The sequence below is a fragment of the Alteromonas sp. 1_MG-2023 genome, assembly GCF_030547075.1.
In the GTDB taxonomy this organism is placed as follows: domain Bacteria; phylum Pseudomonadota; class Gammaproteobacteria; order Enterobacterales; family Alteromonadaceae; genus Alteromonas.
This window is the reverse complement of record NZ_JAUOQH010000011.1, coordinates 115344-168526: the sequence shown is the minus strand read 5'-3', so window position 1 is coordinate 168526 and position 53183 is coordinate 115344. Positions and strand designations below refer to the sequence as shown.

At 44.2% G+C, this 53183-nt stretch carries 53 protein-coding genes (1 of these 53 only partly in view); 26 read left to right on the top strand and 27 right to left on the bottom strand.

Annotation, left to right across the window (positions count from 1 at the left end; all coding sequences use genetic code 11):
• Positions 1-714 (top strand): EF-Tu/IF-2/RF-3 family GTPase (locus Q4561_RS13250; RefSeq protein ID WP_303461084.1); only part of this gene is annotated, 714 nt, incomplete at its 5' end.
• 175 nt (positions 715-889) lie between these two features.
• Here the strand turns inward: Q4561_RS13250 and Q4561_RS13245 are convergent.
• Both Q4561_RS13245 and Q4561_RS13240 read right to left on the bottom strand, forming a co-directional pair.
• Positions 890-1195, bottom strand: a complete 306-nt coding sequence (locus Q4561_RS13245) for a hypothetical protein (RefSeq protein ID WP_303461082.1) — start codon at positions 1193-1195, stop codon at positions 890-892.
• Positions 1196-1205: 10 nt separating this feature from the next.
• Positions 1206-1331 carry a hypothetical protein gene (locus Q4561_RS13240; protein ID WP_303461080.1) on the bottom strand — a complete coding sequence of 42 codons (126 nt, stop codon included), beginning with the start codon at positions 1329-1331 and terminating at the stop codon, positions 1206-1208.
• 172 nt (positions 1332-1503) lie between these two features.
• On the opposite strand from Q4561_RS13240, the gene Q4561_RS13235 reads away from it, so the two are divergent.
• From Q4561_RS13235 to Q4561_RS13210, 6 genes are all read left to right on the top strand, one after another.
• Positions 1504-2103 carry a PepSY-associated TM helix domain-containing protein gene (locus tag Q4561_RS13235; RefSeq protein WP_303461078.1) on the top strand — a complete coding sequence of 200 codons (600 nt, stop codon included), beginning with the start codon at positions 1504-1506 and terminating at the stop codon, positions 2101-2103.
• A gap of 36 nt (positions 2104-2139) precedes the next feature.
• On the top strand, positions 2140-2670 hold the full coding sequence (locus tag Q4561_RS13230; RefSeq protein ID WP_303461077.1) for a DUF2271 domain-containing protein: 531 nt from the start codon (positions 2140-2142) through the stop codon (positions 2668-2670).
• Between the two features lie 19 nt (positions 2671-2689).
• The gene (locus Q4561_RS13225; protein WP_303461075.1) at positions 2690-3523 is read left to right on the top strand and encodes a DUF4198 domain-containing protein; all 834 of its coding nucleotides are present in this window, start codon (positions 2690-2692) and stop codon (positions 3521-3523) included.
• A gap of 39 nt (positions 3524-3562) precedes the next feature.
• Positions 3563-5116 (top strand): NADPH cytochrome P450 oxidoreductase family protein, encoded by a 1554-nt coding sequence (locus Q4561_RS13220; protein ID WP_303461073.1) that lies wholly within the window; start codon positions 3563-3565, stop codon positions 5114-5116.
• A gap of 370 nt (positions 5117-5486) precedes the next feature.
• A complete protein-coding gene (locus Q4561_RS13215) occupies positions 5487-6611 on the top strand; it encodes a hydroxymethylglutaryl-CoA reductase (RefSeq protein ID WP_303461087.1) in 1125 nt (374 codons plus the stop codon).
• Positions 6612-6854: 243 nt separating this feature from the next.
• Positions 6855-7946 carry an alpha/beta hydrolase gene (locus tag Q4561_RS13210; protein WP_303461072.1) on the top strand — a complete coding sequence of 364 codons (1092 nt, stop codon included), beginning with the start codon at positions 6855-6857 and terminating at the stop codon, positions 7944-7946.
• Positions 7947-7995: 49 nt separating this feature from the next.
• Here Q4561_RS13210 and Q4561_RS13205 read toward each other — a convergent pair whose 3' ends face one another.
• Positions 7996-9573 carry a sodium/solute symporter gene (locus Q4561_RS13205; protein WP_303461071.1) on the bottom strand — a complete coding sequence of 526 codons (1578 nt, stop codon included), beginning with the start codon at positions 9571-9573 and terminating at the stop codon, positions 7996-7998.
• Positions 9574-9841: 268 nt separating this feature from the next.
• On the bottom strand, positions 9842-10360 hold the full coding sequence (locus Q4561_RS13200; protein WP_303461070.1) for a hypothetical protein: 519 nt from the start codon (positions 10358-10360) through the stop codon (positions 9842-9844).
• Between the two features lie 338 nt (positions 10361-10698).
• Between Q4561_RS13200 and Q4561_RS13195 the strand changes: the two genes are divergently transcribed.
• The 3 genes from Q4561_RS13195 (at position 10699) to Q4561_RS13185 (ending at position 15290) form a co-directional block, all read left to right on the top strand.
• Complete coding sequence (locus tag Q4561_RS13195; RefSeq protein ID WP_303461069.1) at positions 10699-12384, top strand: carbon starvation protein A; 1686 nt, start codon at positions 10699-10701, stop codon at positions 12382-12384.
• Between the two features lie 286 nt (positions 12385-12670).
• The gene (locus tag Q4561_RS13190; protein WP_303461068.1) at positions 12671-13918 is read left to right on the top strand and encodes an SO_0444 family Cu/Zn efflux transporter; all 1248 of its coding nucleotides are present in this window, start codon (positions 12671-12673) and stop codon (positions 13916-13918) included.
• Positions 13919-14198: 280 nt separating this feature from the next.
• The gene (locus Q4561_RS13185; RefSeq protein WP_303461067.1) at positions 14199-15290 is read left to right on the top strand and encodes a CNNM domain-containing protein; all 1092 of its coding nucleotides are present in this window, start codon (positions 14199-14201) and stop codon (positions 15288-15290) included.
• A gap of 32 nt (positions 15291-15322) precedes the next feature.
• Here Q4561_RS13185 and Q4561_RS13180 read toward each other — a convergent pair whose 3' ends face one another.
• From Q4561_RS13180 to pdsR, 4 genes are all read right to left on the bottom strand, one after another.
• Positions 15323-16552, bottom strand: a complete 1230-nt coding sequence (locus tag Q4561_RS13180) for a hypothetical protein (RefSeq protein WP_303461066.1) — start codon at positions 16550-16552, stop codon at positions 15323-15325.
• Positions 16552-17259: a methylamine utilization protein gene (locus tag Q4561_RS13175; protein ID WP_303461064.1), complete on the bottom strand. Its 708-nt coding sequence runs from the start codon at positions 17257-17259 to the stop codon at positions 16552-16554. Before Q4561_RS13175 ends, Q4561_RS13180 begins: the two co-directional genes overlap by 1 nt.
• Positions 17260-17614: 355 nt before the next feature.
• Positions 17615-19876 (bottom strand): proteobacterial dedicated sortase system histidine kinase, encoded by a 2262-nt coding sequence (gene pdsS / locus Q4561_RS13170; protein WP_303461062.1) that lies wholly within the window; start codon positions 19874-19876, stop codon positions 17615-17617.
• 12 nt (positions 19877-19888) lie between these two features.
• Positions 19889-20578: a proteobacterial dedicated sortase system response regulator gene (gene pdsR, locus Q4561_RS13165; RefSeq protein WP_303461060.1), complete on the bottom strand. Its 690-nt coding sequence runs from the start codon at positions 20576-20578 to the stop codon at positions 19889-19891.
• Positions 20579-21355: 777 nt separating this feature from the next.
• Here pdsR and Q4561_RS13160 point away from each other — a divergent pair.
• Genes Q4561_RS13160 through Q4561_RS13150 form a run of 3 tightly spaced genes read left to right on the top strand, consistent with a single transcriptional unit; the run spans position 21356 to position 23771 of the window.
• Positions 21356-22276, top strand: a complete 921-nt coding sequence (locus tag Q4561_RS13160) for an ABC transporter ATP-binding protein (protein ID WP_303461058.1) — start codon at positions 21356-21358, stop codon at positions 22274-22276.
• A 2-nt stretch (positions 22277-22278) separates the two neighbouring features.
• Positions 22279-23091, top strand: coding sequence for an ABC transporter permease (locus tag Q4561_RS13155; protein WP_303461056.1), 813 nt, complete (start codon positions 22279-22281; stop codon positions 23089-23091).
• Entirely contained in the window at positions 23091-23771 is a 681-nt protein-coding gene (locus Q4561_RS13150) for a tRNA (guanosine(46)-N(7))-methyltransferase TrmB (RefSeq protein ID WP_303461054.1), read from the top strand. The genes Q4561_RS13155 and Q4561_RS13150 overlap by 1 nt, the downstream gene beginning before the upstream one ends.
• 76 nt (positions 23772-23847) lie before the next feature.
• On the opposite strand, the gene Q4561_RS13145 is transcribed toward Q4561_RS13150, so the two are convergent.
• Positions 23848-24567, bottom strand: a complete 720-nt coding sequence (locus tag Q4561_RS13145) for an EAL domain-containing protein (protein ID WP_303461052.1) — start codon at positions 24565-24567, stop codon at positions 23848-23850.
• Positions 24568-24842: 275 nt separating this feature from the next.
• Between Q4561_RS13145 and panP the strand changes: the two genes are divergently transcribed.
• Positions 24843-26471, top strand: a complete 1629-nt coding sequence (gene panP, locus Q4561_RS13140) for a pyridoxal-dependent aspartate 1-decarboxylase PanP (RefSeq protein ID WP_303461050.1) — start codon at positions 24843-24845, stop codon at positions 26469-26471.
• Between the two features lie 120 nt (positions 26472-26591).
• On the opposite strand, the gene panC is transcribed toward panP, so the two are convergent.
• The 7 genes from panC to sfsA all read right to left on the bottom strand — a co-directional run bounded on the left by panC (position 26592) and on the right by sfsA (position 32668).
• Positions 26592-27440, bottom strand: coding sequence for a pantoate--beta-alanine ligase (gene panC / locus Q4561_RS13135; protein WP_303461048.1), 849 nt, complete (start codon positions 27438-27440; stop codon positions 26592-26594).
• Between the two features lie 12 nt (positions 27441-27452).
• Complete coding sequence (panB, locus tag Q4561_RS13130) at positions 27453-28247, bottom strand: 3-methyl-2-oxobutanoate hydroxymethyltransferase (RefSeq protein ID WP_303461047.1); 795 nt, start codon at positions 28245-28247, stop codon at positions 27453-27455.
• A 50-nt stretch (positions 28248-28297) separates the two neighbouring features.
• Positions 28298-28795, bottom strand: coding sequence for a 2-amino-4-hydroxy-6-hydroxymethyldihydropteridine diphosphokinase (gene folK, locus Q4561_RS13125; protein ID WP_303461045.1), 498 nt, complete (start codon positions 28793-28795; stop codon positions 28298-28300).
• Positions 28788-30104 carry a polynucleotide adenylyltransferase PcnB gene (gene pcnB, locus Q4561_RS13120; RefSeq protein ID WP_303461043.1) on the bottom strand — a complete coding sequence of 439 codons (1317 nt, stop codon included), beginning with the start codon at positions 30102-30104 and terminating at the stop codon, positions 28788-28790. Before pcnB ends, folK begins: the two co-directional genes overlap by 8 nt.
• A gap of 98 nt (positions 30105-30202) precedes the next feature.
• On the bottom strand, positions 30203-31231 hold the full coding sequence (gluQRS, locus tag Q4561_RS13115; RefSeq protein WP_303461041.1) for a tRNA glutamyl-Q(34) synthetase GluQRS: 1029 nt from the start codon (positions 31229-31231) through the stop codon (positions 30203-30205).
• A gap of 68 nt (positions 31232-31299) precedes the next feature.
• Positions 31300-31749 (bottom strand): RNA polymerase-binding protein DksA, encoded by a 450-nt coding sequence (dksA, locus tag Q4561_RS13110; protein WP_013786299.1) that lies wholly within the window; start codon positions 31747-31749, stop codon positions 31300-31302.
• 217 nt (positions 31750-31966) lie between these two features.
• Positions 31967-32668 carry a DNA/RNA nuclease SfsA gene (sfsA, locus tag Q4561_RS13105; protein WP_303461039.1) on the bottom strand — a complete coding sequence of 234 codons (702 nt, stop codon included), beginning with the start codon at positions 32666-32668 and terminating at the stop codon, positions 31967-31969.
• Between the two features lie 104 nt (positions 32669-32772).
• Between sfsA and pepB the strand changes: the two genes are divergently transcribed.
• Complete coding sequence (gene pepB, locus Q4561_RS13100) at positions 32773-34074, top strand: aminopeptidase PepB (RefSeq protein WP_303461037.1); 1302 nt, start codon at positions 32773-32775, stop codon at positions 34072-34074.
• Between the two features lie 120 nt (positions 34075-34194).
• On the opposite strand, the gene Q4561_RS13095 is transcribed toward pepB, so the two are convergent.
• Positions 34195-34377, bottom strand: a complete 183-nt coding sequence (locus tag Q4561_RS13095; RefSeq protein WP_303461036.1) for a helix-turn-helix domain-containing protein — start codon at positions 34375-34377, stop codon at positions 34195-34197.
• Between the two features lie 378 nt (positions 34378-34755).
• On the opposite strand from Q4561_RS13095, the gene Q4561_RS13090 reads away from it, so the two are divergent.
• Entirely contained in the window at positions 34756-35358 is a 603-nt protein-coding gene (locus Q4561_RS13090) for a YhgN family NAAT transporter (protein ID WP_303461034.1), read from the top strand.
• Positions 35358-35939: a YjaG family protein gene (locus Q4561_RS13085; RefSeq protein ID WP_303461033.1), complete on the top strand. Its 582-nt coding sequence runs from the start codon at positions 35358-35360 to the stop codon at positions 35937-35939. The genes Q4561_RS13090 and Q4561_RS13085 overlap by 1 nt, the downstream gene beginning before the upstream one ends.
• 49 nt (positions 35940-35988) lie before the next feature.
• On the opposite strand, the gene rsmD is transcribed toward Q4561_RS13085, so the two are convergent.
• Positions 35989-36705: a 16S rRNA (guanine(966)-N(2))-methyltransferase RsmD gene (rsmD, locus tag Q4561_RS13080; protein WP_303461031.1), complete on the bottom strand. Its 717-nt coding sequence runs from the start codon at positions 36703-36705 to the stop codon at positions 35989-35991.
• 66 nt (positions 36706-36771) lie between these two features.
• Here rsmD and ftsY point away from each other — a divergent pair, with 66 nt between their 5' ends.
• Genes ftsY through ftsX form a run of 3 tightly spaced genes read left to right on the top strand, consistent with a single transcriptional unit; the run spans position 36772 to position 39909 of the window.
• A complete protein-coding gene (gene ftsY / locus Q4561_RS13075; RefSeq protein WP_303461030.1) occupies positions 36772-38196 on the top strand; it encodes a signal recognition particle-docking protein FtsY in 1425 nt (474 codons plus the stop codon).
• Positions 38197-38242: 46 nt separating this feature from the next.
• A complete protein-coding gene (gene ftsE / locus Q4561_RS13070) occupies positions 38243-38932 on the top strand; it encodes a cell division ATP-binding protein FtsE (protein WP_013786290.1) in 690 nt (229 codons plus the stop codon).
• The gene (gene ftsX / locus Q4561_RS13065; protein ID WP_303461029.1) at positions 38929-39909 is read left to right on the top strand and encodes a permease-like cell division protein FtsX; all 981 of its coding nucleotides are present in this window, start codon (positions 38929-38931) and stop codon (positions 39907-39909) included. The genes ftsE and ftsX overlap by 4 nt, the downstream gene beginning before the upstream one ends.
• Positions 39910-39928: 19 nt before the next feature.
• Here ftsX and Q4561_RS13060 read toward each other — a convergent pair whose 3' ends face one another.
• Both Q4561_RS13060 and Q4561_RS13055 read right to left on the bottom strand, forming a co-directional pair.
• The gene (locus Q4561_RS13060) at positions 39929-41170 is read right to left on the bottom strand and encodes an EAL and HDOD domain-containing protein (protein WP_303461027.1); all 1242 of its coding nucleotides are present in this window, start codon (positions 41168-41170) and stop codon (positions 39929-39931) included.
• Between the two features lie 129 nt (positions 41171-41299).
• A complete protein-coding gene (locus Q4561_RS13055; RefSeq protein WP_303461026.1) occupies positions 41300-42529 on the bottom strand; it encodes an EAL and HDOD domain-containing protein in 1230 nt (409 codons plus the stop codon).
• Positions 42530-43190: 661 nt separating this feature from the next.
• On the opposite strand from Q4561_RS13055, the gene rpoH reads away from it, so the two are divergent.
• Positions 43191-44045, top strand: a complete 855-nt coding sequence (rpoH, locus tag Q4561_RS13050; protein ID WP_303461025.1) for an RNA polymerase sigma factor RpoH — start codon at positions 43191-43193, stop codon at positions 44043-44045.
• Between the two features lie 241 nt (positions 44046-44286).
• On the opposite strand, the gene Q4561_RS13045 is transcribed toward rpoH, so the two are convergent.
• The 3 genes from Q4561_RS13045 to pip form a co-directional block, all read right to left on the bottom strand.
• Positions 44287-45201 carry a bifunctional GNAT family N-acetyltransferase/hotdog fold thioesterase gene (locus tag Q4561_RS13045; RefSeq protein WP_303461024.1) on the bottom strand — a complete coding sequence of 305 codons (915 nt, stop codon included), beginning with the start codon at positions 45199-45201 and terminating at the stop codon, positions 44287-44289.
• An 83-nt stretch (positions 45202-45284) separates the two neighbouring features.
• On the bottom strand, positions 45285-45722 hold the full coding sequence (dtd, locus tag Q4561_RS13040) for a D-aminoacyl-tRNA deacylase (protein ID WP_303461023.1): 438 nt from the start codon (positions 45720-45722) through the stop codon (positions 45285-45287).
• A complete protein-coding gene (pip, locus tag Q4561_RS13035; RefSeq protein WP_303461021.1) occupies positions 45722-46696 on the bottom strand; it encodes a prolyl aminopeptidase in 975 nt (324 codons plus the stop codon). Before pip ends, dtd begins: the two co-directional genes overlap by 1 nt.
• 98 nt (positions 46697-46794) lie before the next feature.
• Between pip and Q4561_RS13030 the strand changes: the two genes are divergently transcribed.
• Positions 46795-47037: a hypothetical protein gene (locus Q4561_RS13030; protein ID WP_013786282.1), complete on the top strand. Its 243-nt coding sequence runs from the start codon at positions 46795-46797 to the stop codon at positions 47035-47037.
• Positions 47034-47672, top strand: a complete 639-nt coding sequence (locus Q4561_RS13025; RefSeq protein ID WP_303461019.1) for a DUF2959 domain-containing protein — start codon at positions 47034-47036, stop codon at positions 47670-47672. Before Q4561_RS13030 ends, Q4561_RS13025 begins: the two co-directional genes overlap by 4 nt.
• 203 nt (positions 47673-47875) lie before the next feature.
• Here the strand turns inward: Q4561_RS13025 and Q4561_RS13020 are convergent, their stop codons facing one another.
• Both Q4561_RS13020 and metF read right to left on the bottom strand, forming a co-directional pair.
• Entirely contained in the window at positions 47876-48760 is an 885-nt protein-coding gene (locus Q4561_RS13020) for a virulence factor BrkB family protein (protein WP_303461017.1), read from the bottom strand.
• Between the two features lie 179 nt (positions 48761-48939).
• Positions 48940-49824: a methylenetetrahydrofolate reductase gene (gene metF / locus Q4561_RS13015; RefSeq protein ID WP_303461015.1), complete on the bottom strand. Its 885-nt coding sequence runs from the start codon at positions 49822-49824 to the stop codon at positions 48940-48942.
• 151 nt (positions 49825-49975) lie between these two features.
• Here metF and metJ point away from each other — a divergent pair, with 151 nt between their 5' ends.
• Positions 49976-50302 (top strand): met regulon transcriptional regulator MetJ, encoded by a 327-nt coding sequence (gene metJ, locus Q4561_RS13010; RefSeq protein ID WP_303461014.1) that lies wholly within the window; start codon positions 49976-49978, stop codon positions 50300-50302.
• 79 nt (positions 50303-50381) lie between these two features.
• Here metJ and Q4561_RS13005 read toward each other — a convergent pair whose 3' ends face one another.
• Positions 50382-51623: a malic enzyme-like NAD(P)-binding protein gene (locus Q4561_RS13005; RefSeq protein ID WP_303461012.1), complete on the bottom strand. Its 1242-nt coding sequence runs from the start codon at positions 51621-51623 to the stop codon at positions 50382-50384.
• A 371-nt stretch (positions 51624-51994) separates the two neighbouring features.
• Here Q4561_RS13005 and Q4561_RS13000 point away from each other — a divergent pair, with 371 nt between their 5' ends.
• Positions 51995-52309: a hypothetical protein gene (locus Q4561_RS13000; RefSeq protein ID WP_303461010.1), complete on the top strand. Its 315-nt coding sequence runs from the start codon at positions 51995-51997 to the stop codon at positions 52307-52309.
• A gap of 161 nt (positions 52310-52470) precedes the next feature.
• On the opposite strand, the gene rpmE is transcribed toward Q4561_RS13000, so the two are convergent.
• Positions 52471-52683, bottom strand: a complete 213-nt coding sequence (rpmE, locus tag Q4561_RS12995) for a 50S ribosomal protein L31 (RefSeq protein WP_013786275.1) — start codon at positions 52681-52683, stop codon at positions 52471-52473.
• 311 nt (positions 52684-52994) lie between these two features.
• Between rpmE and priA the strand changes: the two genes are divergently transcribed.
• A protein-coding gene (gene priA / locus Q4561_RS12990; protein ID WP_303461008.1) for a primosomal protein N' crosses the window boundary here: on the top strand, positions 52995-53183 show its beginning. Its footprint extends 2016 nt past the window's final position; the window shows 189 of its 2205 coding nt (coding positions 1-189); its start codon is at positions 52995-52997; its stop codon lies off the right edge, out of view.

Below are 53183 nucleotides of genomic sequence, written 5' to 3'. Positions count from 1 at the left end.
CTTCTTAGCGAATATGAATTCCCAGGCGATGACCTTCCAGTTATCCAAGGTTCTGCACTTAAAGCCCTTGAAGGCGACGCAGAATGGGAAAAGAAAATCATCGAACTTGGTGAAGCTCTTGATTCATACATCCCAGAGCCAGAGCGTGCTATCGATAAGCCGTTCATTCTTCCAATCGAAGACGTATTCTCAATCTCAGGCCGTGGTACAGTTGTAACTGGTCGTGTAGAGCAAGGTATTGTTAAAGTTGGTGAAGAAGTAGAAATCGTTGGTATCAAAGATACAACTAAGACGACTTGTACTGGTGTTGAAATGTTCCGTAAACTTCTTGACGAAGGTCGCGCTGGTGAGAACGTTGGTGTTCTTCTACGTGGTACTAAGCGTGAAGACGTTGAACGTGGTCAAGTACTAGCTAAGCCTGGTTCAATCAACCCACACACTAAATTCGAAGCTGAAGTATACGTACTAAGCAAAGATGAAGGTGGCCGTCATACTCCATTCTTCAAAGGCTATCGTCCACAGTTCTACTTCCGTACAACTGACGTAACTGGTGCTGTAGAGCTTCCAGAAGGCGTAGAGATGGTAATGCCTGGTGACAACCTTAAGTTCGTAGTAGAACTTATTGCACCAATCGCGATGGACGAAGGTTTACGCTTCGCTATCCGTGAAGGTGGCCGTACCGTAGGTGCTGGTGTTGTAGCTAAGATTCTTTAATCTAAGCAAACCAAAGCATTAAAGAAAGGCGCTCATTAGAGCGCCTTTTTTGTGTCTTGCGTTTATGTTTTGAGAGGAAGTCGCCCCCATCAAAAACCCGGCGTAAACCCATCCATGGGGCCTCTGCCACAGCATCCATGCTGTGGAAGGTTTTTGATGGGGGCGACTTCCTCTCTTATAAACGCTGACGTGTACCATGAAGTAGTGCAGCGTAAGTCCATCCATGGAGCCTCCGCAGCAGCATCCATGCTGCTGAGGGTTTCACACGGGCTTCCACTACCGCCTCTGTCACCAAACCAGACTGTTTATTGGTAGAGTAGAAGGAACCGCGTAAACCCATCCATGGGCCTTCGCTGTAGCATCCATGCTGTAAGGAGTTTCCGAGGCGCACAAAGCCCTTCATTCCAAAGCGTAACATCGTACGCAGCCACCAAGGTAAGAGGGAGTTGCACCCATCAGAAACGCGGCTTGATTCATTCATGGGGCCTTCGCTACAGCATCCATGCTGCTGAGAGTTTCACAAGGGCTTCTACTACCGTCTCTGTCACCAAACTAGGCTGTTTATCGGTAGAGTAGAAGGAACAAGGTAGACCCATCTCTAGTGTGAAGCTACACATGAATCCTTCGCCATAGCATCTATACTATGATGCGCTTCTTTTGTGAATATAAGGGTTTAGCACCAATAAATTTGAGAATAAATCTCATTTGCATTGAGTCGCTGTGTAAAATCTGTATTATCTATCACCTCGAACAAAGAAATAGCCATGAATAAGGAATAGCAAAACATCTATGCGCTTCTCATTAGGCAGTATTAGGCAATGGCATTGGATAAGTGGGGCGTGGTGTCTTGTTGGCATATTACTGTTTTCCTTAACGGGTATAACACTTAACCACGCTGCAGATATTCCTGCCAATAAGAAGGTAACTGAAATAGATGCTACGTTGCCTGCGTTTGTAATAGATGACTTCCTGGCTTTGCCTGAGGGTGATGCTGTTATTCCAGATGTATTAGTGGATTTCGTATCTGATAAATATGATGTTGCTATCCCGGCTTCAGTGGTGGGGGAATGGGACGGTATTGAATTTTATGCCGCGTGGCCTGGACCGGGTACTGATAGTTGGGTCGCTGTAGACAGCGAACTTGAAATGGTTACCTATGAAAGCGTGGATAGAGGATGGATTTCGTATTTCAACGATCTCCACAAAGGTAGAAATACCGGAGCAGTGTGGCCTTGGTTTATAGATGTTTTTGCTGTTGCCTGCATTATTTTTAGTGTCACAGGTTTGCAGTTACTTATGCGTCATGCACCAAGTAGAGCATCAACCTGGCCTGTAACTGTTCTGGGCGTATTAATCCCATTTGTCATTTTGCTGTTATTTGTGCATTAGCGGTTTGGGGACGTGAACTTGAAAAGGAGTGAAACAATGAAAGTGCGAAATAGTCTTGCGATAGCGTCTGGTGCGCTAGGGCTAATGTTAGCCTCATCAGTCTCTGCGGCTGCGCAGTCAGTAACGCTTGATATAGCCTTACCTCAGCTAGATGTGGCTGAGTATCACAAACCGTATGTGGCTGTGTGGATAGAAAACAGCAAGCGTAAATCGACTCAGGTCGCGGTGTGGTATGACGTTGATATGCGTGAACACGAAGGTAAAGAATGGCTTAAAGATCTTAGGCAGTGGTGGCGTCGTGGTGGTAGAAGTTTAGATTTACCTTACGACGGTTTAACCAGCGCAACAAAAGGTCCTGGTGAGCACCTCATCGATACTCAAATTAATAGTGCCATAGCGAAGTTAAGTGATGGCGATTATACCCTTCGCGTAGAAGCGTCTCGTGAAGTAGGGGGCAGAGAAGTGTTATCAATTCCATTTAGTCTCCCTTTAGCAGCAGAATCACTTCCAGTTACTTTGGAAGGTAAATCAGAAATTGGGCGCGTTTCATTGCGTCTGGAAGACTAATAAACTCTCAGAGGACATTATGAAAAAATTATCGGTTACTACATCAATCGTTGCAATCGCGGCAACTTTAGCCGTTTCGTTTTCTGCCAGCGCTCACCGCGCATGGTTACTGCCAAGTTCGACAGTGCTATCAGGTGAGGATTCTTACGTAACGTTTGACGCAGCTGTCTCAAACACTATCTTTCACCCAGACCATGTAGCAATGGGTACTAACGATCTTGTTGTGACTTCACCTAGCGGTAAAACGATTGAGACTGAAAATAGTACTCGCGGGAAGTACCGCACTACTTTCGATGTGAAACTGGAAGAGGAAGGAACTTTCAAGATCACGTCTTTCAGTTCTGGTATACGCGCTTTTTGGAAAGATGAAGAGGGTAACCGTAAAATGTGGCCTGGCCGCGGTAAGTCTTATGTAGCAGAAGAGTTTGCTACAGCGGTACCGAAAGAGGCAACTGATTTACGTGTTACTCAAGGTTCACGTCGCGTTGAAACCTTTGTAACCCTAGGTGAGCCTTCAGAAAAGGTATTTGCACCAACGAACGAAGGCTTAGAGCTTATTCCGGTTACTCATCCGAATGATTTGTTCGCTACTGAAGCGGCTACTTTTACTTTGCTAATTGACGGTGAGCCGGCAGTGGGTGCAGAGGTTGAAGTTGTTCGTGGTGGTATGCGTTATAGAAACGACCAAGAGACGATTTCGGTAACCTCTAATGACGAAGGTCAGATCGAAGTTACTTGGCCACAAGCGGGCATGTATTTTGTCGAAATTAGCTATAAAGATGATAAAGCTGAAAAGCCTGCAACGGAAAGAACCGGAAGTTACTCAGGTACCTTCGAAGTGCTACCGCTATAAGCTCAAGTTAAGCATTTACTGAGATACGTTTAAAGTACCATGACTGAAACTCACCGTTTACTCATTGCGCTATCTAGCATCACGCTTTATGTGTTGTGGGTAGCGGTGATTTTTTATAGGAATAAAAAAAAGCGTTCCGCCTCAGATTCCCTTACATCCGCAAATAGCACCCATACTAAAAACCAAACTTTGATTGTTTATGCTAGCCAAACCGGCACAGCCGAAAAGATTGCGCGGGCTAAAGCGGCAGCATTAGCTAAAAGTGAAGCCATCACCTTGGTTTCCATGGCTTCTCTAAATCTTGCAATGCTCGGCAATGTATCAAAGGCGCTCTTTGTCGTTAGCACTTATGGCGAGGGTGAGCCGCCAGATGCAGGCACTCGCTTCTATCACGCTTTACAGCGAGCAAAAAAGAGTGGTGCCACGCCTTTATCAAACTTGTCATTTGAAGTTATTGGTTTGGGAAGTCGGGAATACAAACAATTTTGCCGTTTTGCTGTCTCTCTCTATGAGAACGTAAGCTTACTTGGCGGTACGCCGTTAGCATCACTTACCACATTAGACAGTGGAAAAGGTGAACATTTAGTACATCTTGATTCACTAGCGAATGATTCAACTGAACAAATTCAACCTTGGGTATTAGAACACCGCAAACAGCTCAATCAAGATGATACCCGTGGCTTGTATGCTATCACTTTGAAGCAGCCGCCATTAGTCCGTGAGACTGGCACAGTACCAATAACTTGGGAAGCGGGAGATATCATTGATATTTACCCTGACTTAGCGCATGGGAAGCTTTCTTCGAAAGAGCTCTCTAGCGAGCCCTCTAAAGAACTAGTTGGGCGCTCCTATACCATAGCGTCAGCACCCCAAGAAGGTGATTTAAAATTGGTAGTGAGAGAGATACGAAAAGCGAAAGGAGAGCTTGGCTATGGCTCGGGATTTTTAACGCACAAGCTACTTCAGAAACAAGCTGTCTATGCACAAATACGCAAAAATTCTAATGCGGTCATTACCGATACCCAATGTCCCTTAGTGCTTATAGCAGCGGGAAGCGGGATCGCCGGCGTTAGGGCTCAACTTGCTAAACGAGCCATGCTAAAAGAAAGTGGACCAGTATGGCTATTTTATGGTGAACGAGACCCAGAACTCGATAACGTATTAAGTAAGGCGCTATCACCCTTTCATAATGCGCCGTGCATCCATAAAATCTCTACCATTTTTTCGAAGTCTTCTTTAGATTCTGCTACTGCGTCTAGAAAATATGTTCAGCATTTAATAGTAGAACAGGCCGAGGCGTTAAAAGCGTTCCTAGGTTCTAGTTCTGGTAAAGCCCCTAAGTCCGGTAAAGCCTCTAACTCTGGTAAAGCCCCTAAGTCCGGTAAAGCCTCTAACTCTGGTAAAGCCCCTAACTCCAGTAAAAGCATTAGCAGCGATGCTAGTCCATACACTGGCCGTGATGGGCAAATTTATGTATGCGGTAATTTTGATGGAATGGGTAAAGGCGTCGATGCTGCCCTACGAGATGTGCTGGGTGAAGAGCAGTACGCCACGCTTATCGAAAAACGTCGGTACCATAGAGATCTCTATTAAACGCTGAATGCTATTTACACCTTTTACTCTTCACCGCTATTTATACGACTGCCTATTCATAAGTGCCCTCAACTAAAGTGACCTATTAACAACACTCATATCAAACCCCGTGCCTATGTGTTACAGACTATGGTTAAAAACTTGCACTAAGAGCTAATGCCACAAACTATTGCGATTAACTATGACTAGTAATACATAGGGTTGATTTGTGTGGGAGCATTAGGCATAACATAATAAGTTAACATTAATTTAACAAGTAAGTGTTATGGCTAAGATCCCACGCGGCAGCTCCAATAACAAAAACTTAAGAGACAGCTCCTCTAACGGCAAAAGTCCAAGAGATAGCTCTCCCAACGACTACAGCGCAGAAATGGCGGAAACTCGGCGTCAATTTGTGAAGGACAAAACTGGCGCTAAAATGAGTCATGTAGGTACGTTTTCAATTGAGCCCGATACCTTGCCAGGTAACATTGAACACTTCACCGGTGTTGCCCAAGTGCCTATCGGGTTGGCTGGGCCGCTTGTTATAGACGGTGTAGCCGCACAAGGCGAATTCTATGTCCCTATGGCAACGACGGAAGGTACATTAGTTGCCAGCTACAACCGCGGCATGCGCTTAACCGCAGAGTCGGGTGGGGTTAAAACTACGGTTATTGATGATGCCATGCAGCGGGCCCCGGTATTTGTGTTTGAAGATGCTCGCGCGGCACTGGCATTCGGAAAATGGGTCACTGACAATTTTGAATTAATTAAAGCCAAAGCAGAAGAAACGACTTCGGTAGGCAAGCTGCGTGATATCGAGCAGTATGCCGTATCTAAAATGCGTTGGTTGCGCTTTAACTTTACCTGCGGCGATGCGGCAGGGCAGAACATGGTTAGCAAGGCCACCCGACATGCTTGCCAATGGATGCAGTCGCAGCACATAGCTGGGCTTGAACACTTTGCCCTATCGGGTAATCTAGATACCGACAAAAAACACTCGTTTGTGAATTCGCTACATACCCGAGGTAAGCGGGTGGTGGCCGAAGCTACTATTCCTGCAGATTTATTGAAGTCCTTAATGCATTGCTCGCCGGAAGCATTATTCAAGCAACGCCAACTGTCTAACATGGGGGCTTTTGTTGCAGGTAGTGTGAGCAATGGAGCCCACTTTGCGAATGGTATAACCGCGTTGTTTATTGCTTGCGGTCAAGATGTTGCGAATGTAGCCGAATCATCAGCAGGGTATACCTACAGCGAAATCACCCCAAATGGCGATTACTATTTCTCTATTACTATCCCTTCACTTGTAGTGGCGTCGTATGGCGGTGGTACTGGGTTGGCTACTCAGCGAGAATGCCTAGAAACGCTAGGGTGCTATGGCAAAGGTTGCGTGAATAAGTTGGCCGAAATTATTGCCGCAACCGTGTTGTGCGGCGAGCTATCTTTAGGCGCGGCAGTGGTGGCCGATGAATGGGTTTCGAGTCATGATCAGTTTGGTCGTAATCGCCCCTAATCGTTTTTTAATACCGTGCTAGTCATTAGAGCTAGCCATCAGTGTTGTAAGCAGCAATTTTTCAGTAGCGTTGAGAGAAGTGTGCTTTTCAGCGAGGCTGGGATCAAAGCTCTGATATGAAAAAGAGGTAAGCCATACGATAGTTACTATTGAAAAATAAAAGGATACGGGAGAGTCTATGTAGCAGATGGATCTCCATTTTCTCTTCTTTTCTATTTTTGGTTTCTATTTTCGGTGGTAACGATGACATGTTCGCCTTCTTCGCCCAAACTTTCGAGGCCCAAGCTTTCTAAGCCTGATGCTTTCGAGCGCGACCATACTCCACCCGACATTTCTGATGTTCCACATCGGGAAGTTCCAGCCAAAGCGTTAGCGCTACCAAGCACTGTAAGCGATGAACTTAAAAGTGCTATCTCTCGATACCCCATACCGTCAGTTGATGAAGTCATTAACAATACGCCTCAATCTGTAGAGCAGTGGCGTGAAATGATTCAAATAAGAAACGGAGCACAGAAAAAGAAAATCAAACAAATGCGCAAGCAGTTTGATGTTGATGTGTCTTTGGAAAAAATTAATGGCGTAACGGTCAGGCGACTTACGCCTAATACAATTGCACCTGAATTTAAAAACAAGGTGTTTATTGATGTACACGGAGGCGGTTACGTGTTTTTTGCTGGGCTTCCCAGCATAGAAGAAAGCTTATTAATCGCCCATAGAGTTGGTATTACGGTGATTAGTATCGATTATAGAATGCCACCGCATGCTCCGTTTCCAGCAGCCCTTAATGATGTGGTGTCGGTGTATAGCAGCTTGGCTGCAGAACATGGCGCACACAACCTTTTTATAGGTGGTACATCAGCAGGAGCAGGCTTAGTGCTTTCTGCCGTGCAAACACTTATTAAAACACAACAACCGCTGCCGTTGGCGGTGTACGCGGGCACCCCTTGGGCTGATTTGACGAAAACCGGCGATACCCTTTTTACCAATGAAAGTATTGATCGTATATTGGTGACATACGAAGGCTTTTTAGCCGCTTCTGCCAGCTTGTATGCAGGCCAAGAATGCTTAACCCACCCGTCTATCTCCCCTCTTAATGGTAACTTTGCTGGTTTCCCGCCTACGTTTTTACTATCAGGCACGCGTGATATGTTTCTAAGTGATACGGTGCGAGTGAATCGTAAGTTACGTGATGCACAGGTACGAACACAACTAGAGGTTTTCGAAGGGTTATCCCATGCCGATTATGTTGTTGCTTATGACACCCCAGAGTCTCATTCTGTATATCAAGAGCTAAAGCAGTTTTTGTTTAGCATGTGTACTATAAGGTGCGACTAACCGTCGATAATGACGGTTAATACTTTATAAGCCCGAACATAGCTGCTTATTAAATAAGCAGCATAGGTAAGGCGTTACAAATACCTATAAGCACAAGGCACCATGCAATTAGCGCCGTCATATTCGTCTTGGTGAGTACATTATGGCCAGTGTGAATAAAGGGCTGTTTAACCTTTTGTTGATTCAGACCTGGGCTTAACCAATACACCCCAAGGGAAACACCTAGCGCGGTTAAAAAGCCACTCACGTTCCACCAAAACCAAAATACATCCGGCTGGGCTAGCCATAGATATATATTGACCAATACACCAGTAATGAGCCCAGTATTAACCTGCTTTGCCGAAAGGTGTTTTGTGCACACCCCTAAGAAAAATGTAGCCAAAATAGGTCCGAAACAAACCGACCCTATCTTATTTATAGCTTCAATAATGGTGGGTGCAATATCGTCTACTACAAATGACAAACCCAATGTAAGCAATCCCCAAAACATGCCAGTGTATTTAGCAACTTGAAGAGTACTTTCTGGCGAAAGGTTTTTACCCGCTACGCGGCAGTAATCTTCAACTGATACCGCGGCAAGGCTGTTCACAGCAGAACTTAGAGACGACATGGCTGCGGCTAAAATAGCCACCAACAACAGGCCTAAAATACCGTTTGGTAGGTAGTTAACTATGAATATTGGCATTAGCCAATCGGGTTGGTCTGCAGGAATTTGTGCAAGAAATTCTGGAGTTGTCAGCGCTAACGTTCCAATGATCAACCCAGCAAAACAGTAAATTAGGGTTATTGGGAAGCGTAAAAAGCTGGCGGCCATGATAATTTTCTTTAAATCCCCCACGCTTTTTGCCGACAACGACCGCTGGGCTTCTGATTGGTCGCACCCATAGTAAGAGGCATATAACACGATACCACCAAAAATCATGGGTAGCAGGCCGAAACCTTCGCCATCAAATCCATAAGATGCAGTGTTTAGTGTAGTGAGTCGCTCAGGCTGCACTTGCTCAAGAAAGCTTGTCCACCCGCCTATATGGTATAGCCCAAAACCTAAACACACCAAGGCGCCCGCAACTATCAATATCATTTGCACAGCATCACCGTACACAACGGCTTTCATGCCACCTTGCAAAGAGTAAATAAGGGTAATAACACCAATCAACAACACGCTTTGCCAGAACGCTAAGCCCATCGTGCTTTGCAATATAATAGAAATGGCGTAAATCATAATGGCGGTAGCGAACGAGCGGCTTATTTGAAATACCACGCTAATGAGCACCCGAGATGAACGACCAAAGCGTTGCTCTAAAAAGTCGTAAACGCTGACTACACCAGAGCGGTACAAGGTGGGTAAAATAAAATAGAGTAAGGCTAACATGGCAAGGGGAAGGGCGAGTTCGTATGACAACCAAATTAGGCCGCCGCCCTCTCTCAACCCTACAAAAGCAGGGGCGGAAATAAAGCTTACTGCAGATAGTTGTGTGGCCATAATGGAAAGAGAAAGTGGCTTCCAGCCCAACTGTCGATTAGCAAGAAAGTAGTCTTTTTTACTCACTTGTTTTCGAAACATAAATCCCATGATTAACAAACCAGAGAGATAGAGAGCTACTACTGTGAAATCGAGAAAATTCATAGGCGCTCACAGTGCGTATGCGTTGCTTCGCTTGAGGGAGTATTAAGTGTGAGTGTCGCAAACGTGTTTAAAACCAGCGTACGGTTGGCGCGAGGGTTTATAGCGAGCGTACTTATTGTGAGTAAATAGTGCGGTCTGTTCTGGCGTGGCATAAATCGTCCCTGATAGTGAGCATACGAATTCGTAACTATTCAGATACGTTACCACAGGGTTAGAGCATGTGCTAAAAAGTGTTCGAACCACGCGAAGGTGGTCCGAACATGTGAGGTTAAGAGCCGAACATCACGACGAGGACAGCGACTAATGCACCTAATCCGGCTATTTTAAGGCCATTTTTATACATAGGCAGTTTGGGCATAAACATCAAAAACGCAGATACAACGAAAAATAAAAGCGCGACACCGAAACTGATATTTAACCAAAATAGCGGGCTATTGTTAGAGGCTTTGTGAAGCTTAACCATTTTCGCCAGCACAATAGGGTAATCTTTACGGGTGATCGTAGCGACGCCGTCGGTCTTATTATAGCTACCCATATTTAGCACGACTTGGCTGTCGTTCTCTTCAACTATCTTCAACCCTTTAACTTTAATTTTCGACGCTACCTGTTTGCCATTCAAGTCTTGCGACAATTGACGGACTTCAGTTTGATCGAATTTCAGAAAATCGGTAGGACGAAAAATGAGTAATACGCCACTAGTGGCATAAATTGCCATTATGCCTGCTAAGAAAAAGCCTAACCATCGGTGATATTTACGGACGGCCATATGAAATTTTGGTGATGCCATAACTACTTATTAATAGATTTATTTATAGATGAGTCTTTATAAACGAGACTAAGGCGTATTTGAAGCGTGAAGCTAAGATTAAAACTATATTTACCTGTTATTTTCAAATTGTCTGCTATTTTTGGTGTAAATGGTGTGTAAAAGCCGTAAAACTAGCATGGTACGAGCTGTTTGAAATAGCTGCTATCAGAATAGACTTTGGTCTAATATGACGACGTGAAAATATAAATGATGTTTTAATGTTTAAATAAGCATTTTTTAAACGACAGAAAATCGTTGTGTAAGCGTTCGATAGTGATATCAAATGACGCAGTGCAACATCGATACAGGACAATAATATGCAGTCAATAGCCATAGTGATACTCGGGATAATAGGCATGCTCCTCGGGTGGTTCGTTTATTCGAAGTTTATTGCCACCAAAATATTTAAATTAGACGACACCTTCACCACGCCAGCTCATGAATTAGAAGACGGGAAAGATTTTGTTCCTACCAATAAAGTCGTTCTTTGGGGGCATCACTTTACGTCGGTAGCCGGTGCTGCGCCAATCGTAGGCCCAGCTATCGCGGTTTACTGGGGTTGGGTTCCTGCCGTACTTTGGGTTGTTTTCGGCACCATTTTATTTGCCGGTGTGCACGACATGGGCGCCTTATGGGCCAGTGCGCGTCACAAAGGTAAATCTATGGGCGCATTGTCTGAAAGTGTTATAGGCAAGCGTTCTCGTTCATTGTTTATGATTGTTATCTTTCTAGTACTGTTAATGGTTAACGCCGTCTTTGGTGTGGTGATAGCAAATTCGTTTGTATCTCAACCTAACGCAGTTTTTCCTGCATGGACAGCAATAGCCGTTGCATTGGTTATTGGGCAATTATTAAAACGTAACTTTGGGTTAGTTCCGCTTTGCCTTGTCGGTATTGTGGTGCTTTATGCCTCCGTTTACGCGGGTAGCTACATTCCGATTAGCTTGCCTGAAACTATGTTTGGTTTAGCTGACAAAGCGAACTGGATTGTTATCTTGTTTATATACGCTGCTATTGCGTCGTTACTACCAGTCTGGATGTTACTTCAACCGCGAGACTTTATTAACGGCATGCAGTTGCTGGTGGGCTTATTCCTACTTTACGGAGCAGTGTTTTTTGCTATGCCAGATATTACGGCACCGGCATTTAACACCCAAACCGCAATGGACTCACCCAGCTTAATTCCCTTGTTGTTCGTGACTATTGCCTGCGGTGCTGTGTCGGGCTTCCACGGCATTGTGGCATCAGGCACCAGCTCTAAGCAGTTAGATAAGGAAACTGATGTACGATTTGTAGGTTACTTAGGTGCTGTGGGTGAAGGCTCTTTAGCACTCATTACTATTGTTGCGGTAAGTGGTGTGGCTTTCGCTGCATCCCCAGAAGAATGGCATGAAGTTTATAGCCATTTAGGTGCCGGTAGCGTAGGGGCGTTTATTAGTGGTGGCGCGGCGCTTATTCATCAAGGATGGGGGCTGCCTGAAGCTTTCTCATCAACCATATTGGCGGTAATGGTAGTACTATTTGCCGGCACCACGATGGACTCTGGGGTTCGCCTTCAGCGTTACATTATTCAAGAGTGGGGTGATATTTATAAATTGTCTGCACTTAAAAATGGTGTGGTTGCGACCTTCTTAGCGGTTGCTTGCTGCTTACTTCTTGCCTTTGGTGCAGGTGGTTCATCAGGCGGTGGTGGTATGATCATATGGCCGTTGTTTGGTTCTACAAACCAAATACTTGCTAGCCTTACCTTGTTAGTTATTTCAGTCATGTTAATTAAAATGGGAAGACCAGCCCGTTACACCTTAATCCCTATGGTATTCGTGCTGATTATGGCTTTCTTTGCGGGGCTGATTAAACTTAAAGAATATTATCTCGCTGAAAACTACCTATTAGTTTTCCTCGATGCAGTGGTGTTAGTGGTATCTGTGCTAGTCATGCTTGAAGCATGGTCGGTAGTGGCGAAACTTAGAAGCGAACAACAAAAAGGTGTTGGCGGAAAATAGCCGCGTCAGTATTAGCTACACGTACTTTACTTTAAGCCAGCGCAATACATCATGTTTGCGTTGGCTTTTTTGTCGGCTAATCGGGTTATCCGATGAGGTGGATTACTTCTAGTTCTTTCACAGTCAGACCTTATTTTTGATACAATTATCCTTATCGATAGCCCAATAGTTATCTCTATAGTCAATCTGTAGCCTATTTTTATTTGTTTCAATGAATTTTTCTTAACCTTAGTTAGCAAGTTCTCTGAGCTTTTCACGATTTTTTACGCGGTTTATTTGGAGTGTTATGACTGACCTTATGCTCTTGGTGCAAAATTTTATCAGCCTATTTATGGAGTCTGCTCCGTGGCTGTTACTCGGCCTGTTAGTGGCGGGTATCATGCACGAGTTGGTACCGGTTAGTTTTCTTGAGCGCCATATGGGCAGTAGTTCAACGGCATCTATTTCCAAAGCTGCGGTTATTGGTGCACCATTGCCTCTGTGTTCCTGTGGTGTAATCCCTGCTGCTATTGGGCTACGTAGAAGTGGGGCGTCTAAGCCTTCTACGATTTCTTTTTTGGTTTCTACTCCTGAAACAGGTGTAGATAGCGTATCAGTTTCATACGCCTTACTAGGGCCTTTGTACGCCATTGTTAGGCCTATTGCTGCCATCGTTAGCGCAATCTATGCGGGGCTAATGGTAAGATGGTTTGACGGGGATAAACTTAAGCAAGAAGCCCACTCCCACCAAGCCAAGGCCAATACACCCAAATCGAACACATCTCAGTCGCACACACATTCTGATCATGCAGGCGAGTCGTGTTGCGCGAGTAAAACATCTGCTGAAAAACAGGTAGAGCCTGCACCGTCGGAGCAAGAGCAAACGAGTTGTTGTGCCAGCGAGAAGCCAGTAACGAGTTGCTGCGACGACACAACTGATGCTCAGGCTAAACCCGCAAAACAAGCCAATAAACTCACTCAAGTCCTTCAGTATGCCTCTGGAAAGTTACTTGAAGATATTGTGGTATGGCTATTAGTTGGCCTTGCATTAGCGGCAGCAATTAAAACCTGGGTGCCAACGGACTTTCTTACCCAATGGGGTGATGGCGTAGTGGCTATGTTGGTGATGGCGCTAATTGGTATTCCTATGTACATTTGTGCTACTGCATCCACACCGTTAGCGGTAGGGTTTCTAGCTGCGGGGTTATCTCCAGGTGCGGTATTGGTTTTCCTTATGGCAGGGCCTGCAACCAATGTGTCTACTATGGGCATGATCAAACAAGAAATGGGGTTTAAAACACTCTGTTTATATTTGTTCAGTGTAATAACTGCCAGTATCGGGTTTGGCTATTTGCTTAACTATGCGGTATCTGCATTTTCGTTAGAATCATTGATTCACATGGAAAGCCAACTGCATAGTCATGGCCCTAATGTTCAAGTTTTATATGCTGTATGTGCTGTACTACTTGCTGCATTAATGGCTCGTTTGGGCTTAAGTAAATTGAACGCCAGATTGAATCACAGAAAAGTTTCTCATGAAGGCTGCTGTGGCTAGAAATGGGCAACCATGAGCATGAAGCTGAGCAGCCATGAGCGCTATGAACAGCTATGAGCGGCAATAGTCGTAATCAAGTAGCAAGCCTAGTAATAGTCACTAATAGGCAGTGAGAGTCCCAAATCTCGCTTACCCAGAGCCTAGTTGTAGGTTCAATAAATTGGTTTAGCGCTTAGCAAGCAACAGGCTATTTTCAATTAATTCACCTGTGCTCTTGTAAGTCGAGAGAAGGGTTGCATAATAGTCGTTTGCTTTATACTCCGAATACCGGAAAGGACACATGTTTTTACTCATCGTTTATGTTCTGATTGCCTTGGGCTTTTCTTTTTTATGCTCAATAGCTGAAGCAGTCATTTTAAGTGTGTCCTCCGCCTATATCTCCGTTTTAGAAAAAGAAGGCCGGCCCAGCGGTGTCTTGCTAAGAAAGCAAACCGATAATATTAATACGCCCTTATCTGCCATATTAACGCTAAATACTATTGCCCATACTATGGGAGCCGCAGGCGCGGGTGCACAAGCTGCCAGTGTATTTGGGGAAGCCTATTTAGGGGTGATTTCAGCCGTTCTTACGTTACTTATTTTAGTGTTTTCCGAAATCATCCCGAAAACCGTAGGGGCGACTTATTGGCGTGGATTGGCGCCAGTGACCGCCTATTTCCTAAAATACCTGATTATTATTCTTAAGCCTTTTGTGGTGATGTCTGAGCTGCTCACCCGTGGTTTTAAAGATGACAGCCCACTTCGAGGGCTAAGCCGGGGTGAACTTCATGCTATGGCCGAATTATCGGGGCAAGAGGGCCAATTGGCTAACCACGAAGCGGTATTTTTACAAAGCTTGCTGAGTTTGCACGAACTCAAAGTAAAAGATGCAATTACCCACCGAACTGTATTGTTTTCAGTTGCAGAGTCGATGACGGTTGAGGTCTTTTTCCATAAGCATGCTCACATTGAATATTCCCGTATTCCTATCTACGAAGACAAAGATTCAGAAAATATCACCGGTTACGTAATGCGTTCGGATTTACTTGTGGCGCAAGCTCGCGGTAACACTGATAAGCCGTTATCTGAATACGCTAAAGACATGGTAACTATCTTAAGCTCAATGCCACTGTCAGTTACCTTCAATCACTTTATCGACAAACATATTCATATGCTATTAGTGGTTGATGAATACGGCGGTTTAGAAGGGGTTATAACCCTTGAAGACTTGCTTGAGCGCCTGTTAGGCGTAGATATTATCGACGAAAAAGACACCACTGTTAGCATGCGTCGGTTGGCAAAAATGATGACCCGCCGCAAAGAGCGGATGATGGTCAAAAATGTGCCAGATGCCTCGCTTGAAAAGTCGAAAACCAACGACAGTTCTGATTAGGACCGAAATAGCTCAGATTTATATTGTTACGCTTAATTTATACGATAGGTTAGTGCAAGCTGAAGCAGATTTTCGTGAAAGGTTTCATCAGGTATTGCATTAGACGTTGCATTGAAAAATCTTAGGTTTTCCTGTGTCCCTCGATTAATTTGCCATTCTGCTGACAACGCTATTTGAGGCGTCATTTCGAAGGTATAGTTAACCGTAATGGCTTCCCCTCTACTACTGTTTGGATCGTCTAGCGTGTTATCTCTGTCTATCACTTGATACCAGTCTAGGCGAGCAGAAACCAAATGCTTGTTGTGGCTATAGGTGGCAGCGATGTATGCCGCATGAAAGTCATTTTTTACAACATTCTCCCCCATTAATGTGTCGCCTAACAATACCTGCCCAAAGACGGTGAATTGCCGACTTTTCATATGGCGAAGGGTTAACGAGTGAAATCGTGTACGCCATGCATAAATCTTGTCAGGATCGAAAATAAGTGGGTCGGCGCGGTTATCGAAATAATAATATCGCAGTTCCGAGCTGCGCTTGTGTGCTACATGCACGCCAGCGTAATAGCCCGTTTTTGTGTCAATTTCACGAAATGGCTCTGTCCAAGCCGGGGCATCAATGCCATCTTCAGATACCACGCCAGGGATAGGCAAGAACTTAACTCGGTCATCATGCAGCGATTGTCGGTCATGTAATGCGAACCCCCGCCAAGATAACAAGGTGCCGGTAGTGTCATTGCCTTTAAACAAGCTTCCTGATACTTTCCATGACCAATTGCTTCTCACCTGTCGGCCACTTTGTCTTAGGCTAGCCTCTACGCCAAACGTCCGTAACTCTTCGCCAATCCAACTGTTGATGGCAGAATTCGACAAAAAATGGGGTGAAAGCCATCCCATATCGGTATTTTCAGCAGAAATAGCGGGGTAGAAAAAGCCCAGTTTAACTTCAGGTTTAATGGTTGAGGGGGTAAGGGGGCGGTATTGAGTATAAAGCTGGCTGAACCCGAGCTTTTGGTCGCCGTCACTATATCCATTGGCAACAGCATTAAGCTGCCAGTCATCGGTAATTATTCCGTTAAAGGCGATGACTGCTTGAGAAAGTGCGAATGTTTTATTGTCAAAACGTTGGTGGGAAGCACCACTGGTTTGAAACGAGTCAGCATTGTCTGCTGAAATAACATTGCCGCGAAGTAATACTTGGGTGTCTGAAACAGCGTTAAAACTTATAAGAGCAAGAAAATAAACGACAGCACAACGTTTAAACATTAATAATCACCAAAACCATCATCAAAGTCATCGTCGTTAGCTATTGCTTTACTCAACGTTAATGTAAAGTTTTTATCGGCGGTGATATCTATTTCGGTTTCAGCGAAGGGTTGTTCGTTGGGCGCTCCTGGATGCCAAAAATCCACACTGTATCTGCCTGAAGGCAATGAGATGTCTGCATTACCTTCATCTGTGGTTTTAATAAAGAAGGGGCTATCAGTGACTACGATATATCCCAACATCCAGTCATGAATATTACAGCCAATATCCACAATACCGGATTGTTCAAAGAACAATGGTTCAGCAGTAAATTCTTTGTATAGCTTCAGTTCAAATTGCTTTGTAGGCGAAAAAGAATAGACGTGGTGAAATAGGTTGTCGGCATTAGGGAAGGTCACTTCTGTGTTTTTTTGTACTACAAGCACATGAGGGGCAAACTGCTTGTTGATTTGATTCATAATAGCGGTTTTAGGTACTTCAGAGACGCTAGTCTTTTCCGTAACAGGTAAATCAAATAAGGGCGTAAAAATAACGACACCGTCTTTAACAGGTGATTGCTCGGCATCTAACAAGGTTATTGAAGCGGTCACGTTTTCAGCGTGTAAGTAAAATGGCATTAAAACCACCGCTAAACTGATGACACTCATCAAACCCAGCTTACGGGCTGTAGATTTAACGTTACTCAATTTCAAAAGACTTGGCTTCATAAAGCGTAATCCAACTATTCGTTTTTTCATCTGACGACAACCCTATGCTTTCGCTGAAAACCTATTTTTTTCAGTAATATATAAAGACCGAGAGGCAACTCAAAACATTTCAGAAAATATGATAAAACCGCAAATTAACGTGTGTTTAATTTAGCGCTGGTCACCTTAAGGCTAAATGTATTAGTCAAACTGCATTTGCAAAGATAACCTTGCGCGACGAATGAGGTTTTGTCCAGTTTAAACAATGGGAAAGTTTGTGATGAGGTTGCCGAACTCAGATGATTAATGCCAGTTTTATTACGCTCTTAAACGTGCTCTTGAGTAAGCGTGCAGTTTTTTGGTTTGTGACAAATTGCTATTGGTTAAGAGGTGCGGGAAAAGTCATTGTAACCTCAACACCGCTTTTATCTTCAAGATCTGACAACGCAATAGTGCCTTTGTGAAAAGCCACGATAATATCAGCAATATAAAGGCCTAACCCGAGGTGCGGCGAGGAATCGTTATCGTGACTATCGCTGTTAGCCCTGACGGAAACCATGGATTGAACTAATTGCTTTTTCATTCCAGCTGGTAGCAACGGGCCAGGGTTACTCACACTCAGTATGAGGGCTTTGTCTTTAGACAATAATTTGATGTGAATAGTGTCATTGGTTTGGCTGAAATCAACGGCATTTGAAATCACTTTATCGAACATCTGTGCTATTAATTCAGGCGCGCCTGCCAGCATGGCTGTGTCTTGCGCACACGTTAATACAAATTTTCTGTCGGTATAAGCATGCTGGTAGCCTCCAACACACCCCTTAATAACATCGATGAGATTAAATACTATGACTTCTTCTTGTGCGATAGCGTGCTCTAGTCGTGTCGCTTCACTCATAGCATTTAAGATAGTACTTAACCGGCTAATGCCCGACTGAGCACGTTGCACAAATACGTCTTGCTGTTCGCTATTTAAGGGCCGTGACTTCTCATTTTGCGCGCTCACTTGGGATAGGGCATCAAGGGATGATTTCACTACCGCTATTGGGGTTCTAAGCTCATGAGACAGCCGAGAAGCCATGTTCTCTAAATAGGAGTTATATTGCTGCAATCGCAGTAATACATCGGAAAACGCCCGTGAGAGATCGCCAATTTCATCCCCTTCTTTAGCAACAGGTAATTTACCAACAATTTTACCGTTAGCATCAATAATAGCCTCGGTGTTATCTCTAAGTCGCCTGATGCGGTTTGATATTCTGCTGGCAAAAAGTAATAAACCTAACGTCCCCAGTAACATCACTGCCAAAATTACGTGAAATAACTGCTCTAACGCTCGATTTCGCAACGTACGAATACCGTTAGTGGTTTGTTCCACCACCACGGCGCCCATTACCGTCCCTTCAATAAATATGGGGTAAGCAGCGGATACAACCACTGCTTTGTTATCAGGCGTTAATCGCCACAGTGAATCCGGTTGGCCGTTAAGCGCTAGGCCTATATCTCTCCCTGCTAAAGCATAGGCATCTTCTAGTTCATCTACAAAGTCGGCAGGGGGTTTAGTGAGTATGTGGTAGTACAAGGGCAGCAACCATTGAGACTCAATCCACCCCCAAATAGGGTTTTCACTTTCCTTGCGCGATGCAGTATTAAGTCCTGATGCGGTTTGGATATCGCCCGCACGGGCCAACACCCGTTTGTGGTTGTCTATTACCCACACTCGGGAATCGGCATATTTAAGTCCTGATAATATGCGCTCAATTTCAGGGGAGGGGGTAACTACGGTGCCCAGTTCATCAATGTTATTGGTGTTAGCAGTGCCAATGGCGTAGCGTTTTTGCCTCGTTGCAGGGTCGTCTACATCTACAATAGCAAACGCGAGTGCACCAGAAGTCATGGAAAGGGGGAAACGAAGCTCAATATTGTAGCCGGTAGCAGTTTCTTGCCAACGCCCTTGAATACTTAACGCATTTTCCACCGCGCGATTAGTCGCGCCAGACTCAGCTAATTTAAACGCGTTGACCCAGCCACTTTCATAGGGCGCCACCACGTATCTCGCGAGTTCGCCTTCAGGAGTTTGCATACCTATGAGCAGGTGATCGCCCCGCTCTACACTCAAACTATTCGGCTGTCGCCATAACAAGGTATCGTCGGTAACGTTGAACATGGCATAGAGGAACTGATCGTATCGGCCTACCATATGCTCGAAAGAGAGGCTTGTTTCTTTATTTCCGCTAGCGGCGACCTTAATCTCGCTAGCGGCGCTTTTGGTTCCGTCGCTAGTTTGCAAGCTAGTAAAGCGTTCCACAATTTCACTAGCGCCGTAATGAGTAAGCAAGTCGTCCACTTGTTGCCAATCATTAAGTTCGCCATCAAGTTGGATAGGGTAGGGAATAGGTGGCGCGTACAAATCAGTACCAGGGCGGACGTCTTTCAAATAAGCCGACTCGCTGTCGAATAATGCGGGGCGCTCGTGTAATGCGGTGGCGACGGCCCGCGCTGTGCCAATCATGGTTTGTTCTTGGCCCGTGCGAAGGTACTGCTCTAGCTCCCATACGTAATTATAGCCAAGGTAGGGAATGGCAAAAAAGAACAGTGACAATACAAGTAGCTGTAAACGTATGGAGAACCTTATTCGCATGCTAGCAATGCCCTACAACTGCCATCGATACCCCATACCGTAAACGGTATCAATGTGATCAAACTGCGGATCAAGTTGTACGAATTTTTTACGCATACGTTTGATATGAGAAGTAATGGTGGTGTCGTCTACCACCATGCGCGACTCATCCATTAGCTGTTGCCTACTTTTTACATGCCCAGGATGTTTAATTAGCGCGTGTAACATCCAGAACTCGGTTACGGTTAACGCTACAGGTTCACCGCTCCAGCTCACTGTCATGCGTGAAGCATCCACTTTTAATTCGCCAATGCGAAGCTCGTCTTTTTGTTCCACAGGGGCCGACATTAAGTCGGTACGCCTGAAAAGGGCAGCGATACGGGCCAGTAGGTGTGCCATGCTAATATCTTTAGTTAAGTAGTCGTCAGCACCCATGCGTAGACCGCTAATGGTGTCTACATCATTGTCTCTGGCGGTAAAAAAGATAATCGGTAAGGTGGGCGACAAACCACGTAATTGTTGGCAAAGCAAAAAGCCGCCCTCCATCTCTTCTTTTAAGCCAATATCAATAATGGCTAAATCCGGCAGCGCCTCGTTGAACGCGTGGGTTGCTGAGGGGCGATCTTCAAAAGCATTCACTTTGTACCCTTGTGCTTGTAAGGCAACAAGATAGTTTTCTCTTATAGCGGCATCATCTTCAACTAACGCAATGGTTTTAGGCATGGGAACTACTCTTAATCATTCTTGGCACTACTATACATTGGCAATGGCGTGTGTGCCTGAGTTCGGCGCAAATTCCATAAAATCGCCCGCTTTTCGCCATAATTGCCATTATACAAAATAGCTTTTCCATTATTGTGCCCCGATATTGCCTTGTCTGCTTGGTTAACTATACCTGTGCTTGGGGAGACAGATTAACTCAAGTATGACTCACTTTGGTACGCCAACCCCTTGCACTGCGCTTAGTCCCCAATTAGGCGCAGTGCTTTTTTATACGCTAATCTACGTCATGTGTTAATTTACTGCATAGCCTCTACGGTAGTAGCCTTTTTGCGGCTGAAACATTTGCTGCATCAACAATAGCCGCATAAACAATAACTCCTTGCTCGGGCATTCAAAACCCAACTAACTTTCTCAGTGCTACGCTAAACAGCCACTAAACTATTGGCCCTAAAACCCCAGCCGAGACAAGATTGTCGATTAAATGGCGAAATCATCGGCATGTTTAAGGGGAATTTAGACGGTTGACGGCAGTTTTAGCCGGTCAAGGGGATAATTGTGGCATAATTATTCTCTTTTTTATTTAGTGTCTGAATGAGTAACAGCATTGGTGGGGTTTTTGGCAATATCCCCACTCTGGCAAGGGTTGAAATATCGACATTTGCCTGCACTATGCTTACATCAGAATGACGGCAGACATACCGCCACATTACCACTGTAATCAGTGTTCTATGGCAGAGTAGTAGTCACCTCAATTTACCAGCAACTTACGGGCAGCACATGAAAGCGTTGGACATATCTGGCTTAACCAAAACGTACAAAGGTGGCGTGCAGGCACTTAAAGGCGTTGATCTCACTGTCGATAAAGGGGACTTTTTCGCTCTACTCGGGCCAAATGGCGCAGGTAAATCTACCACTATCGGCATCATCAGTTCCTTGGTTAATCAAACCGATGGCAAGGTATCGATTTTTGGTTACGACCTTCATACCCAAAAAGAGCAAGCCAAAGCGTGTATTGGTCTAGTGCCACAGGAATTTAACTTCAATCAGTTCGAAACCGTGATGCAAATTGTGCTCAATCAAGCCGGTTATTACGGTGTGCCACGAAGCATAGCGAAAGAACGCGCACAGAAGTACTTAGCTCAGCTTGATTTGTGGGAAAAGCGGGATGCTAGAGCTCGTGAACTATCCGGCGGTATGAAACGCAGGCTAATGATTGCCCGTGCTCTTATGCACGAGCCTCGCTTGTTAATTCTTGATGAGCCTACCGCTGGGGTAGATATAGAAATCCGCCGTTCAATGTGGGGCTTCTTAGAAGAGATTAACCGCCAAGGTATTACCATTATCTTAACGACCCATTACCTTGAAGAAGCAGAAATGCTGTGTCGCAATATTGCCATTATTAATAAAGGCACGATTGTGGAAAACACCAGCATGAAAGCCTTGTTGTCGAAATTAAATACGGAAACGTTCGTTCTGGATATTAACCTTGGTCAGCAGACGCCGATTTTGACAGGTTACGAAAGTCGCTTACTCGATGAACATACGCTAGAAGTCGATGTAGAAAAGGCAGAAGGGCTAAACCCAGTATTTGCTCAATTAACCGAGCAGGGGGTTCAAGTACTGAGTATGCGTAATAAATCGAATCGATTAGAAGAGTTGTTTGTGCGTTTGGTTGAAACGGCAAAGGCAGAGGGTTAAAAATGAGTTCACAGACAAACACACAGTCGGAAGAAAAGATTGGCTGGTTTAAACAAAACTATGTGGCGCTAACCACCATTTGGATAAAAGAATGCACTCGCTTTTTACGCATTTGGATCCAAACTTTGGTGCCGCCCGCTATTACCATGAGCTTGTATTTCGTTATTTTTGGTAGCCTTATCGGTAACCGAATAGGCGAAATGGGCGGGTTCTCTTACATGGAATTTATAGTTCCAGGTTTGATCATGATGTCGGTCATTACCAACTCATACGCAAACGTATCCTCGTCTTTTTTCAGCGCCAAGTTTCAACGCAATATTGAAGAGTTACTGGTTTCCCCCGTGCCCACCTCAGTGATAATTCTAGGTTTTGTAGGGGGAGGTGTAGCTAGGGCTGTATTAATCGGCATTATTGTCACCTTGGTATCGCTATTCTTTGTTGATGTGCAAATACACCATATTGGCATCATTATTCTTACGGTATTACTCACCTCTTCACTGTTTTCGACAGCAGGGTTAATTAACGCTATTTTTGCTAAAACCTTCGATGATATTAGTGTGGTACCCACCTTCGTACTAACACCGTTAACCTACCTTGGCGGCGTTTTTTACTCACTCTCGCTTTTACCCGAGTTTTGGCAGTGGGTAAGTAAAGCCAACCCTGTTGTGTATATGGTAAATGGCTTTCGCTATGGATTTTTAGGGGTTTCAGATGTTGATGTCACCTTATCGCTGTCATTATTAGTGGGCTTCAACGTGGTGTTGTTTGCCGTTGCTTATTACCTGCTTAAAACCGGCAAAGGAATACGTAGTTAATGGCAAGTGGGAATTCTAGAGGCATCACTACGAACCAAGAAGGTGTGCACGAAAAACTCGATGACTTAGTAAAACGTTATAAGTCATCTGAAAACCAGCGACCTATAGGTGAGCACACGCAACTCGCCTTTAACGAAGCAACCGAATGGTTAGACGGGTTTACCGGCGATATTATTTTGGATTCTTGTTGTGGCGTAGGTGAAAGCACAGCAAATATTGCTAAGGCGAACCCTGAATGCCGCGTTATTGGTTTAGATAAATCGGCGCAGCGGGTGGACAAACATCAGCATTATTCAGCCGGGCAAGATAATTATCGGGTTATCCGCGCTGATGTGAATGACTTTTGGCGACTGGTTCACCGGGCCAATTGGAAGGTGATCCAGCATTGTTTGTTCTATCCAAACCCGTATCCGAAGAAAACCCAGGTGCAAAAACGCTGGCACGGTAGTGCAGCCATGGCAGACTTAATGGCCATTACCCCCAATATTGAAGTGCGTAGTAACTGGTTGGTTTACTTAATGGAATTTGCTCAAGCGGCTACGCATTACGGTTTGGTGTCTGATTTGACTGAAATTACGTCTGATAACGCCATGACCCCTTTTGAACGCAAATACCGTGCTAGCGGGCAGCACTGCTGGTCACTTAGTTGTTACTCAGAAGAGGTCGATGGCGGCGCGTAGCCGATGAGAATACTAAGTGCTAGCTATTTCGAAGGTCATACGGCGGTTATTTATTATCTTCACGCTTACTGCTCGCTTAGTGAGGTTGCGTGGTAGGTTGCGGCGGGCTAAATACATAGCCTTGCGCATACTGTATGGGTAACTTGTTGACGCTTTCAAGCAGTAAGTTTGTTTCTATGTGCTCTGCTACTACGCAAATATTGCGCTTGTCGCAGAGCGCTAATAAGTTATCAACGTAATCCTGTACGCCTGTATTTTGTTCGTAGTGGCTTATTAGGCCACCGGCTAGCTTAATACCTTTAATTGGCATATTTAAAATAGCATTGATATTACCTGGGTTTTCTCCCACATTGTCTAAGAAAACCCCAAGTCCTGCTTCTGCGCTCCTCTCAACAAATTCCTGCATTAATTCAGGGTGGGTTAGTGCACTAGCAGCACTTATCTCAATGCTCACTCTTTCTGGGTTTGGGTAGTCGATTAAATGAGAAATAAGCGTGTTTGTAAGATTGGTGTTTAGTAAATCTGCCGCGCTTATATTAATGCTCCACGGTACATGGAGATGACGAAAATAGCGGGCGCTTTGAATAAACATTGCTTCAGTGAGTGCCTTTACATGCTGTTCTCGTTCAATCAAGTAGAGAAACTCACTAGGCAAAAAGGTTTTGTCTTCTGCGGTAATTAAACGCGCTAAACATTCGTAACGCCACACACGTTTCGACCTCAAATCCATGATGGGTTGAAAATAAGGGACGATGTTATTGATAGAAACAGCTTCACTAACCGCTCTTATTGGCATGCAATAGCCTTTATTTTTCTTCGTGTGTGTAGCCAAAATATAGCACTACCCGTCAGTATTTGAGAAGTTTAGGTTACTTCATCTTATTGATAACGCATTATCACCGCAGAATATCTTGTGTTGATACAAGGGCAATTCATTGGGATACCCTTGGCGTAATAGGCAATCTAAGGTAAAGTTCGTGACCCTGAAAGTATTATGATGGCTTTCAGCGAGGGCAACGAAGTTGGGTTGTAGTTTCTTGAAAAAGAGTCATTTGAAGTGAGGTTGGTTGAGTGGGTGAAGCGCAAGTTAGTCTAGAGCACCTGTTTAGGGTATTTACCAAGCCTGAACACAAAGACTCAAAGATGGCTCAAATTGAACAACATTTATCTGACAATATCTTAGATTTCTTGTCACAGCACGTTGTTACCAAAAAAACCTCGCTAGAAGAAATTGAGAAAGACTTCTCCGACTCAAAAGTCCCTGAATCGCCAGAGTTCGTGTCTACGCATGCAGAAAGCTTGCTAGATAAGCTGGTTGCTCATTCGGTAAATACCTATTCACCTACGTTTATTGGTCATATGACCTCTGCATTGCCGTATTTTCATTTGCCGCTATCAAAGTTAATGGTGGGGCTTAATCAAAACTTAGTGAAAATAGAAACCTCAAAGGCATTCACGCCGCTTGAGCGCCAAGTGTTAGGTATGATGCACAACCTTGTCTATGATGAGTCGAAAGACTTCTACGACAGCCATTTACACAGTGCCAAACGTTCTTTAGGTGCCTTTTGTTCTGGCGGCACTATTGCCAATATCACCGCACTTTGGGTAGCGAGAAATAAAATCCTTGGGCCGCAAGAGGGCTTTGCTGGTGTGGCCAAGGCAGGTTTAGCTGCCGCTTACCGATTCCACGACATTAATCACTTAGGTGTGATGTGCAGTAAACGTGGACACTATTCATTATCAAAAGCGGTTGATGCCCTAGGGTTAGGTCGCGATCAGTTACTGACACTACCGGCGCCGAATCAAACGCTGGACCCTGAAAAAGCGCTAGCTGCAGGGAAACGCTATCAGGAAGAAGGCAATAAGCTGCTGGCCATTGTCGGTGTTGGTGGTACTACCGAAACTGGGCATGTCGACCCATTAAACGAATTGGCTGATGTGGCAAAAGAGCTAGGCTGTTGGTTCCATGTAGATGCGGCGTGGGGCGGGGCAACTTTGTTTTCGTCGCAATATAAACATCGTTTAAAAGGAATTGAGCGTGCCGATTCAGTTACCATAGATGCCCATAAACAAATGTATGTGCCAATGGGGGCAGGCATGGCGTTATTCAAAAACCCTGAAGATGCCAATGCAGTACGACACCATGCACAATATATTCTGCGTGCAGGCTCTAAAGATTTAGGCGCGACTACCCTTGAAGGTTCGCGCAACGGCATGGCTATGATGGTGTACTCCGCCATGCATATCTTTGGGCGCAGAGGTTACGAGTTACTTATCGACAGAAGTATTGAGAAAGCCGGCACGTATGCCGACATGATTACTAAGCACCCTGACTTTGAGCTAACCACCTCACCCACGCTTTCGCTACTCACCTATCGTGTTTGCCCAGAAGGCTTGCAAAAAAAGCTAAAACTGGCTGACGATGCTACAAAAGCGAAAATCAACGAGAAGCTTGATAGGCTCACTGTAATCGTACAGAAGCAGCAACGAGAGGCTGGGAAGTCGTTTGTCTCTCGTACGCGTTTAGAGGCCCCAGAATACCCTACGAACTGCATAACAGTGTTCAGGGTAGTGTTAGCCAACCCACTTACCAGTAATCAAGACCTACGCAATATCCTTGAAGAGCAACATACTATTGCTACGAAAACGAAGTTGTATAAAGAATTGGTGAAGATGATAGAGACAATACCTGCGGCGTAAACATGCCCGCAAAGCTTTTATATTGAAAGCCCCCGCGTGACAGCGAGGGCTTTTTTATTGGGTTTGATTTATAGCGTGCGTGTTATAGCGCCCGATCTATAATTTAGTTTTTAACTCAGTCTACAACTGGATTTGAAGGTTATCGATAAGACGGGTATTACCCAGAAAAGCGGCAACTAAAATAACTAAGTGTTTGTCGGTTTGTTTCGCAGGTTTTAGACTTTCGGCATTAACAATATGAACATAGTCATTGTTAAAGCCCGAGTCGGTTAGGATATCTGCAAGGTCAGCCGCTAACGCCACATAGTTTCGTTCGCCCGCCTCTATGCGTGCTTTCAGTGATGTCATTTCACTGTAAATAGTCGCCGCAGTATGACGTTGCTCGTCAGTCAAATAACCGTTACGAGAACTTAAGGCTAAGCCAGATACATCACGCTCTGTAGGAATGCCATGAATGGTCACGCCCATAGAAAGGTCGCGCACCATAGTGCGAATAACCTGTAATTGCTGAAAGTCTTTTTCACCAAAAAATGCATCGTGAGGGTGAACCATGTTAAACAGTTTGCTCACTACCGTCGCGACACCGCGAAAATGCCCTGGACGACTTGCACCACATAGAATATCCGAAATGTCGGGTACTTCTACTACCGTTTGATGCTCAACACCGCCGGGATACATATCGCTAACGCTGGGTAAAAATACGGCATCAACACCCGCTTCAATAAGCTTGGCTTTATCTTCTTTAATCGTGCGCGGATATGCGTCTAAATCTTCGTTGACACCAAATTGCATAGGGTTAACAAAAATACTCACTACCACTCGGGAATTATGAGCTTTGGCCCGTTTAACGAGTTTTAAGTGCCCGTTGTGGAGGTTTCCCATGGTAGGAACAAACCCAACGGTGCTACCACTGAATTTCCATTCAGTAGTTAGTTTTCGTAATGACGCAATGTCGTCAACAACCTTCATATTTAAACCTCGTTACTCAAAGCTGTGCTCAGGGGACGGGAAAGCACCACTTTGTACTTCTGCTATATACTGCTGAACGGCCTTGCGCATGTCGCCCGTCTCGGCAAGGTAGTTTTTTGAAAACTTAGGCATGTAGTTGGCGCTAATACCAAACATGTCATGCATCACCAGAATCTGGCCATCTGTATCGTTTCCTGCGCCAATACCAATTACTGGTATGGTTAGCGCTTCGCTTACGGCCTTACCTAATGAAGACGGCACGCACTCTAGCACAAGTAGCTGAATACCTGCTGCTTCAAGCGCTTTGGCTTCTGCTAACAATTTTTCTGCTTTATCTGCCTCACGGCCCTGTATTTTAAATCCACCAAACACATGTACCGACTGAGGCGTGAGCCCTAAATGACCACATACAGGCACGCCGCGCAAATTCAAACCCTGAATGGTTTCGCATAACCAGCTTCCACCTTCCATTTTAATCATGCTTGCACCAGCAGCCATTAGCTTACCCGCGTTCGCATATGTTTGCTCTGGGGTGGCGTAAGACATAAACGGCATGTCAGCTAATACGAAGGCGCGTTCTGTGCCTTTCCTTACGCTGCGCGTATGGTATTCAATATCTTCAATGGTTACCGGTAAGGTGTCGCTTTCTCCCTGAAGCACCATGCCGAGCGAATCGCCAATCAGTAGTGCATCAATACCTTGCTCATCAAACATTTTGGCAAAGCTGGCATCGTAAGCTGTTAGTGAGGTAATTTTTTCGCCAGCTTGCTTCTTTTTAAGTAAGCCAGAAACGGTAATTTTCTTCATAGCAACCTTCCAGGGAAAGAATAATGGGGCGAACTATACGGATTTTGAAGCTAAATGGAAGCGCGCAGGCGTTTAAGACCGTCAAGAGAGCACTTTGCAACCCAGTGTGAAATAGGTTTTCCGTCGGGCATGACCATAGATTGGGCTATTTCAAAGAGAGGAACCAACACAAATTCCCGTTCTGACATGCCTACATGCGGCACCGTAAGATCGGTACTAGAAATAGTTTGGCTACCGTAAAGTAATATGTCCAAATCTAGGGTTCGTGCTCCCCAGCGCTGTCCTTTACGCTCTCGGCCAAAGTCATGCTCAGTTCGCTGTAACTCACCAAGTAGCTTATGAGGCTCTAGGGTCGTTTCAATCAAGCATACTGCGTTAATATAATCGGGTTGGTCTTGCGGCCCCATGGGCTTACTGGAATACAGCGACGAACAGGTAAGTACGCGAGTGCCTTCAAGTAAACCTAACGCGATAAAAGCATCTTCAACGTGTTGTACAGGGTCGCCCAAATTACTACCAATACCAATATAAACGTGCTCTTTATGCATCGGTATTTCTCGATGCTGGGCGACGTTTACGCTTTCTTGGTTTTGGGCCATCACCTTCTTGACGACGTAAGTCGTTTAACATTTTCTTTTGCTTGCTAGGTTCGCCGTGCTGAAAATGTGTCCACCACTGGGCTAGTTCCAATAGGGCTCCGCCTTCAACCTGCCCGCGAACGAGCAGAAAATCATAACCGGCACGAAATTTAGGATGGGTTAACAGCTGAAAGGCACGACGACCAAAACGCTTGGGAAGGCGTTGCTGTAAAATCCAAATGTCGCGAATAACTGTGGAAAAACGCTTAGGGATCATAATGCGTTGCGTCTGTTTCGCAATCACTTCAGTTGACGCAAGGTTGAATGCATCATGCGCGCTTAACCCAGACTCTGCCTGCATAATTTGTGCGCGCTCTTCTAGCGGATACCAGAGCAATGCAGCATATAAAAATGCAGGTGTAACTCGTTGCTCGTTGTTAATTCTTTCATCAGTATTTTGCAGCACTTTTCGTACAAACTGCATTTCACGACTATTTTCGTCTTGAATAAACGGTGCAAGTTGTGGAAATAACGGTGCAATTAAGCCGTACTCTCGCAGCATCATAAAGGTTTTCTCACCTTGACCAGATAAGAACAGCTTTAAGGTTTCCTCGAACAAACGAGCAGCCGGAATATTGTTGAGCAAACTGGCTAACTGCTCCATAGGTGCCGCGGTGTCATCACTAATACGCATTGAAAGCTTAGTGGCGAACCGCACGGCCCGTAGCATGCGAACCGGATCTTCACGATAACGCACTTCAGGATCGCCAATTAAGCGCACTTCGCGCTTTTCAATAGCTTCTAGGCCATTCGCAAAATCTTTTACGGTGAAGTCTGCCACACTGTAGTACATAGCATTGAATGTGAAATCACGGCGTTCGGCATCTTCTTCAATACTGCCAAAAACATTGTCTCTGACCAATTGCCCATGGGCATCTTGTTTTGACACTGCTTTGTTCTTCGGTACTTCTTTTGCTTCAGACTCTTCGGTGTGATGGCCGCGGAAGGTCGCTACTTCTATTACTTCACGACCAAAGACTATGTGGGCTAGTCTGAAACGACGGCCAATCAAGCGGCAGTTTCTAAACAGCCCTTTAATTTGTTCCGGTGTGGCATTGGTTGCCACATCAAAGTCCTTTGGCTCATGTCCCATCAAAATATCGCGAACACAACCTCCGACCAAATAAGACTCGAAGCCTGCTCCGTTAAGGCGATACATGACTTTCAACGCATTAGGGCTCACATCTTCGCGAGAGATGCCGTGCTCCCCACGAGTCATGACACGAGGCTCTAGTACATTGTCAGCGGTATGTTCCTTAGTAAAGGCTCGCTTAACAGAATTGAAAACACGATGAATGATGGTGAAGTCTCCGAAGGTTATAAAGGATGGCTATAATAAGTGGATTCGTGCTTTCCCACAATAATTTCGGCTATTTTAGGTACTAATTTCCTATCCCAGCCTGATATTGCCATAGTAAGCAGTTGTGTGGCATTTTCAAATTCGTTAGGGTTATATTCACCTTGGCCTAAGAAAGACAGGCCATTAACGATATTTTCTAACACGTTCTCATTGTTAATTGGGGTAGCATGGTTTTGTTTACTCAATTTTCGCCCTGCCGATACCGAAGCAACTGGAACATGAGCATACTGAGGCACACTGCAACCTAAGGTATCATATATAGCACGTTGAAGCGGAGTAACATCTAAAAGGTCGCTACCTCTTATAATGTCAGTTACCCCTTGGTATTCATCGTCTAACGCCACCACAAAATTATACGCAAATAGGCCGTCGCTTCGCTTAATAACTACATCTTCGATTTGAGCGCTTTCTTCCTGAGCGTTTTCTATAAAACCGCTATCTACAAAACTGCTTTGCTTAAGCCCATTGCTGCTGGAATAAACCGTTCCCATGATGCCGTCGTCAAACGTATCTAGGTGGCAATCAAGCTTTAGCCGCACCGCTAAGCCTCGGTTATGAGATTCTGATGCTGGTACTAACGCTGAAAATGACTGGGCAGTTAGGCCTAGGTGCCGACAATATTGATTATCGTGGCCACCGTTGGCTTTTATTTGTTTGCGGGTGCAGGCACAAAAATAGGCAGAGCTGCTAGCCAATAAACTTTCCAGTTTGGCTTGATACCTTGCATGCTGCTTTCGCTGATACAAAATATCACCATCCCAATGAAGGCCATGGCATTCAAGGGTATGCAAAATGTCGCTGTCTACACCAGGCAAGCACCGAGGTTCGTCAATATCTTCCATTCGGACCAGCCATTGGCCATTATGATGACGTGCGTCTAGATAGCTAGCGAGCGCGGTGACTAAAGAACCGAAATGAAGTTGCCCTGACGGCGAAGGCGCGAAGCGGCCGACATATAGAGGTGAGGCATTATTTGTAGATTGCATCGAGAGAAATACGGTTACACACCTCTATAGTAAATACTAAGAGGCGTATAACTGACTACTAAGGTCTATTAACCCTGTAGTTGCTTTTCTTTGATTTCTGCCATGGTCTTACAGTCGATACACAGATCGGCAGTAGGACGGGCCTCTAAGCGGCGAATACCGATTTCAATGCCACATTGGTCACAAAAACCAAAGTCATCTTCTTCAATACGCTTAAGCGTCTTCTCAATCTTCTTGATTAACTTGCGTTCGCGGTCGCGGGTACGCAATTCAAGGCTGAACTCTTCTTCTTGAGCAGCGCGGTCTACCGGGTCTGGAAAGTTTGCTGCTTCGTCTTTCATGTGCGTTACGGTACGGTCAACTTCTTCACGAAGTTGGTTGCGCCATGCTTTAAGCAGTAAACGGAAGTGTTCCATTTGCGGCTCGCCCATGTACTCTTCGTCAGCGGTAGCCTGGTACGGCTGCAATCCTGCTAGTGCTAATAGCCCTAGAGATTTTGTTTCTTTTCCTGTTGGCATCTGCCACATCTCCTACACTACGACATCCATCTTGTCCTGAATGAATCGGTTAACTACATCAAGACCGTTCATTACAAGCAATTGCTCGTGTCTATGTAATTATTATGCTGATGATATTAATTAAAAGTCAGCACTGTTACTAGTTAACGTATTTAACGTACTTCCAGTAAAACAAGGCGCAAATATGAAGGCGAAATGAAAAAAATCAACCTATTTTTCACACATTTACTGGTAGTGGTTGATTTATAACTATTTTTTGTTCATCAATTGTACAGCCAGCGGCGAGAATTTTTACCCCTGATGCCAGCGCAGTGTTTACGGCGTCGGCGTAAACAGGATCAATATCTCGTGCTACTTGAACAGAATGCACGCCTGTATGTTGAACACAAAATAACAAGCAGGTACTTATACCTTGTTGAGAGAGTTCTGCAAGCTCTAAACAATGTTTTACACCTCTTGCGGTTACCGCATCAGGAAAATATCCATCTCTGTCCCGTGCTAGGGTGACAGATTTCACTTCTACATAATGTAAGGTGTCATTAGTTGTACATGCAAAGTCGAATCGGCTGTTGCCTCCAGGAGGTGTTACCTCAGCTTTCCATTGGCTAATATCAGAAAATGCAGACAAGACCTTGTTATTCAGTGCTTCCGCCACCAATTTATTAGCATTGTGAGTGTTAATGCCAATGAAATCGCCGTCGAAAGTTTGGGCAAGCTCCCAAGTGTACTTTAACTTTCGTTTAGGGTTGTTAGATTCACTTAAGTAGACGGTGTAGCCAGGTTCGGCGCAGCCAGTCATGGCACCCGTATTAGGGCAATGTGCGGTAACGATTGAGCCGTCTTCAAGTTCAACGTCGGCAAGAAAGCGTTTATAACGCTTAATCAAGGTGCCGCGTATTAATGCTGGCGAAAAAAACATAGTAGTTAGGCCCATAACGACATAAATTTTAAAGCATTGCGCTGCTAGAACTAAACTTCTACTCCGGCAATGAAACGCAAAAAATATATAAGGATTAAAACGTAATGGCAGAATTTACCGTAAGCTTATCTTCAGATAAAGCCAATAGTGCGTGGGGAGAAAATACTAAGCTCTCTTTTAGTGAAAATGGCGCAGTCATCCACTTGCCAGACGGTGATTGCCGTGAAGGTGGCGCGCATGAGCGTACCATTCAACAAGTGGCGCGTAAGCTTGATGGTTTAAATGTTCCAGAAGTGACCTTAACTGGTCAGTGGAACAAAGAGCAACAATGGGCGTTCGCATTGAGCTTTACCCGAGCCCGTAATCCATCAACCATTAAATGGGCCGATAACGACGATAAGCAATGGTTAGAACAAAATTACGCTGCTTTATTATTTACCCGCCAGTTGGTGAACGATACACCTGAAGACTTAAGCCCTGAAACGTTAGCCCAGCGTGCGGCAGTTTGGTTGTCTGATTTAGGCAAAGAGCATGTTTCATATACCATGACCGTGGGTGAAGAATTAAAAGATGCAGGTTGGACAGGCATTTATAATGTAGGTCGAGGTAGCGAACGCCCGCCAGTAATGTTAGAGCTTGATTACAATCCAACAGGTAACCCAGACGCGCCAGTTGAGGCGGTACTTGTTGGTAAAGGTATTACGTTTGATAGCGGTGGCTACAGCATCAAATCAAGTGAAGGTATGCTTGATATGAAATGTGACATGGGTGGTGCAGCCACCGTGACCGGTGCGCTCGGTTTGGCCATAAGCCAAGGCATTAGTAAGCGTTTAAAACTTATTTTATGCTGTGCAGAAAACCTAATCAGTGGCCATGCTTATAAATTGGGTGATGTACTTACCTACAAAAACGGCGTGACTGTAGAAGTAGTGAATACTGATGCGGAAGGTCGTTTGGTATTGGCTGATGGCTTAATGGCGGCAACAGAAACTGGCGCGCCATTAATTATCGATGCAGCCACTTTAACCGGTGCCGCCATGGTGGCGTTAGGATCTGATTATCACGCAGTATTTTCAATGGATGATCATGCACGCTCACAAATGCTAGCGGCGGCGACTGCTGAAAACGAACGTTTTTGGCCACTACCTATTGAAGCATTTCATGCAGACCGTTGCCCATCTGCCTTTGCTGATACAGCAAACAGCCGACCTATGAAAGGTGGCGGCGGTGGCGGTGCCTCTAATGCGGCAGGTTTTCTATCACGCTTTGTGAATCCTGAAGGCAAGGGATGGGTGCACTTAGATTTAGCTGCAGCCTATCACGGTGGTGCAACCGCTGAAATGCCAGTAGGTGCAACGGCAAAAGGTATTCGAAGTATTGCAAGAATGCTTCAAGACTTTAAATAAGCCAACATACTGCATGTCGCCACCGTAATAAGGTGGTGACATTGCTCATCCATTTATCTTTACCGACAATGCATTGAACAACATGCTAGTAATGCTTTTTTTGCGCCTATGCAAAGCGATTTAAATGCCGCCTAAGCGCTCAGCGAGAACTTTATAACGCTTCACATCGTCGCTATCAAATAACGGGTTACCTTCAGCATCTTTATCTTTCGCCACTAAAAGACTTTCTCTTTCTAAACGCTCTACTCTCACTTCTTGAACATCTAAAAAAGTGGCTACTTCTTTTACCGTCATCAAACTCATTCTTTTGGTCTCCAACCTTGTCTAGTCTTTAAAATGCACTTGCGTTTATTCAGTCCACGCTCATTAGCTATGATTAACTCAGTTTACTCGCGTAGTAAGCGCTGTTGGCATTTCGCTACGGGCTAAATTATTGAGGCGCGTATACACTAATGATATGAATCAATACAGAATTACGAGAATAGCTCAATTATTTAATTTTGCACTATGCGCTTACTAGGCACCAATTGAGAGCGTATTTTTTGTAAAACCAGAATTATGAATATTTAGGTCTAAAATTGACAAATAACGAACGCTTTTTTGTACAATGCTGAAAATTGTTTAATGAAATATGTTTTTGCTGTCAGCGTCTCGCAGCAAGTTATTGGGGAATAAGAAAAAATGGATACTTGGTCAGCTGCCGTCATGTTATTCTTGATCATGGATCCTTTAGGTAATTTGCCTGTGTTCATGTCGGTTTTAAAGTCGATTGAACCCCGTAGACGGCAAATGATTCTTATTAGGGAATTGTTATTTGCGCTTGGGATCTTGTTTTTATTCCTGTTCAGCGGCCAATCGGTATTGAATTTTCTCAATGTTGAACAAGAAACTGTCAGTATTGCTGGTGGTATTATTTTGTTCTTAATTGCGCTTAAAATGATTTTCCCATCGGCAGGTAACCCAAGTGGGCTGGCGGTTGGTGAAGAACCATTTTTGGTGCCTCTTGCAATTCCAATGATAGCGGGGCCATCGACACTCGCGGCGCTCATTCTTCTGGCAAACCAGAACCCAGACCGCATGTCTGACTGGGCGCTAGCACTTGGTGCCTCTTGGTCAATCAGTGCAGTAATTTTGATGTTTTCTAATGTATTTCATAAGCTATTAGGCGAACGTGGCCTTGTTGCTATGGAACGATTAATGGGGATGATCCTCGTCATGATAGCCATTCAAATGCTTCTTGATGGTGCTACTCAATACTTTATGCATGCCACCGGAGCTAATTAATGGCAAAGCAAAAACTTAATACATTTGGGCGCGTGCGCGCTCTTGAAGGATACAAAGCGGTTGCATTCAGTGCTGCCTTGCTAGAACGGATGATCCCCAACTACGAGCTATTTTGTGAACTCACCGAATTTGGTGATAAAGAAGGTATTCGCAATTGTTTGAACTTGGTGTGGGAGTCAGTTAAAGCGCCTAAAAGTAAGTTCAACATTGGTGTGCAACTTGAAAAAGTAGAAGTGGCTACCCCAGATACTAGCGATTTTGATACCTATGGCGTGTACCCAGCTATTGATGCTGCTATCGGGCTAGCCGCGGTGCTTAACCTTATCGCTGGCGACGATCCACAAGGTGCCGTGGTTGTGAGTAAACTTTCTCAAGGTAGCGTAGAAGCTTACTTGCTAGAAAGCGGTGAAGCTGACGATGAAACCGTAAAAGAACACCCGCTTATGGTGTTTGAAGTAGCGGTTCAAGAAGCGTTGCTAGACTGCGTAGAAGCTGGGAAGTCACCTGCTAGTACTGCCGATGCCCTTAAAGCGATAGCGCTAGAAGAAGGTATTTCGAATATTGGACTCGATTTGGCTTAACGTTTCGGTGGTAAGGGCTTAAAGCGTTTACCCCGAGACAAAAATTTTGCTACGCAGCCTTTATCAAATAATAGCAAAGCGCCGATGTGCGCTTTTCTTTTATAATTTGCCAGTGGTTTGGCAAAGTAATGGGCGCAAGATTTGCTTCGTGTTCTACGTACAATACACCGTCGTTCGATAGTAATTTATTGGCTTCAATAGCCGACAACGTTGGCTCAATCAACCCTTTGTTAAACGGCGGGTCGACAAATATAATATCGAAATTTTTACCCGATAATGTGGGTAAAATCGCTAAAGCATCGCCTTGATGTACGCTATGATCTTTTTTATTAGCCGCTTTTGTATTAGCCGCTTTTGTATTAGCGGCTTCCACATTAGCCGCTTGCGCATTATTAGCGGTTAACATCGCCAAATTCTTTTTTAACTGTGCATTTGCCGATTTATCTAATTCAACAAAATCGCAAGAAAGGGCGTAACGAGATAATGCCTCTAAGCCCAATCCACCCGAGCCCGCAAACACATCTAAGCACCTTGCTTCATTTAAATAAGGCATCAGCCAATTGAACAAGGTTTCTTTATTTCTGTCAGTAGTTGGACGCAACCCTTCAGTGTCGAGTACCGGTAGCTTTCGTCCCCGCCATTGGCCGCTAATAATGCGAATATGCCCAGCTTTCGCTTTTGCGTGAGCAGAATTGGATTTTTTTGCAGGTGAAGATGCCCTGGATGGGCGAGAAACTCGCTTCATAGTCGCTGACAATGGTATCATGGGGTTATTCAATATTCGGCAAGTGTAGCCGAAATTGCCCAGTATTTATAAGGATTTGTCTTAACAATGTCGAAACTTTTTGGCTGGTTCGGTAAGAACAAAAAAGCAGATAAGCAAAAAGCACAGGAAAACCAAGAGCAAAAGCCGGTTGATCAAAGCGCCGTTTTACCTGATGAAACACAAACTTCAGACCTTGAGCAAGCCGCAGAGGTATCAGTCCCGGTTTCAGTAGAAGAAGACCCTACGCCAGTCAGTGTTGTACCAGACCCGTCAGGCGCGGTTGAAATAGACGCCCTTGAAACCGTTGCTGATGACCCCGCGCCCACGACATTAGTGGATAACAGTGAAGTTGCAGCTGACTTACCTATCACGGTAAGTGAAGCCCTTGAACCAGAGAGCAAAAATGAGAGCGAAAGCGAAGCGCCTGTTGTTGCTAGTGCCAATCAAGAGGCTAACGTTTTAGAAGCAGAAGCAACCGACATGGTTAGCGAGCCTGTTGTGGAAACTGCACCTGTAGTTGAGACAGCGCCAGCACCGAAAGAAAAGAAATCACTCTTTTCACGCCTTAAAGAAAGCCTATCTCGCACTAAAGCCAACTTAGGCAGCGGCTTAGTTAGCTTATTCAAAGGCAAGGCTATTGATGATGAATTATATGAAGATTTAGAAACTCAGTTATTGATTGCTGATGTGGGTATGGATACCACGCAAAAAATCATTACCCATTTAACGGACAGCGCCAGCCGTAAAGATCTTAAAGACGCAGAAGCCTTGCTAGATATATTAAAGCAACAAATGGCTGGCATGCTTTCAAAAGTAAATGAACCGCTGAGCGATGCTATTAATGCCCACAATAGCGATGAAGGCCCTTTCGTTATTCTAATGGTTGGGGTTAACGGTGTAGGTAAAACGACTACCATTGGTAAATTAGCGAAACAGTTCCAGCAGCAAGGTAAAAAAGTAATGCTGGCTGCGGGGGATACCTTTAGGGCGGCTGCGGTTGAACAATTGCAAGTATGGGGTGAGCGAAATAGTATTCCGGTTATTGCGCAGCATACGGGCGCGGACAGTGCGTCAGTACTTTACGATGCGCTAGAAGCAGCTAAATCCCGCAAAACAGATATTCTTATCGCCGATACAGCTGGGCGTTTACAGAATAAAGATAACTTGATGGAAGAGCTCAAGAAAGTTGTGCGGGTAATGAAAAAGCTGAACCCTAATGCGCCTCATGAAGTTATGCTTACCCTAGATGCAGGCACAGGTCAAAATGCCATTAGCCAAGCGAAGCTATTTAATCAAGCCGTTGGTTTAACCGGTATAACCCTTACCAAACTAGATGGTACTGCAAAAGGTGGTGTTATCTTCTCAATTGCTGATAAATTTGGTATACCTATCAGATATATAGGGGTTGGTGAAGGTATTGATGACTTACGCCAGTTCGACGGCCAAGAATTTATCGATGCACTATTTAGTGAAATTGATAGCGGCGAGTAAACAGTATTCATAGCTAATTACAGGAATAGGGTAGTAGGGAACATGCATGATAAAGTTTGAGCAAGTAAGCAAAACCTACCCTGGCGGACAACGGGCGCTAAGCAAAGTGGATTTTCATATCGCGCCCGGAGAAATGGCTTTTTTAACCGGTCATTCTGGTGCCGGTAAGAGTACGCTGCTTAAACTTATCAGTATTATGGAACGCCCCACTGTGGGTCGTGTGCTTATTAATGGTCATGACCTAAACGCGATTAGCCGAAGAGATATTGCGTATATTCGCCGCGATATCGGCATGATTTTCCAAAGCCACCAATTGTTAATGGATAAATCAGTGTTCGATAATGTAGCATTGCCATTAGTTATTGAAGGTTATACCCACAAAGAAATTGGTAAGCGTGTAGATGCCGCCCTAGAAATGGTGGGGCTTCGTGATAAAAGCCGTAACTTACCGATTATGTTATCTGGCGGTGAGCAGCAGCGTGTAGGTATAGCGCGTGCTGTGGTGAATAAGCCTCCATTACTCCTTGCCGATGAGCCTACCGGAAACCTCGACCCTAAGCTTTCTATGGAGATTATTCGCTTGTTTGAAGATTTCAACCAAGCCGGTGTATCTGTGTTCATCGCCACCCATGATTTAGGGTTAATTGCCCGAATGAAATATCGCACACTCACGTTAAAAGACGGCCAAATGATAACCGATGGCTTAACGGATGACCTAAATGGGAACTGGCAATGAGTATTCTATTTAAAGGTAGAAGCCAAGGTGCGTCGTCCAGTAAAGTTGGGCTAGTGCAGTCAATAATGATGTTTTTCGTTAGCCATGTAAGACAAGCGCTATCAAGTTTAGGTGAGCTTTGGCGCCAGCCAGCTGCTTCGCTAATGACCATTGGGGTATTGGGGTTAAGTATTACACTACCCAGCACGCTTTATATTATGGTTAAAAATACCGAAAAAATTACCGCAGGCTGGGAGCAAGCGTCAGAAATATCTCTGTTTCTAAAACCGAATATTTCAGCCGCTAATTCGCAGCAATTAGTGGCAAGGTTAAACACATGGGAGGAAATAGGTTCGGTTGTGTTTATACCCGCTGATGATGCGTTAAAAGAGTTTCAGCATTTATCCGGTTTAGGTGATGCAATCGCTTATTTGCAAAGTAACCCGTTACCAGATGTTGTGCTAGTTACGCCTAATGATAAATATGCTTCCCCGAGCGCAGCTCAAGCTCTACTAGACAAGCTTAAGCAGCAACGAGAAGTCGATATCGGTAAGTTAGATATAGAATGGTTAGAGCGCCTCTACGCGGTTATTAATATCGCCAGCGACCTTGTCACCTTTATTGGCGTTTTGTTGTTCTTTGCTGTAGTGCTGATTATTGGAAATACCATAAGACTGAATATTCTTAATAAGCATGATGAAATAGTGGTGATGAAGCTAGTGGGGGCAACCGATGCCTTTATTCACCGCCCGTTTCTGTATACCGGTTTTTGGTATGGTTTGCTTGGCGGGTTAATGGCGTGGTTCGCCGTTATCATCATTTTGTGGTGGATGGATAGCAGTATTGAAACCTTCGCGGCAATGTATCAAAAAGACTTCAATATCACAGGGCTCACGGGCACCGCGTTATTAACCATGCTGGGTCTGTCGATTACATTGGGCTTGCTGGGTTCGCTTATTTCAGTACAGCGCCATGTTAGGCAAATAGAGCCAAAATAAGTTTTTGGTTTGGTGCGCGCTAGGCTTGAACTGGCGCGCGAGGAAAGTGAGTAGTAATGGCACTTCTTACCCCGTTACCCCAAACAATGGCTTGGTTGTAAAGGATATGAAGTTGCTTCTGGTCGATATCCAGCGTCTTTGCCTGCTTAATGACATTCATCCATAATGCCCCTTCGAAGGCACGAACTAGGCTCATGTAGCTATTAAATTCAGCCGTCTTTCCTAAGATAGCATCGTTTAATTCTTCTGATAGCGGCAACTGCTTAAGTACATCCTCTATCGACTGGTCTAATAGCGCATCTAACAGCGAAAATAACCCTACCAAAAAGCCTAGCGGCGGATTTGCTTTTAAGCCTCGTTTGGCTGCCAGTAAATCGAAAAATTTTGCCCTGACTAAAGACATATGAATAATTTCTAATGGCTTATCATCACCTAAATTAGTCAAACTAAGTAGTGCGATAAACTTCTTCACTTCCACTTCACCCATGTAATTTAGGGCATGTTTTAGTGAGGATATCTTGTAGCGCTTATTAATTGTTGGATTGTTAATGAATTTTAGCAATAGATAACTAAGCGCAGCATCTCGCTCAACGATTTGGGTTACTCTTTCAATATCAAACTTATCGTTAGAGCATTCGCCAATCAGATCGACAATATTCATTTTCGATGCAGGCAGTTGGCGCAATATACGTGCTTCAGGTTGCGCGAAGAAATAGCCTTGGAAAAAATCGAAGCCTAAATCCATGCTGGTCACAAACTGGTCTTGAGTATCAACCTGTTCAGCAACTAACTTAACGTTAGCATCAAGGTAGCGCGGAATATTTTTTTCGATATTTTCATAACGAATTTGAGATAAATCGACCTTAACAATATCAACAAGAGGAAGAATTTCGTGTTTAGCACTTAGCATCATAGGATCGTCAATAGCGATACGAAAACCCATGCGCTTGATATGTTGGCAAGCTTCTAACAACCCAGTTTGTGCAAAAGGATTGTCTGCTAATTCAACCACCACAGACTCAGGATTTAACGTGGTCGGGAAACGAGAAATAATCGTTTCTGACGAAAAATTGATGAAAGAGGTTTTCTCACCACAAATGTCGTCAAGGCCTAACGGATGAAAATGCTCGGAGATGTACTTCGCTTTTTCGGGGGTATGCTCGGGATAAGCGCCAGCTTTGCCATCGCGAAACAAAAGCTCGTAAGCAAATACGTCTTTTGTTTTATCTAAAATTGGTTGGCGAGCGATAAACGCGAACATACAAGTTCCCTACTAATACGTTGAATGGCATCAACGGATATTATTGTAATTTACACTACCATAACATGCATTTCCGAAAGTCGCGTTAATTTGAAGCGCTTCTTTCATTAAATCATTTACTGGTTTGAGTTACTTTTTTTCAACGCTAGCCGACACTTGTACCTGATGTGCCCATTTCATTGCTTCATTATAATATTCATGCAGCATGGTTTGCTGAATTTTATATTTACTGGAAAACTTCTTAATGCCGGCCCAGTTCGCCCTTTCGAAATACTTAACCAACGTAAGGCAGTCTTTCAACACCCCAGGTTTACCGCAAAGGGCATCTTTTACATTATCGCTAATGGGAACCTTACTCACCAACTCATCAATATGCTGTTCCATCATGGCATCAAGCATGGACAGTAGGCCGGTTAAAAATCCAGTTAATGGATTCTCTTGCGCCTTAAAAGAGATAAAAACAAGTTCGCAGAACTTAGCGCGCACAAGTGCCATCTTCATGAGTTCTAGCGGCTGGCCATCATTCAAATTAGCCAGCGCAAGTAACGCAATAAACTTCTTAACTTCTACCTCGCCCATAAAATTAAGCGCATGTTTCAACGACGTAATTTTGTTTCGCTTGTTAATAAGCGGGTTATTAATAAAGCGAAGTAGTAAGTAGGTTAGCGAGGGATCTCGCTCAATAATTCGATTTACTTCATCAAAATTCAATATAGGCTGGCTGCTTAGCGTTAACAACTCCATCATTGTCAGTGCACTTGGGCCTAACTTACGATGGCGTACTATTTCAGGCCTAGCTAAGAAATAGCCTTGGAAGTAGTCAAAGCCCATTTCTTTAAATTTACGAAACTCTTCGTAGGTTTCAATTTTTTCTGCCACAAGTTCAATATTGTGTGCTTTGAAGCGTTCAACTAATGAAGGGATCGTCTCATGAGGAATTTCTGTGATATCGATTTTGACAATACTAGTAAACGGAATGAAGGCATCCCATTTGTTTTCCATGTCATAGTCATCGAGTGCAATAGGGTAGCCTAAACCACGTATATGCTTACACGCCGCGATTAATGCATCATCTACTTCTACGGTTTCAACAATTTCTATGACAACCTTACTTGCATCAAGCGAAGTAGGAAAACGATACATTAACGTATCGCGATGAAAGTTTATAAATGCTTTCTTATCGCCAGTTATTTCTTCTATACCCAAGCTTAAATGGGTTGAGGTCAGAATTTTTGAAGTAGCCTCGTCGGGTGGAATATCAGGAAAACAGTTGTCTTCACCTATCCGAAAAAGTAATTCGTAAGCGTAAACGTTCCTGTCTACGTCGAATATGGGTTGTCTAGCTACATATGCGAACATCGAGTGCCTCTTTGCTCTCGCCGCGAGTAAACGCGATTGAATTCATTAAAAAATTTTGCAAGTTGATAGATTATACAAGCTGATTGATTTTTGTTGTTACCTTGTTTGATATACCTGCCAGTTGCGCCCTTAATATTACAAGGCTTAAAATTTATATCTTATATTAATTAAAAAAGCGATGCTATCAATCGAAACTTTGAAATAGCTTAAGCCCACATAAGGGTATAGGCTTTCTGTATTCATTTACCGCCGTCCGTACATTTATAACCAAAATATATTCAAATTTAAGTTTGATATAACTTTTTGAAAGATGAATGGCATGTTTTATGTACATTATGACGGTATAATATGCTTATACCGTGGTAGGTCGCTTTTAAGCCAATTCATCAATCGATGAGGTTTGGCGCTTCCGATGACATGCTTCAGGTGACATAACGGTGATAGTATTTAAGCATTGTAGCGTATCAGTAAGTACCTTCTACAATGTACAAGTAATTTGGAAAGAGAATAGACATAATTGAACTGTTTTTTTAGTTTGTGGTCTTGATCTTTAGAAGATGGTTACTAAATACCAATAACTGGTTTAGTTTCTCATCGCAATTAAGTCTCGCGCGGCTGATGTTACTTTGCTAATATCAAGTTGCAAAGAATGAGGTGAATAATGAGCAATAAATTGCAAACCCTAGCACTATCAGTTCCTCACAGCGGTAGCATTGAAGGCTACGTACAAGCTGTAAGTCGTATTGATATGTTAACTGCAGAAGAAGAGCGCGCATTAGCGGTGCGCCTTCGCGAAGATGAAGATTTAGAAGCAGCACGTATGCTGGTCATGTCTCATCTACGCTTTGTTGTGCACATTGCAAAATCTTATTCAGGATATGGTTTGCCACAAGCTGACCTTATCCAAGAAGGTAATATTGGTCTAATGAAGGCGGTTAAGCGTTTCGATCCTACTGTAGGTGTTCGCTTGGTTTCTTTTGCCGTGCATTGGATTAAAGCTGAAATTCATGAATTTGTGCTCAAAAACTGGCGCATCGTTAAAGTGGCTACTACTAAAGCGCAACGCAAATTGTTCTTCAACTTGCGTAAAGCTAAAAAGCGTCTTGGTTGGTTTACACACGAAGAGGTGCAGACGGTAGCTAGCGAGCTAGGTGTGAGTACAAAGGAAGTGCTTCAAATGGAAGCGCGTATGAGCAGCCAAGATCAAGCATTCGATCTTTCTGCTGACGAAGACGAAACGGGCAACTTTGCACCGGTTCAATTTCTTGAAGACAAATCAACTGATGTTGAAATGGACGTTATCAACAACGATTGGGATACTAACGCAAGTAAGCGTTTGTACTCGGCCATTAAAACGCTAGATGATAGAAGCCAAGACATTATCGAAACTCGTTGGTTGGCTGACAGCAAAATTACACTTCAAGATCTTGCTGATAAGTACGAAGTATCTGCAGAACGTGTTCGTCAAATTGAAAAGAACGCGATGAAAAAGCTTCAGGCTGCCATGGTTGCCTAAGCACTTGCTAACTAAGTACTCGTTAAGAAAACGAGCACTATGTAAGTAATTCATAGAAAAAAGCGCCTATTGGCGCTTTTTTTGTTTATAAAAGAGAGTGTTAGGGGAGGTTTGAGAACGAGAGTTTGAACAGTGTGTGCTAGAATAATTCGGCTTAAATTTACCGTGTTACACAAGCATGCAGTTCGTCCTAACAGTAAGTGCTACAACAAGTCTTACATTACGCCCTACAGTGATGCTGCTAGTCAGTTGTTTCATCTTGCGAGGGTAATACCCAAAAAACGCCTTCAAACTCTGCTACTGCATTGTCGCCGTCCAAAATATCCACATTTAAAGCAAAGCGTGCTTTTTCACCTTTTTCTAACGGCTTAAATTTGCCAGATAAGGTTTCAATATTACAGATTGCCCTAGGCTTCATGGTAATGGGTTTATGATAATGAATATCGCCGTCACCTAATACAATATCGCCTGTTAGCCCACGCTCTTTTAGTTGTAAGTAAATCATTCCCCAGCCAGTTAATGTGGCCAACGAAAAAATGCTGCCGGCAAACATAGTGCCGTGAACATTAATATTTTTATTAAGTGATGCTCGGGTTTCCAATGTCCTGCCTGTGTATTGATACAATTTAATACCCATATGTTCAGTAATGGGAATGGTATCCGTCCAGGTTTGTTGCAGTGACTTACACCATTTAGGGTGTAGTACTAAGGTATTATTCTCTGTCAGCTTTTTCACCATTTGCTGGCGTCTTAGCATACCCAATTCGTTTGGCGCTTCTCGTTCAACTACAAAGCCGCATGAGCTGAAAAAGTCGATAGAGATTTCTCGGCTGTTGGTAACCGCACGTATAGCACCCAATTCTTTCGCCACGTTTTCTAAAGCGTCCATTATCATCTGACCTAAGCCTTTTCTAAGATGCTCAGGGTGTACCGCGATATGACGAATTTGGGCTTCTTCAGCAGTATTTAAGTGTACTCGGCCACAGGCAACAATTTCACCCTTGCCGTTCACTATGGTGCGGTGTTCAGCCACTTGCTCGTATTCATCTTTCTCTGAGCCAGGAGGGAAATTCCAAGGTTGGCGAAGGTAAGCCCAGCGAAAATGAAAATAGGCTTCGAATTCGGCATCGCTTTTAGGGGTTACAACCTTATACACAATAGAGAGGCCTTGTATGAAAGAGTGAAAATCTATTTAACCTTACGCTTTTAAACTGCACAAGATTAATTCTAGTATGTTCATTATACCTGAAACTGGAAGGTGGCGGGTCCGTCATTCACTAAGGCAACTTTCATTTCAGCGCCGAATTGCCCGGTTTCCACTACAATGCCTTTGTGTTTAAGGGTTTCAATGAATTGTAGATAGATTGCTTTACCGTGTTCTGGCGTAGCGCCTCTAGAAAAGCCTGGGCGATTTCCTTTTTGGGTGTCGGCGACTAGCGTAAATTGCGATACTACAAGCATTTTTCCGCCAATTTGCTCAACGTTCAAATTCATTTTACCTTCACTATCGGAAAAAATACGGTATCGGCATAGTTTATTGGCAAGCTTTTCTATTTCTTCAGGGCCGTCATTTTTTTCGACACCGAGTAACACCAGCATACCTTGTTCAATTTCACCTATTATTTCGTTATCTACGGACACGCTGGCTTCTGATACCCGTTGAACTAACCCAATCATTATTTTTGCTCCTTTAAAAACCTTGCCATGTCTCTAGTTGCGCGGCACAGCGCATATGCAATACCCGGCTCTGAAGTACTATGGCCAGCTTCAGGAATGATTTGCAGTTGGCTGCCTGGCCATGACTTATGCAATGTTTCCGCGGCTTCCGTCTTACATATCATGTCATATCGACCATGAATAATAGTGCCAGGAATATCACTTATTTTATCAATATTATCAAGTATGTATCCTTCTTCTAGAAAACACTTGTTGATTAAAAAGTGGCACTCAAGAGTGGCTAGGGTGGTGACCAGTGACAGGGGATATTGGCTGGTAGAATCACCGGTGCCAGGGGGTAAAGATACGCGAGAGAGTCTCTCTTCCCACTGATACCAGCGCTTTAATGCCGCGTGACGCTGTACTTCGTTATCGGCTTTAAGGGTGTTGTAGTAGTACTCGCAGATGGACGCACTGGTCAAAGGCGCCGCTATTCCCTTTATAAATTGACGGTAGTATTCGGGAAAAAGTTGGGCGGCAGCACTGTTTGGCGATAAAAACCAATCTCTATCTTGCTGCCTGGCTAAGAATACGCCTCTTAGAATAAGGCCATTAACGTGCGCGGCATATTTAAAAGTGTAGAGAAGCGCGAGGGTTGAGCCCCAAGAGCCTCCAAATACCAGCCAATCAGGTACATTAAGATAGCGTCTTAGGGTTTCTATATCTTCAACATTGAGCCAAGTATCATTATTTTTAATACAGGCGGAAGGAGTGGAACGGCCGCACCCTCTTTGTTCAAAACCAATAATGCGGTAGCGATTACTGTCAAAGAAGCACTTATAGTTAGGCGGTAGCCCTGCGCCAGGCCCGCCGTGAATAAAGATGACGGGAATACCCTCAGGGTTGCCGCTCTGCTCATAATAAAGAGAGTGCCCACATCCCACCTCGATAAATCCATTTTGGTAACAGGTAACATCTGGGTAAAGTCGTTTCATTTTATTTCCGCGCGTTGTGCGGGTGCCTGTTTTAGTTTAGTTTATTCTTATGAAATACTACATAATCATATTCTGATAACAATTGCGAGGAAGTTTATATGTCAGGACAAGGATCGGGTGGCAACGTGATTGCTGCAATCTGTAACTTTTTTATTCCAGGGCTTGGACATCTAGTACAAGGGCGAATACTCGGCGCACTATTTTATTTTATCGTAGTTGGAGTGAGCTATGCGCTTGCAGCTACCGTAGTATTAGCAATTGTATTTTGGCCACTAGGCGTTATTTTGCACATTATTTGTATTATTAGCGCGGCCCGCTATCGAGGGAGAGAGATGTTATGAGGCTAATAGCAACGGCTGTTATTGCTATGTTGGTATTAACTGGCTGCCAATCTGCGTATTACGCAGCGTGGGAGAAAGTAGGCGTTGAGAAACGGGATATCCTTGTTGACCGTGTTGAAAACGCAAAAGAGTCGCAAGAAGACGCACAGGAAGAGTTTAGTTCTGCGTTAGAGGCCTTCAGTGCCGTGGTGGCTTTTGAAGGTGGTGAACTTGAAGACGTTTACAACAAACTGAACAGTGAGTACGAAAACAGCCTTTCTGCTGCTAATGACGTTACTGATCGTATCGATAAAGTAGAAAGCGTTGCTGAAGCGTTATTTGATGAATGGGAAGACGAGCTTGATAAGTATCAAAATGCATCGTTGAAACGCGAAAGCACTGCGAAATTGCGTGATACAGAGCGCAGATATAGCGCACTTATCAAAACTATGCGTAAAGCGGAAAGTAGAATGGCACCGGTATTAAGTGCTTTTCAAGACAATGTTTTGTACTTAAAACATAACTTAAACGCTAGCGCGATTGGTGCGTTGCAAGGTGAGCTTTCAACGATTCAAAATGATGTTGATCAACTTATTGAGCAGATGAATTCAGCTATTGCTGAATCTGATGCCTTCATTGCTGCAATGTCTAATTAAGTAAAACATAACTCATTTAGGCCCCATCAACCGGTATGAGCTAGCCAGTATAAGTTGGTAGGTACAAGTTGGTAGATATAAGTTGGTGGTTATGAGCTAGCGGGAAGAACCAGCCAACATAAACCCGTACTGAGTAAAAAGGCGTTGTAGTTTCCTACAACGCCTTTTGTCATTTAGCATTAGTCACGCTTAATGAGTTACGTTTATTCTTCTGGCATTTGCCTAGGTTCGTCTTCCGCTTTTCTGTTTTCAAACGCTTGCCCTAGGCTACATGTAAATTCAGCCCCTAATAGCACTAGAATCCACGAAATATAAACCCACAAGAATAAAATAGGCACTACCGCTAACGCGCCGTATATAAGCTCGTAAGAAGGGAAGTTAGTGATATACAGTGCAAACCCCGACTTGGTCAACTCAAACGCTACAGTAGCCAGTACGGCCCCTGAAATGGCATGTCGTGCAAATACACGGCGGTTCGGCACTATCATATAAAGAATAAAGAAGGCTAACATGGCAGCAAAGCTAGGCACTAAGGTGAGTAAAAATGTGCCTAACCCTGGTGTATACTCTTCCGCAAACGCAGCAAGCCCAGCTAAATAAGAGCTAATAATCACACTAGAGCCAATAAGCATGGGGCCTAAGGTAATTACCATCCAATAAATGGCAAAGGTGTACACGATAGGGCGATCGCTCTGGGTACGCCAAATACGGTTAAGGGTTTTATCAACATTGGAAATTAGCATTAGTGCCACTACCAGTAGCGACAAAATACCGATAGCACCCATTTCAGACGCATTCCCCACAAAGTCAGACATATACTCGTGAACCGTATCACTGGCTGTGGGCACGAAGTTGTTAAAGATAAAATATTCTAATTTGCCTCGCACGGAAGCAAACGCAGGGAACGCCGACATGATGGTAAAAGTCACCATGATAAAAGGCACAAGAGAGAGTAGCGTTACATACGCTAAGTGGCCTGCAGAGATAGTAATATTGTCTTCACGGCAGCGCTTGATGAAGATAGTGAAAAGGTCGACAACTTGTGGTGCGAGCTTATGATAGATGGCTTTTACCCGATCCCAGTTCACATTTTACTCCTAGTTAGTACTCGCCTTGAAAGCCATTCGCTTTTTAACGCCGCAATATATCTGACCTGTTGAAGCGAGAGAATGTGACGGGTGGTGCGAGGCAAACGAGTCGTTTAAATACCTGATAATAGGTAAATGGTATACTGGTCTGCCCTACAGGAGCAAAGGTTTAATCGAAATTAACCTGCTCGAACACCTAGCATGTGGCAAATAGCGTAGCTTAATTCACTACGGTTAAGGGTATAAAAGTGGAAATGCTTCACCCCTTCTTTGGCGAGTACTTTAACCTGATCCATCGCAATATTGGCACCAATAAGATTACGGGTCGCTTGGTCATCAGCGTCAAGACCGTCGAACATCTTGTGTAAGAAGCCGGGAACATGAACGTTGGTGAAACCAGCGAACTTCACTAAGGTTTGATAGTTAGTTACGGGCAATATGCCAGGAACTAAATCTATATCAATACCTGCAGCTGCCGCACGGTCGCGGAAACGCAAGAATACGCTGGTATCAAAGAAAAATTGTGAAATGGCTTCACTTGCACCGGCTTCGGCTTTGCGTTTAAGGTTCAGTAAGTCGAATTGCGCATTGGGCGCTTCAGGGTGTTTTTCAGGGTAGGCGGCAACTGAAATATCAAAATCAGCCACATCTTTTAGCAAAGCAACCAAATCAGAGGCGTACATTTCTGTATCTGTCACTCCTGGCGGTAAATCACCGCGAAGGGCGACAATACGTCGAATGCCAGAATCCCAATAATCTTGTGCAATCTGCTTAAGCTCATCTCGGCTAGCATCAACGCAAGTAAGGTGAGGCACTGCTGCAACGCCAGTTTGTTGCTGAATACGTTTTACCACATCATGAGTACGATCACGCTCGCCACTATTAGCACCATAAGTCACCGACATGTAACTTGGTTTTAAGGGCGCCAATCGTTCTACTGACTTCCACAAGGTTTGTTCCATTTTCTCTGATTTTGGCGGAAAAAACTCAAATGACACATCAATGTCACGCAGTTCCGAGAGGGACTGATTTAGTGCATCGACACCTTGTGCGTAAGAAACCATGGTAAAATCACTCTTTTATAGACGTTTAGACGTCCAAAATAAAGAATTTACGTCTAGACGTCAAGAGGTTTACACTGCTCAATTGACCTTTTCGTCAACTTGTTTAGAATTTCTCTTCATAACATAAATAAGATCAGACAGAGTTAGCATCATGGCAGAGTGGAACGGTAAGTATATTCATCCCTACGCAGAGCACGGAAAAAAGAGTGAACAGGTAAAGAAAGTCACCGTTTCTATTCCTATTAATGTGCTAAAAGCATTAACCGATGAACGTACCCGTCGGCAAATAAACAATTTGCGTCACGCGACGAATTCAGAATTATTATGTGAAGCGTTTCTTCACGCATTTACAGGTCAGCCGTTACCGGATGACGAAGATTTAAGAAAAGATAACCCTAATCGTGTGCCCGCTGAAGCAAGACGTATTATGGAAGATATGGGCATTGACGTGTCTGTCGAGAACGAACAGGAAGATTAAAAAAACGGCAATGAAAATTGCCGTTTTTTGTAATAATTGAATACAAGGCTGCGCGCTAAGTGATTCGATTATACTGCCTTTACTCTGAGCGATTCGGTACTTCTGGAAGTCTTGCAACGCCAGATTCAATCGCCGCTTTCGACACAGCAGTAGCAATACGTTCACAAAGGCGAGGGTCCATAGGTTTAGGGATAATATACTCTTTGCCAAAGGTCAGGCTGCTGCTGTTGCTAGCTGCCAATACCGACTCAGGCACAGGCTCTTTGGTAATAGCGCGTAGTGCTTCTACTGCCGCCACTTTCATCTCGTCGTTAATTGCAGTTGCGCGAACATCTAATGCGCCACGGAAAATGAACGGAAAGCAAAGAACATTGTTTACCTGATTAGGGTAATCAGAACGCCCCGTTGCCATAATCAAATCACTTCGAACTTCATGAGCCAATTCAGGCTTAATTTCAGGGTCGGGGTTAGAGCAGGCAAAAACAATCGGATTGGGCCCCATTAACGCCAAGGTTTCTGGCGGCAATACATCAGGGCCAGATACGCCTACAAAAATATCAGCGCCTTCCATCACATCTTCTAACGTACGTTTATCGGTATTATTGGCAAACAAGCGCTTGTGTTCGGTAAGGTCTTCACGGCGAGTGTGAATAACTCCCTTTCTATCTAGCATGTAAATGCGCTCTCGTTGCGCGCCACATTTAATGAGCAATTCCATACAGGCAACGGCAGCTGCACCCGCACCCATACAGACTATTTTGGCGCTTTCGATATTTTTACCCTGAATTTCAATGGCGTTCAACATACCTGCGGCGGTAACAATAGCAGTACCATGTTGATCGTCATGGAATACTGGAATACTACAGCGCTTAATCAATTCCTGTTCTATTTCAAAGCATTCAGGGGCTTTAATATCTTCAAGGTTAATACCGCCAAACGTATCTGCAATATTAGCAACGGTATTAATGAATTCTTCTGTGGTGCGGTGCTTTACTTCAATGTCGATAGCATCAAGCCCTGCAAAGCGTTTAAACAGCAGTGCTTTACCTTCCATCACCGGTTTAGAAGCTAACGGCCCCAAATTACCTAAACCTAAAATAGCAGTACCATTACTGATGACCGCTACCATGTTGCCTTTTGCAGTATATTTGTAAGCATTATCAGGATCTTCAGCAATTTCACGTACCGGTTCAGCTACCCCTGGACTGTAAGCCAGAGCAAGATCATCCACACTATCGGCTGGTTTTGATAGCTCCACGCTAATTTTACCTGGCGTGGGTTTGGCATGATAATCTAGTGCACGTTGTCTGAAATCTGACATTAGTAAACATATCCTTCGATGTAGGGGTTAGGCAATCTTCGTTACCGTAAGGGCAATCTGCGTTGCCGCAGTAGAATATCTTCGACTTTATCACAGGGATATTTAAGTACATATCTGATCTGCCCTTTATACCTTTTAATCTAGGACAGACTTGCTTGTATGACCAGTGACATCGTCGAATATCTGCCATTCACCACATTAATGACACCTTAAGAATTAATACATTATTTCTATTTTATAGGGGTAGGTATAGATGTAGACACAGGTGAGCGTCGGATAGCGTTGTAAAAAAGGCATTAAGCCGGCCGTTTAAGGCGCTGGTTCGCGGAATAAGTATAATGTAAATATGATAAAGGAAAGCGTAACTTAAGATGTCTGAAAAGAAACTGATTGAAGCGTTAACGGCGGTGTGTGAGTGGGCAAAATCTGAGTCGGTAGGCTTTGAGTGGCTTACGCATATGGGGCATTGGCGCAGGCCGGAAATTATTGCGGTGTTTGAAACTGAAAAGCAAAAAAGCGAAGCGCTAGCAGCAAATTGGAACCAAGCATTTGAAGATGAGCTCGATAATATGTGTCACATATTGAAGGTAGACGTTAAAGGTGTACGCTACGACAGCGAGCAAGCGTGCACTTCGCAAAGTAACGGCAATTGGGAGCGGCATTTAAAACGCCGAGCTTTTCACTAGGAACATGGTATTAGCCGAGCCCTTCAATCGCCGAGCCCTCCACTCGCCGAGCCCTCCACTCGCCGAGCACTGTATTGGTAGAGCTTTTTACGGAGCGCAGACACAAAAAAAGCGCCGATAGGCGCTTTTTTAAAGAAACATAGTGTTTCTGAGTACTGAGCTTATTTAGCGCCCAAAGCACCGAAACGTTTCTTGAAGCGGTCAACACGACCACCGGTGTCAACGTTACGTTGCTTACCAGTGTAGAATGGGTGACATGCAGAACATACGTCTAGGTTAATATCTTTACCTAGCGTAGAACGGATTTTCATTACGTTGCCGCAAGAACATGTTGCTGTCATTTCAGCGTATTCTGGGTGGATACCATCTTTCATTTTGGATTACCTTCAATATGAGGCCGTATCGCTATCTGGCCCGAAGCCAAACACCATACGCAACTTTAAATTCAATGACCGACCGCAGAAATTGCAGTCAGCCGCAAAAGAGCGGCGCATAATAAAGGAAGCATCGTAAGTGATCAAGCACTTTTTGTATGCGAAGTAAACAGAGGCGGTGTTGATTCCGCACACGGGCAAAAATAAATTCCCTTCCCTTATTTGACATTATATTTAAATGCCAGATCATTAGCGGTTCTGAATTTACGTCTACTTACTTTACGTTTATCAATTTTGGGGCATCAATTTTAATGGTATTCATTCAGGTGGCTGTACCTGTGCCGCTTCGCCAGCTATTTACCTATTCTCATACCGATACTTTACCACCGGGTGTGCGGGTAAAAGTGCCTTTCGGCCCACGTCAATTGGTAGGCATTGTGGTTGAATCCGGTGTGGACATAGATGATACCAGTAAAATAAAAGCCATCATTGAGGTAGTA

What these genes read in the sequence shown, in the direction of transcription:
- Q4561_RS13245 (WP_303461082.1), bottom strand. Translation starts at nt 1,195, where the DNA reads ATGAATGAATCAAGCCGCGTTTCTGATGGGTGCAACTCCCTCTTACCT.
- Q4561_RS13240 (WP_303461080.1), bottom strand. Translation starts at nt 1,331, where the DNA reads ATGTGTAGCTTCACACTAGAGATGGGTCTACCTTGTTCCTTCTACTCT.
- Q4561_RS13235 (WP_303461078.1), top strand. Translation starts at nt 1,504, where the DNA reads ATGCGCTTCTCATTAGGCAGTATTAGGCAATGGCATTGGATAAGTGGG.
- Q4561_RS13230 (WP_303461077.1), top strand. Translation starts at nt 2,140, where the DNA reads ATGAAAGTGCGAAATAGTCTTGCGATAGCGTCTGGTGCGCTAGGGCTA.
- Q4561_RS13225 (WP_303461075.1), top strand. Translation starts at nt 2,690, where the DNA reads ATGAAAAAATTATCGGTTACTACATCAATCGTTGCAATCGCGGCAACT.
- Q4561_RS13220 (WP_303461073.1), top strand. Translation starts at nt 3,563, where the DNA reads ATGACTGAAACTCACCGTTTACTCATTGCGCTATCTAGCATCACGCTT.
- Q4561_RS13215 (WP_303461087.1), top strand. Translation starts at nt 5,487, where the DNA reads ATGGCGGAAACTCGGCGTCAATTTGTGAAGGACAAAACTGGCGCTAAA.
- Q4561_RS13210 (WP_303461072.1), top strand. Translation starts at nt 6,855, where the DNA reads ATGACATGTTCGCCTTCTTCGCCCAAACTTTCGAGGCCCAAGCTTTCT.
- Q4561_RS13205 (WP_303461071.1), bottom strand. Translation starts at nt 9,573, where the DNA reads ATGAATTTTCTCGATTTCACAGTAGTAGCTCTCTATCTCTCTGGTTTG.
- Q4561_RS13200 (WP_303461070.1), bottom strand. Translation starts at nt 10,360, where the DNA reads ATGGCATCACCAAAATTTCATATGGCCGTCCGTAAATATCACCGATGG.
- Q4561_RS13195 (WP_303461069.1), top strand. Translation starts at nt 10,699, where the DNA reads ATGCAGTCAATAGCCATAGTGATACTCGGGATAATAGGCATGCTCCTC.
- Q4561_RS13190 (WP_303461068.1), top strand. Translation starts at nt 12,671, where the DNA reads ATGACTGACCTTATGCTCTTGGTGCAAAATTTTATCAGCCTATTTATG.
- Q4561_RS13185 (WP_303461067.1), top strand. Translation starts at nt 14,199, where the DNA reads ATGTTTTTACTCATCGTTTATGTTCTGATTGCCTTGGGCTTTTCTTTT.
- Q4561_RS13180 (WP_303461066.1), bottom strand. Translation starts at nt 16,552, where the DNA reads ATGTTTAAACGTTGTGCTGTCGTTTATTTTCTTGCTCTTATAAGTTTT.
- Q4561_RS13175 (WP_303461064.1), bottom strand. Translation starts at nt 17,259, where the DNA reads ATGAAGCCAAGTCTTTTGAAATTGAGTAACGTTAAATCTACAGCCCGT.
- pdsS (WP_303461062.1), bottom strand. Translation starts at nt 19,876, where the DNA reads ATGCGAATAAGGTTCTCCATACGTTTACAGCTACTTGTATTGTCACTG.
- pdsR (WP_303461060.1), bottom strand. Translation starts at nt 20,578, where the DNA reads ATGCCTAAAACCATTGCGTTAGTTGAAGATGATGCCGCTATAAGAGAA.
- Q4561_RS13160 (WP_303461058.1), top strand. Translation starts at nt 21,356, where the DNA reads ATGAAAGCGTTGGACATATCTGGCTTAACCAAAACGTACAAAGGTGGC.
- Q4561_RS13155 (WP_303461056.1), top strand. Translation starts at nt 22,279, where the DNA reads ATGAGTTCACAGACAAACACACAGTCGGAAGAAAAGATTGGCTGGTTT.
- Q4561_RS13150 (WP_303461054.1), top strand. Translation starts at nt 23,091, where the DNA reads ATGGCAAGTGGGAATTCTAGAGGCATCACTACGAACCAAGAAGGTGTG.
- Q4561_RS13145 (WP_303461052.1), bottom strand. Translation starts at nt 24,567, where the DNA reads ATGCCAATAAGAGCGGTTAGTGAAGCTGTTTCTATCAATAACATCGTC.
- panC (WP_303461048.1), bottom strand. Translation starts at nt 27,440, where the DNA reads ATGAAGGTTGTTGACGACATTGCGTCATTACGAAAACTAACTACTGAA.
- panB (WP_303461047.1), bottom strand. Translation starts at nt 28,247, where the DNA reads ATGAAGAAAATTACCGTTTCTGGCTTACTTAAAAAGAAGCAAGCTGGC.
- folK (WP_303461045.1), bottom strand. Translation starts at nt 28,795, where the DNA reads ATGCATAAAGAGCACGTTTATATTGGTATTGGTAGTAATTTGGGCGAC.
- pcnB (WP_303461043.1), bottom strand. Translation starts at nt 30,104, where the DNA reads ATGACTCGTGGGGAGCACGGCATCTCTCGCGAAGATGTGAGCCCTAAT.
- gluQRS (WP_303461041.1), bottom strand. Translation starts at nt 31,231, where the DNA reads ATGCAATCTACAAATAATGCCTCACCTCTATATGTCGGCCGCTTCGCG.
- dksA (WP_013786299.1), bottom strand. Translation starts at nt 31,749, where the DNA reads ATGCCAACAGGAAAAGAAACAAAATCTCTAGGGCTATTAGCACTAGCA.
- sfsA (WP_303461039.1), bottom strand. Translation starts at nt 32,668, where the DNA reads ATGTTTTTTTCGCCAGCATTAATACGCGGCACCTTGATTAAGCGTTAT.
- pepB (WP_303461037.1), top strand. Translation starts at nt 32,773, where the DNA reads ATGGCAGAATTTACCGTAAGCTTATCTTCAGATAAAGCCAATAGTGCG.
- Q4561_RS13095 (WP_303461036.1), bottom strand. Translation starts at nt 34,377, where the DNA reads ATGAGTTTGATGACGGTAAAAGAAGTAGCCACTTTTTTAGATGTTCAA.
- Q4561_RS13090 (WP_303461034.1), top strand. Translation starts at nt 34,756, where the DNA reads ATGGATACTTGGTCAGCTGCCGTCATGTTATTCTTGATCATGGATCCT.
- Q4561_RS13085 (WP_303461033.1), top strand. Translation starts at nt 35,358, where the DNA reads ATGGCAAAGCAAAAACTTAATACATTTGGGCGCGTGCGCGCTCTTGAA.
- rsmD (WP_303461031.1), bottom strand. Translation starts at nt 36,705, where the DNA reads ATGATACCATTGTCAGCGACTATGAAGCGAGTTTCTCGCCCATCCAGG.
- ftsY (WP_303461030.1), top strand. Translation starts at nt 36,772, where the DNA reads ATGTCGAAACTTTTTGGCTGGTTCGGTAAGAACAAAAAAGCAGATAAG.
- ftsE (WP_013786290.1), top strand. Translation starts at nt 38,243, where the DNA reads ATGATAAAGTTTGAGCAAGTAAGCAAAACCTACCCTGGCGGACAACGG.
- ftsX (WP_303461029.1), top strand. Translation starts at nt 38,929, where the DNA reads ATGAGTATTCTATTTAAAGGTAGAAGCCAAGGTGCGTCGTCCAGTAAA.
- Q4561_RS13060 (WP_303461027.1), bottom strand. Translation starts at nt 41,170, where the DNA reads ATGTTCGCGTTTATCGCTCGCCAACCAATTTTAGATAAAACAAAAGAC.
- Q4561_RS13055 (WP_303461026.1), bottom strand. Translation starts at nt 42,529, where the DNA reads ATGTTCGCATATGTAGCTAGACAACCCATATTCGACGTAGACAGGAAC.
- rpoH (WP_303461025.1), top strand. Translation starts at nt 43,191, where the DNA reads ATGAGCAATAAATTGCAAACCCTAGCACTATCAGTTCCTCACAGCGGT.
- dtd (WP_303461023.1), bottom strand. Translation starts at nt 45,722, where the DNA reads ATGATTGGGTTAGTTCAACGGGTATCAGAAGCCAGCGTGTCCGTAGAT.
- pip (WP_303461021.1), bottom strand. Translation starts at nt 46,696, where the DNA reads ATGAAACGACTTTACCCAGATGTTACCTGTTACCAAAATGGATTTATC.
- Q4561_RS13030 (WP_013786282.1), top strand. Translation starts at nt 46,795, where the DNA reads ATGTCAGGACAAGGATCGGGTGGCAACGTGATTGCTGCAATCTGTAAC.
- Q4561_RS13025 (WP_303461019.1), top strand. Translation starts at nt 47,034, where the DNA reads ATGAGGCTAATAGCAACGGCTGTTATTGCTATGTTGGTATTAACTGGC.
- metF (WP_303461015.1), bottom strand. Translation starts at nt 49,824, where the DNA reads ATGGTTTCTTACGCACAAGGTGTCGATGCACTAAATCAGTCCCTCTCG.
- metJ (WP_303461014.1), top strand. Translation starts at nt 49,976, where the DNA reads ATGGCAGAGTGGAACGGTAAGTATATTCATCCCTACGCAGAGCACGGA.
- Q4561_RS13005 (WP_303461012.1), bottom strand. Translation starts at nt 51,623, where the DNA reads ATGTCAGATTTCAGACAACGTGCACTAGATTATCATGCCAAACCCACG.
- Q4561_RS13000 (WP_303461010.1), top strand. Translation starts at nt 51,995, where the DNA reads ATGTCTGAAAAGAAACTGATTGAAGCGTTAACGGCGGTGTGTGAGTGG.
- rpmE (WP_013786275.1), bottom strand. Translation starts at nt 52,683, where the DNA reads ATGAAAGATGGTATCCACCCAGAATACGCTGAAATGACAGCAACATGT.